The sequence below is a fragment of the Pseudomonas sp. YH-1 genome, from assembly GCF_051990045.1.
GTDB classification, from domain to species: domain Bacteria; phylum Pseudomonadota; class Gammaproteobacteria; order Pseudomonadales; family Pseudomonadaceae; genus Pseudomonas; species Pseudomonas nicosulfuronedens.
Genome location: NZ_CP178184.1, coordinates 3975838 through 4032054 on the forward strand (window position 1 = coordinate 3975838; position 56217 = coordinate 4032054).

General features: G+C 65.1%; 47 protein-coding genes and 3 pseudogenes (2 of these 50 cut by a window edge). 34 read left to right on the top strand and 16 right to left on the bottom strand.

The features are described from left to right. Positions 1–2262: the 3' portion of a TonB-dependent siderophore receptor gene (locus ACKI1H_RS18370; protein ID WP_440465863.1), read on the top strand. 171 nt of this gene lie to the left of the window's left edge; the window shows 2262 of its 2433 coding nt (coding positions 172–2433); its start codon lies off the left edge, out of view; it ends in the stop codon at positions 2260–2262. Positions 2263–2451: 189 nt separating this feature from the next. Here ACKI1H_RS18370 and ACKI1H_RS18375 read toward each other — a convergent pair whose 3' ends face one another. The 4 genes from ACKI1H_RS18375 to ACKI1H_RS18390 all read right to left on the bottom strand — a co-directional run bounded on the left by ACKI1H_RS18375 (position 2452) and on the right by ACKI1H_RS18390 (position 6394). Continuing rightward, complete coding sequence (locus ACKI1H_RS18375) at positions 2452–2907, bottom strand: group II truncated hemoglobin (RefSeq protein WP_440465864.1); 456 nt, start codon at positions 2905–2907, stop codon at positions 2452–2454. Positions 2908–3162: 255 nt separating this feature from the next. Further along, the gene (locus tag ACKI1H_RS18380) at positions 3163–3990 is read right to left on the bottom strand and encodes an SDR family NAD(P)-dependent oxidoreductase (protein ID WP_440465865.1); all 828 of its coding nucleotides are present in this window, start codon (positions 3988–3990) and stop codon (positions 3163–3165) included. Beyond that, on the bottom strand, positions 3987–4904 hold the full coding sequence (locus ACKI1H_RS18385) for an alpha/beta fold hydrolase (RefSeq protein WP_440465866.1): 918 nt from the start codon (positions 4902–4904) through the stop codon (positions 3987–3989). The genes ACKI1H_RS18380 and ACKI1H_RS18385 overlap by 4 nt, the downstream gene beginning before the upstream one ends. Then, positions 4901–6394, bottom strand: coding sequence for a flavin-containing monooxygenase (locus tag ACKI1H_RS18390; RefSeq protein ID WP_440465867.1), 1494 nt, complete (start codon positions 6392–6394; stop codon positions 4901–4903). The genes ACKI1H_RS18385 and ACKI1H_RS18390 overlap by 4 nt, the downstream gene beginning before the upstream one ends. Before the next feature lie 118 nt (positions 6395–6512). Between ACKI1H_RS18390 and ACKI1H_RS18395 the strand changes: the two genes are divergently transcribed. The 6 genes and pseudogenes from ACKI1H_RS18395 to ACKI1H_RS18420 form a co-directional block, all read left to right on the top strand. Then, entirely contained in the window at positions 6513–7175 is a 663-nt protein-coding gene (locus tag ACKI1H_RS18395; RefSeq protein ID WP_138525661.1) for a TetR/AcrR family transcriptional regulator, read from the top strand. A gap of 471 nt (positions 7176–7646) precedes the next feature. Then, a complete protein-coding gene (locus ACKI1H_RS18400) occupies positions 7647–8243 on the top strand; it encodes a paraquat-inducible protein A (protein ID WP_440465868.1) in 597 nt (198 codons plus the stop codon). Beyond that, the gene (locus ACKI1H_RS18405) at positions 8240–8869 is read left to right on the top strand and encodes a paraquat-inducible protein A (RefSeq protein ID WP_138525663.1); all 630 of its coding nucleotides are present in this window, start codon (positions 8240–8242) and stop codon (positions 8867–8869) included. Before ACKI1H_RS18400 ends, ACKI1H_RS18405 begins: the two co-directional genes overlap by 4 nt. Then, positions 8856–10490, top strand: coding sequence for a PqiB family protein (locus tag ACKI1H_RS18410; RefSeq protein ID WP_440465869.1), 1635 nt, complete (start codon positions 8856–8858; stop codon positions 10488–10490). Before ACKI1H_RS18405 ends, ACKI1H_RS18410 begins: the two co-directional genes overlap by 14 nt. A gap of 17 nt (positions 10491–10507) precedes the next feature. Continuing rightward, positions 10508–11041, top strand: a complete 534-nt coding sequence (locus tag ACKI1H_RS18415) for a PqiC family protein (RefSeq protein WP_138525665.1) — start codon at positions 10508–10510, stop codon at positions 11039–11041. 68 nt (positions 11042–11109) lie between these two features. Next, positions 11110–11217: pseudogene (locus ACKI1H_RS18420) on the top strand (hypothetical protein); the annotation flags it as partial. Between the two features lie 6 nt (positions 11218–11223). On the opposite strand, the gene ACKI1H_RS18425 reads toward ACKI1H_RS18420, so the two are convergent. Then, complete coding sequence (locus ACKI1H_RS18425; RefSeq protein WP_440465870.1) at positions 11224–11463, bottom strand: hypothetical protein; 240 nt, start codon at positions 11461–11463, stop codon at positions 11224–11226. 157 nt (positions 11464–11620) lie between these two features. On the opposite strand from ACKI1H_RS18425, the gene ACKI1H_RS18430 reads away from it, so the two are divergent. From ACKI1H_RS18430 to ACKI1H_RS18445, 4 genes and pseudogenes are all read left to right on the top strand, one after another. Beyond that, positions 11621–13453, top strand: a complete 1833-nt coding sequence (locus ACKI1H_RS18430) for a DUF1302 domain-containing protein (RefSeq protein ID WP_246084925.1) — start codon at positions 11621–11623, stop codon at positions 13451–13453. Between the two features lie 16 nt (positions 13454–13469). Then, positions 13470–14840 (top strand): DUF1329 domain-containing protein, encoded by a 1371-nt coding sequence (locus ACKI1H_RS18435; protein ID WP_138525667.1) that lies wholly within the window; start codon positions 13470–13472, stop codon positions 14838–14840. 1490 nt (positions 14841–16330) lie between these two features. Continuing rightward, positions 16331–17221, top strand: a pseudogene (locus ACKI1H_RS18440) (hypothetical protein); the annotation flags it as partial. A 111-nt stretch (positions 17222–17332) separates the two neighbouring features. After that, positions 17333–17521, top strand: a pseudogene (locus ACKI1H_RS18445) (response regulator transcription factor); the annotation flags it as partial. Between the two features lie 17 nt (positions 17522–17538). Here ACKI1H_RS18445 and ACKI1H_RS18450 read toward each other — a convergent pair. Beyond that, on the bottom strand, positions 17539–18534 hold the full coding sequence (locus ACKI1H_RS18450) for an AraC family transcriptional regulator (RefSeq protein ID WP_246084922.1): 996 nt from the start codon (positions 18532–18534) through the stop codon (positions 17539–17541). 172 nt (positions 18535–18706) lie between these two features. Between ACKI1H_RS18450 and ACKI1H_RS18455 the strand changes: the two genes are divergently transcribed. Continuing rightward, on the top strand, positions 18707–20293 hold the full coding sequence (locus ACKI1H_RS18455) for a GMC family oxidoreductase (RefSeq protein WP_440468887.1): 1587 nt from the start codon (positions 18707–18709) through the stop codon (positions 20291–20293). Positions 20294–20494: 201 nt separating this feature from the next. Here the strand turns inward: ACKI1H_RS18455 and ACKI1H_RS18460 are convergent, their stop codons facing one another. After that, positions 20495–21013, bottom strand: coding sequence for a ProQ/FinO family protein (locus ACKI1H_RS18460; RefSeq protein WP_440465871.1), 519 nt, complete (start codon positions 21011–21013; stop codon positions 20495–20497). Between the two features lie 278 nt (positions 21014–21291). On the opposite strand from ACKI1H_RS18460, the gene ACKI1H_RS18465 reads away from it, so the two are divergent. After that, the gene (locus tag ACKI1H_RS18465; protein ID WP_138525671.1) at positions 21292–21957 is read left to right on the top strand and encodes a TetR/AcrR family transcriptional regulator; all 666 of its coding nucleotides are present in this window, start codon (positions 21292–21294) and stop codon (positions 21955–21957) included. Positions 21958–22013: 56 nt separating this feature from the next. Beyond that, complete coding sequence (locus ACKI1H_RS18470; RefSeq protein ID WP_138525672.1) at positions 22014–23540, top strand: MDR family MFS transporter; 1527 nt, start codon at positions 22014–22016, stop codon at positions 23538–23540. Between the two features lie 23 nt (positions 23541–23563). On the opposite strand, the gene ACKI1H_RS18475 is transcribed toward ACKI1H_RS18470, so the two are convergent. Further along, positions 23564–23995, bottom strand: a complete 432-nt coding sequence (locus ACKI1H_RS18475) for a hypothetical protein (RefSeq protein ID WP_440465872.1) — start codon at positions 23993–23995, stop codon at positions 23564–23566. Between the two features lie 378 nt (positions 23996–24373). Here ACKI1H_RS18475 and ACKI1H_RS18480 point away from each other — a divergent pair, with 378 nt between their 5' ends. Then, a complete protein-coding gene (locus tag ACKI1H_RS18480) occupies positions 24374–25300 on the top strand; it encodes a cation diffusion facilitator family transporter (RefSeq protein ID WP_440465873.1) in 927 nt (308 codons plus the stop codon). A gap of 40 nt (positions 25301–25340) precedes the next feature. Here the strand turns inward: ACKI1H_RS18480 and ACKI1H_RS18485 are convergent, their stop codons facing one another. Both ACKI1H_RS18485 and ACKI1H_RS18490 read right to left on the bottom strand, forming a co-directional pair. Next, positions 25341–26381, bottom strand: a complete 1041-nt coding sequence (locus ACKI1H_RS18485; RefSeq protein ID WP_440465874.1) for an AraC family transcriptional regulator ligand-binding domain-containing protein — start codon at positions 26379–26381, stop codon at positions 25341–25343. A 36-nt stretch (positions 26382–26417) separates the two neighbouring features. Further along, positions 26418–27356: a LysR family transcriptional regulator gene (locus ACKI1H_RS18490; protein WP_440465875.1), complete on the bottom strand. Its 939-nt coding sequence runs from the start codon at positions 27354–27356 to the stop codon at positions 26418–26420. A 96-nt stretch (positions 27357–27452) separates the two neighbouring features. Between ACKI1H_RS18490 and ACKI1H_RS18495 the strand changes: the two genes are divergently transcribed. The 5 genes from ACKI1H_RS18495 to ACKI1H_RS18515 all read left to right on the top strand — a co-directional run bounded on the left by ACKI1H_RS18495 (position 27453) and on the right by ACKI1H_RS18515 (position 34516). Next, on the top strand, positions 27453–28298 hold the full coding sequence (locus ACKI1H_RS18495; RefSeq protein ID WP_440465876.1) for an AraC family transcriptional regulator ligand-binding domain-containing protein: 846 nt from the start codon (positions 27453–27455) through the stop codon (positions 28296–28298). 84 nt (positions 28299–28382) lie between these two features. Then, the gene (locus ACKI1H_RS18500; protein WP_440465877.1) at positions 28383–30212 is read left to right on the top strand and encodes a DUF1302 domain-containing protein; all 1830 of its coding nucleotides are present in this window, start codon (positions 28383–28385) and stop codon (positions 30210–30212) included. An 11-nt stretch (positions 30213–30223) separates the two neighbouring features. Continuing rightward, positions 30224–31573, top strand: a complete 1350-nt coding sequence (locus ACKI1H_RS18505; protein WP_138525678.1) for a DUF1329 domain-containing protein — start codon at positions 30224–30226, stop codon at positions 31571–31573. A gap of 189 nt (positions 31574–31762) precedes the next feature. Then, positions 31763–33106: a DUF1254 domain-containing protein gene (locus tag ACKI1H_RS18510; protein WP_440465878.1), complete on the top strand. Its 1344-nt coding sequence runs from the start codon at positions 31763–31765 to the stop codon at positions 33104–33106. 3 nt (positions 33107–33109) lie between these two features. After that, the gene (locus ACKI1H_RS18515) at positions 33110–34516 is read left to right on the top strand and encodes a DUF1254 domain-containing protein (protein ID WP_440465879.1); all 1407 of its coding nucleotides are present in this window, start codon (positions 33110–33112) and stop codon (positions 34514–34516) included. 36 nt (positions 34517–34552) lie between these two features. Here ACKI1H_RS18515 and ACKI1H_RS18520 read toward each other — a convergent pair whose 3' ends face one another. The 3 genes from ACKI1H_RS18520 to ACKI1H_RS18530 form a co-directional block, all read right to left on the bottom strand. Next, positions 34553–35095 carry a GNAT family N-acetyltransferase gene (locus ACKI1H_RS18520; RefSeq protein WP_440465880.1) on the bottom strand — a complete coding sequence of 181 codons (543 nt, stop codon included), beginning with the start codon at positions 35093–35095 and terminating at the stop codon, positions 34553–34555. Between the two features lie 93 nt (positions 35096–35188). Further along, positions 35189–36475, bottom strand: coding sequence for a glycosyltransferase (locus ACKI1H_RS18525; RefSeq protein WP_138525682.1), 1287 nt, complete (start codon positions 36473–36475; stop codon positions 35189–35191). 86 nt (positions 36476–36561) lie between these two features. Continuing rightward, entirely contained in the window at positions 36562–37494 is a 933-nt protein-coding gene (locus ACKI1H_RS18530) for a GntR family transcriptional regulator (protein ID WP_138525683.1), read from the bottom strand. Positions 37495–37684: 190 nt separating this feature from the next. Here ACKI1H_RS18530 and ACKI1H_RS18535 point away from each other — a divergent pair, with 190 nt between their 5' ends. The 9 genes from ACKI1H_RS18535 (at position 37685) to ACKI1H_RS18575 (ending at position 46308) form a co-directional block, all read left to right on the top strand. Further along, positions 37685–38734 carry a polyamine ABC transporter substrate-binding protein gene (locus tag ACKI1H_RS18535; RefSeq protein ID WP_017519222.1) on the top strand — a complete coding sequence of 350 codons (1050 nt, stop codon included), beginning with the start codon at positions 37685–37687 and terminating at the stop codon, positions 38732–38734. 91 nt (positions 38735–38825) lie between these two features. Next, the gene (locus tag ACKI1H_RS18540) at positions 38826–39698 is read left to right on the top strand and encodes an ABC transporter permease (protein ID WP_138525684.1); all 873 of its coding nucleotides are present in this window, start codon (positions 38826–38828) and stop codon (positions 39696–39698) included. Next, the gene (locus ACKI1H_RS18545) at positions 39691–40494 is read left to right on the top strand and encodes an ABC transporter permease (protein ID WP_440465881.1); all 804 of its coding nucleotides are present in this window, start codon (positions 39691–39693) and stop codon (positions 40492–40494) included. Before ACKI1H_RS18540 ends, ACKI1H_RS18545 begins: the two co-directional genes overlap by 8 nt. Continuing rightward, positions 40487–41566, top strand: coding sequence for an ABC transporter ATP-binding protein (locus tag ACKI1H_RS18550; protein WP_440465882.1), 1080 nt, complete (start codon positions 40487–40489; stop codon positions 41564–41566). The genes ACKI1H_RS18545 and ACKI1H_RS18550 overlap by 8 nt, the downstream gene beginning before the upstream one ends. Before the next feature lie 33 nt (positions 41567–41599). Continuing rightward, complete coding sequence (locus tag ACKI1H_RS18555; protein ID WP_440465883.1) at positions 41600–42904, top strand: nucleotide disphospho-sugar-binding domain-containing protein; 1305 nt, start codon at positions 41600–41602, stop codon at positions 42902–42904. Next, positions 42897–43262 carry a cupin domain-containing protein gene (locus tag ACKI1H_RS18560; RefSeq protein WP_440465884.1) on the top strand — a complete coding sequence of 122 codons (366 nt, stop codon included), beginning with the start codon at positions 42897–42899 and terminating at the stop codon, positions 43260–43262. Before ACKI1H_RS18555 ends, ACKI1H_RS18560 begins: the two co-directional genes overlap by 8 nt. Before the next feature lie 145 nt (positions 43263–43407). Further along, entirely contained in the window at positions 43408–43752 is a 345-nt protein-coding gene (locus ACKI1H_RS18565; protein ID WP_081518261.1) for a cupin domain-containing protein, read from the top strand. A 4-nt stretch (positions 43753–43756) separates the two neighbouring features. Further along, a complete protein-coding gene (locus tag ACKI1H_RS18570; protein ID WP_440465885.1) occupies positions 43757–44809 on the top strand; it encodes an aminoglycoside phosphotransferase family protein in 1053 nt (350 codons plus the stop codon). After that, a complete protein-coding gene (locus ACKI1H_RS18575; protein WP_440465886.1) occupies positions 44806–46308 on the top strand; it encodes an aldehyde dehydrogenase family protein in 1503 nt (500 codons plus the stop codon). The genes ACKI1H_RS18570 and ACKI1H_RS18575 overlap by 4 nt, the downstream gene beginning before the upstream one ends. A 17-nt stretch (positions 46309–46325) precedes the next feature. On the opposite strand, the gene ACKI1H_RS18580 is transcribed toward ACKI1H_RS18575, so the two are convergent. From ACKI1H_RS18580 to ACKI1H_RS18590, 3 genes are all read right to left on the bottom strand, one after another. Beyond that, positions 46326–46922, bottom strand: a complete 597-nt coding sequence (locus ACKI1H_RS18580; protein ID WP_440465887.1) for a GNAT family N-acetyltransferase — start codon at positions 46920–46922, stop codon at positions 46326–46328. 241 nt (positions 46923–47163) lie between these two features. Continuing rightward, positions 47164–47844, bottom strand: a complete 681-nt coding sequence (locus ACKI1H_RS18585) for a winged helix-turn-helix domain-containing protein (protein WP_440465888.1) — start codon at positions 47842–47844, stop codon at positions 47164–47166. Positions 47845–47903: 59 nt separating this feature from the next. Further along, positions 47904–49226 carry a CapA family protein gene (locus tag ACKI1H_RS18590; RefSeq protein WP_440465889.1) on the bottom strand — a complete coding sequence of 441 codons (1323 nt, stop codon included), beginning with the start codon at positions 49224–49226 and terminating at the stop codon, positions 47904–47906. Positions 49227–49499: 273 nt separating this feature from the next. Between ACKI1H_RS18590 and ACKI1H_RS18595 the strand changes: the two genes are divergently transcribed. From ACKI1H_RS18595 to ACKI1H_RS18615, 5 genes are all read left to right on the top strand, one after another. Continuing rightward, on the top strand, positions 49500–51353 hold the full coding sequence (locus ACKI1H_RS18595; RefSeq protein ID WP_440465890.1) for a DUF1302 domain-containing protein: 1854 nt from the start codon (positions 49500–49502) through the stop codon (positions 51351–51353). Between the two features lie 26 nt (positions 51354–51379). After that, complete coding sequence (locus tag ACKI1H_RS18600; protein ID WP_138525695.1) at positions 51380–52738, top strand: DUF1329 domain-containing protein; 1359 nt, start codon at positions 51380–51382, stop codon at positions 52736–52738. A gap of 293 nt (positions 52739–53031) precedes the next feature. Further along, positions 53032–53937, top strand: a complete 906-nt coding sequence (locus tag ACKI1H_RS18605) for a LysR family transcriptional regulator (RefSeq protein WP_138525696.1) — start codon at positions 53032–53034, stop codon at positions 53935–53937. Positions 53938–54043: 106 nt separating this feature from the next. Beyond that, on the top strand, positions 54044–55249 hold the full coding sequence (locus ACKI1H_RS18610) for a M20 aminoacylase family protein (RefSeq protein ID WP_440465891.1): 1206 nt from the start codon (positions 54044–54046) through the stop codon (positions 55247–55249). After that, positions 55246–56217, top strand: the 5' portion of a protein-coding gene (locus tag ACKI1H_RS18615; RefSeq protein ID WP_440465892.1) for an MFS transporter. It continues 303 nt past the right edge of the window; 972 of the gene's 1275 nt are visible here — the first part of the coding sequence; the start codon lies at positions 55246–55248; the stop codon falls past the right edge of the window. The genes ACKI1H_RS18610 and ACKI1H_RS18615 overlap by 4 nt, the downstream gene beginning before the upstream one ends.

Here is a 56217-nt window from a genome sequence, read left to right on the forward strand (position 1 = left end):
GAGTCGGGAATCGTGCTGTCGTTCGATTCGCGATTGACCCGCGGTCTGAACAGCACGGGTCTGGATGGCAGCTTCCCGGTAGAAGAGGGGCTGCGCACCTTGCTGAGCGGAACGGACATCCGCGCCGTGCGGGAAAGCGATGGTCGCTACACGCTGGTGGCTGCATCCACCGAAGGTGCGCTGGAAATGGACGCCACTTCGGTGATCGGCCAGGGGCTGGGGGAAACCACCGAAAACACCGGTTCCTACACCACGGGTAGCAACAGCACGGCCACCAAGCTGCCGCTGTCGCTGCGCGAGACGCCGCAGTCAGTCACGGTGATGACCCGACAACGCATCGACGACCAGGCTCTGGCCGACCTCAATGACGTTGTGCAGAACACCCCGGGCATGGTCATTCGGCGCACCGGACCGGAGCGCTCCACCTATTACGCCCGCGGCTTTGCGCTTGACAACATCATGTACGACGGCCTGCCCACCAGCCTCGACAGTTCCCAGTTGTCCCAGGACTTGCTTTCGGCAGACATGTCCATGTACGACCGTGTGGAGGTGGTGCGCGGTGCCACCGGCCTGATGCAAGGTGCCGGGAACCCCTCGGCGGCGATCAACCTGATTCGTAAGCGTCCGACGTCAACGTTCCAGGCCAGCATCCAGGGCAGCGCCGGTACCTGGGACCGCTATCGTACCGACCTCGACGTGTCCGGTCCGTTGACCGACAACGGAGCCGTGCGCGGTCGGCTTGTCACCGCTTACCAGACCCAGGGCAGCTTCCGCGATTCTCTGGATAACGAGCGCAACCTGTTCTACGGGATCGTGGAGGCCGACCTGAACGACAGTACGACCCTCACGGTCAGCGCTTCGCGCCAGCAGGACGACTACAACGGTAACGGCTGGACCGGCCTGCCCGTCGGCTTCGACGGCAGTGACCTGAAGCTGTCGCGCTCCACCTCCCTGAGCAATGACTGGGAGTATTGGAACAAGACCAGCACCTCCGCGTATGCCGCCATTGAACACGCCCTGGACAACGGTTGGAAACTCAACCTGTCGGCCACCAAGACCTGGGCCGACCTGGACATGCTGGGCACCTACATACTGGGGCGCACCGCCACCCAGACCTATGACCAGTACGTCGGCGCCGGCCATTACCGGGAAAGCCAGAACAGCTTCGATGCCTACGCCAGCGGCCCGTTCCGCCTGCTGGACCGCGACCACGAACTGGTGGTCGGTGCCAGCCATCGTCGCGTGGTGTTCAATGGCGACGTGCCGGTAAACGTGCTGCTGCACAGCAATATCGACATACACAACTGGAACGGCGACACGCCGAAAGTTGCCAGCCAGACCAAGTACGGTTGGCAGAACACCAACGCGAAGCTCAACAGCGCTTACGCGGCTACCCGCCTGAGCCTGGCCGACCCGCTGAAACTGATTCTGGGTAGCCGCCTGGACTGGTACGAAAACGATACCAGCGCCCCTTATAAGGGCACCGAGACTGAACTCAAGGTCAACCGCCACGTCACCAAGTACGCCGGCCTGGTCTATGACCTGGACGCGCATCACTCGGTGTACGTCAGCTACACCGACATCTTCAAGCCGCAGAGCTACTTCGATACCTCAGGCTCGGTCATCGAACCCATCACTGGCAAGAACTACGAACTGGGCATCAAGGGCGAGTATTTCGAGGGTGCCCTGAACGCCTCGGCCGCCATCTTCCAGCTGGACCAGGAGAACCGCGCCAAGGCCATCACCGACCAGAGCATTTGCCCCAGCTACCCCACAACCTCGTGCTACGAGGCGGCCGGCGAGGTGCGCAGCAAAGGTATCGAACTGGAACTGCAAGGACAGCTCACGCCCAACTGGCAACTGGGTGCCGGTTACACCTTCACCGAAGCCAAATATCGCAAGGATGCGAACAAGGCCAATGAAGGGCGGCTGTTCGATACCGACATACCGCGGCACCTGTTCAAGATGAGCACGACCTACACCTTGCCCGGCGAGCTCAACCAGTGGCGCATTGGCAGCTCCCTGTACCGGCAGAACCGCATCTACAACAAAGGCACCACCTACATGGTCGAGCAGGACGCCTTCACGCTCGTGGACTTCATGGTGGGGTTCAAGCCGACTGCCCATATTGATGCGCAGCTGAACCTGAACAATGCGTTTGACAAGAAGTACTACAACTCGCTGAGTTCCTCCGTCACGGTGCCAAGCAATGTGTATGGAGAGCCGAGGAACATGATGCTGTCGGTCAAGTACAGTTTCTGATGCAACTAGGCGTTCGGGCCTGACCGGGTGGAAAACAGGTCGGCCCTTGCGAGTCTGTCACGGTACTGGATCTCGAGTTGACCTCGGCATTGCGTGTCCGCTAGGACCCGGTCGTTGCCAATTGCAACCGGCAGACATCGGGCGAAGACATCTTGGCTGGGCAACGGTCCGGCAGGCGGTGCAGGTAGCTCAGCTGTGCCGCGCCTGGCTCGCCTGTACTACCCGCCGCGCTGGCACACGCAGCTGCGTCAGCAGGTAGTCGGCGAACTCCTGCGAGAAGGGCTGTAGGGCAATGGCGCGCTCCATGCAGCCCAGCCAGGCGGCACTGCGGGATTCATCGATCGGCCACTGGGCGTGGAAGGACGGGATGGAGATGGAGCCGTACTTTTCACTGAACAGTCTGGGGCCGCCCAGCCAGCCACTGAGGAAGCAAGCCAGTTTGTCGCGAGACTGTTCCAGGTTCTCCGGATGCATGCGGCGCAGCTCGGCCGCATCCGGAAGTTCATCCATCAACCGGTAGAAGTCATCGACCAGGCGGCGTAGGCCGTCGATGCCGCCAGCGGCCTGGTAGGAGGCATCGTCTGTGCCGAAGGGAAGAGGGCTGCTCACGGTCGGGGCTCGCTGAAGTTTGCGGAACCTGATCATACTCGGCGCGCCAGCGGATGGCCGCAGGCTCGTGCCGTCCCACTCGTCGCCACTTCAGGCTCGGTGCCCTTGCTGTTCGTATTCCAATCCTTTCCTGGCCGGCGCAGCGGACCTCGCACAGTCGAGGTCATGGGGGGCCAAAGATTACCCGATGCTCGCAGGAAGTCCGCCAGACCTGAGGTGAGCGCCGGCAGCGGTGCGGAGCAAAGAGGCCAGCAGGGCCGGCCTCGGAATTGCCCGGCGGGTGAGGGGCTTTTACCTTGCTCGACCGCGCTGATTCATCAGCCGCTCGACGATGCCCCAGTAGTTCACTGGCACCAGTCGCTCGATGATCGAGAGGATCAGCGCATCCATGCCGACGATGACCCGTGCGCGGTCTTTCTCGATGCCGTTGAGGATGATGCCTGCCGCCTTGGAGGGCGGCATGCGCAGCAGGCGGTTCATTTCCTTGCGCTGGCGTTCGACCTCGGCCGGGTCGATGTCCTTCGGGGCCTTGGCGTTGGTGGCGATGGAGGTGGCGATGCCGCCCGGATGGACGACCATCATGTCCACGCTGCTGCCTCGCAATTCATGGCGCAAGGAGTTGCTGAAGCCGCGCACGGCGAATTTGCTCGCGCTGTAGGCGGCCTGGCCGGGCGGGGAAACCAGGCCGTAGAGGCTGGACACGTTGACGAACTTGCCGCGGGCGCCGTTGCGCTGGAGCACCGGCAGGAAGCCGCGGGTGATGTCGACGACGGCCTGGAAGTTGATCGCCATGAGCCAGTCGAAGTCTTCCTCGCTCACCCGGTCGAAGCTGCCACCGACGGCAACGCCGGCATTGTTGATCACCAGGTGGACTGTCGGGTGCTCCTGCAGTACCTGTTCCGGGAGCGTGCGAACGGCATCCCGTTGCGCGAGGTCGAGCACATGCAGGCTGATGTGGCGGTCGGTGCGGGGGAGGCGGGCGAGGGTCTCGCGCAGGCCGGCCTCGTCGCGGTCGACCAGGGCCAGGTGGCAGCCTTTTCCCGCAAGCTGCTGCGCGAGGGCGCGGCCGATGCCGCTGGCTGCCCCGGTGAGCACGGCAACCTGATTATCGAGGTTCATGATTGTTGTCCTGAGTGACGCTGGATGTGGTCGGCAATCAAGCGGGAGAGCTGATGCGCCTGGTAGGAGTCGATCTGGTGGCGCATGCCACGGATCACCTGATGGGTCGCGCGGGGAATCGCCCTGGCGGTTGCTTCACCGCCGCTGGGGTGGACCATCCGGTCCCGGTCCCCGTGGAGCACCAGGCTGGGTGCGCTGATGGTTTGCAAGTGGGCCGTGCGGTCGCCGGAGCGGAGGATCGCGCCGATCTGCCGGAACAGCGCCCTCGCGTCGGCGCGCTCTCCGTTGCGCACCCAGGCCAGTGCGGAATAGTCCTGCCATTGGCTCAGCGCGTCCGGCGCGTTGGCGTCGCCGATGTGGCTCATCATCGCGCTGTAGCTGGCTATCGCTTCGTCCCGCGACGTTGGCGCCTTGGCCCGCGACAGGCGCCAGAGTGTCGAGTAGGCGGGCTGGCCGACGCGTCGGTTGCCCGTGGTCGAGAAGATCGACACCAGCGACTTCACCCGGCCCGGATGGCGGTAGGCGAGGGTCTGGGCAATCATCCCGCCCATGGACATGCCGACCAGATGGGCGGTGCCGATGCCCAGGTGTTCGAGCAACTGGGCGGTATCGTCGGCCATCTGCTCGAGGCCATAGCAGGCATCCGGGGCCTTGCCGCGTAACTGCTGGAACTGGCTTGGATGGGGCGTCGAGCTGCGCCCGGAGCGCCCGGCGTCGCGGTTGTCGAAGCAGATGACCCGCAGGCCGCTCTCCACCAGGCGGTCGATCAGTGCGGCAGGCCAATACACCATCTGCAGGCCGAGCCCTGCGATCAGCACCAGGGCCGGTGATGTCTCGCTACCGTGTTCCGAGTAACAGAGACGCAGGCCGCTGGGCAGTGTCGCGAAGCGTTCTTCGTGCAGGGCCAGGCTCATGCGTGCGCTCCTCCCACCTTGGCGGAGACGAACTCCAGGGCTGGGTCGTCGATACGCCCCTTGCGAAACACCTTCACGTCGGCAGCGTAGCTCCAGGACATGGACCAGGGATGCTTGGTGCCCTGCCGGGGCAGTTTGTCGAGGGAGCGCTGGACGTAGCCGGCACCGAAGTTCAGCAGCGGTTCGGTCTTCATCGACGGGTCGGCCCTGGGGGTGCAGACCTCATGGCCACGCTTCTCCATGTAGCCGAGCAGCCGCGTGAAGTGTTCGCACAGCAGGCCGATCTTCAGCGTCCAGGACGAGGAGGTGTAGCCGATGGCGATGGCGAAGTTGGGGATGCCGCTGAGCAGCATGCCCTTGTAGGTGACGCACTGCGCCAGGGGCACCACCTGGCCGTCGATCTTCGGCTGGATACCGCCCAGTGGCTGCAGGTTCAGGCCGGTGGCGGTGACGATCAGGTCGGCTTCGAGGTGTTCGCCCGAGCGAAGCTGGATGCCGGTCGGGGTGAAGCGCTCGATGTGGTCGGTGACGATCGACGCCTTGCCCGAGGAGATCACCTTGAACAGATCGCCGCCGGGCACTGCGCACATGCGCTGTTCCCAGGGGTTGTAGGGCGGGTTGAAGTGAACGTCCACCGGGTAGCCTTCCGGTAGCATCCGGCTGTTCAGCTTGCGGATGATCTCGCGGGCCTTGTTCGGGAAGCGCTGGCAGAAGGCGTAGACCCAGCGTTGTTTGGCGATGTTGAAGCGGCGCGTCAGGGCAAACGCCAGGTCGACGCCCAGCCACGGACGAAGCCGGCGCGCGATCGGGTCCTGCGCGGGCACCGGCAGCACATAGGTCGGCGTGCGTTGCAGCATGGTGATATGCGCGGCTTCCGCCGCCATCGATGGAATCAGGGTCACCGCCGTGGCGCCGCTGCCGATGACGACTACACGCTTGCCGCGGTAGTCGAGGTTCTCCGGCCAGTGCTGGGGGTGCACAATCGGTCCCTGGAACTGCTCCTGGTCCTGGAAGTCGGGAGCGAAGCCCTGGTCGTAGCGGTAGTAGCCGGCGGCGGTGAATATCCAGCGCGCCTCGATGACCTGCGTCTCGTGGCTGTCTTCACGGCGGACCGTGACCTGCCAGCGCTGCCGTTCGCTCGACCAGTCGGTGTCGATCACCCGATGCTGGAAGCGGATGTTCCGGTCAATGCCATTCTCGCGGGCGGTTTCGGCGATGTAGGCCTTGATCGAGGCACCATCGGCAATAGCCTTGTTCTCCTTCCACGGCTTGAAGCCGTAGCCGAAGGTGAAGAGGTCGGAGTCGGAGCGGATGCCTGGATAGCGGAACAGATCCCAGGTACCGCCCAGGTCGGCGCGCGCCTCGATGATGGTGTAGGAGAGGGTCGGGCAGTCCTTCTGCAGGTGGTAGGCGGCACCGATGCCGGAGATGCCGGCACCGATGATCAGGACGTCGACAGAAGCGGGGCCGTGGTTTTTTGTTTTAGTCATCGAGTTGCACCCTGGTTATGACAACGAGTGGTCATGACAACGAATGGTTGTGACAACAGTTGTTGTCAGTTAACTCTGGGGTGTGACAACGCTTGTTGTCAAGGAGTAAGATTTCGCCATGAGTGAATTACCTTCCCCCGCCGATGCGTCGGCGGAGCGCACCTATTCCGGTGTGGCAGTGGCCGAGCGTGCCGCCCAGCGGCGGCAGCGCTTCATCGAGGCCGGTATCGAGCTGTTCGGTACCGTGGGCTACCACGCCACCACCATGCGCACCCTCACGGCGGCGACGGGCCTGACCAACCGCTACTTCTACGAGTCCTTCACGACCATGGAGGACCTGCTGGTGGCCTGCTACGAGCAGCTCATGGCCGATTACCGCGAGCGCCTCAGCCAGGTGCTGGACGCGGCGGCGGGTGGCGTGGAGCTGCGCCTGCGTGCGGGGCTGACCTGTTTCTTCGAGGCCATGACCAATCCCCAGTTCGCCCAGGTGACCCACCGCGAAGTGCTGGGTGTCAGCCCGCGGGTCGACGAGCTCTACAGCCGGCACATGGGGGAGTTCGCCGAACTGATGATGGAGTACCTCGAGCGTGCGGGCGTGCCGATCGCTTCCCATGATCCGCGCGAGATGGCGCTGGTCGGTGCGGCGCTGGCCGGCTCGGCCATCCATGCCGCCGCGGCCTGGGTGCGCAGCCGTTACTCGGCGCCGATCGGTGTGGTGGTGGAGGCGACCCTGAAGATCTTCCTCGGCGCGGTAGGGCAGTTGCAGGCACCGAGGAGCTGAGGGTCGGCAGCGGGCGGCCCGCGCTGGGCCCAGGATGTTTTCACGGGGCCGCTCGAGCTCGCCGGAGCCTTCCGTGCCTTTCAACTGGGTCTGCTTGAGTGCCAGCTTGTTCGGGGTGTCGCGGATAAGGCTGCCGATTTGAATCCGGTCCGGCGGAACACCCTGGAGATATCGCAAGGAGCACGGTGATTTCAGGGGGGCGCAAGGCATGAAGGAATCGCGCCTCGACGCAGGTCCCTGCTGAAGTGGTACCCGCCCAGTATCGTCGGCGCATGCCGCGCTGCTGTTATGCAGTGGAGTGTGGGCTCAGCATTTCCTTAGCGAGATTTCGCCGCGTCGCCGCCCATATCGAAAATCCTCGACTAGTCTTCTGCTGACATCTTCCGGATCGCTCCAGAGCCCGCAACAAGGCTCTCGTCGTGGATAGCGATTTTCCTGGCCGGCAGTCGCCGGCTCGCTACGAGAGCGCCTATGGCAGCGGCCAGTGACCTGATCATTTGCGAGTACTGCGACGCGGTGTACGAACGCCAGCCGCTACAGCGTCACCAGCGTGCGGCGTGTGTGCGCTGCGGCGGGGTGCTGCAGCGGCACAATGCGTTGACGGTGCAGCAACGCTTGGCGCTGGCGCTGACCGGCGCCGTGCTGTTGGCTTTCGCCAATGCCTATCCCGTGATGACTATCAGCATGCAGGGCCTGAGCAACTCTGCGACGCTTTGGGATGCCGTGCTGATCCTCAGCAACGGTCCCATCACCTTCATTGCACTGATCACCGGCCTTGCGATCATCCTGGCGCCGGCCCTGCAGGTCTCGTTGCTCCTCTGGGTGCTGACCTTCGCCCTCGCTGGGCACCGTGCCCCGGCTTTCGCCTTCTGTATGCGCTGGCTGGAAGCGCTGCGGCCCTGGAGCATGCTGGAAGTCTGTTTGCTGGGCACGATGGTCGCGGTGATCAAGCTGGCTGGGTTGCTGGATGTGATCCCCGGTATCGGCCTGGTGGCCATGGCTGCGCTGAGCGTGTTGATCATCGCCATCGCCGGCAAGGACATCCGTGATCTGTGGGAGCGCGTATGAGCACGCCGCCGCTGGCCAGCGACCTGCACCTTTGCCTGTGCCACGGCTGCGGCGTGGCCTGCGATACCCGTCGCAATGCCCACCGTTGCGAGCGCTGCGGAGCACCGCTGCATAGCCGCAAGCACGACGCCATCGCCCGCGGCTGGGCGTATCTGGTGGCGGCGCTGATCTTCTACGTACCGGCCAACCTGTTGCCGGTCATGCATACCGAGATGCTCGGCCAGGGTATCGACAGCACCATCGGCGGCGGTGTGCTCGAGTTCTGGGAAAGCGGCGCGTGGGACATCGCCCTGATCATCTTCATCGCCAGCATCGGTGTGCCGGCGATCAAGTTCCTGTCCCTCGGGCTGCTGCTTTGGACCGCCCAGCATCGTAGCGCCTGGGCGCGCCGGCAACGCTCGCAGCTGTATCGCTTCGTCGAGCTGATCGGTTACTGGTCGATGCTCGACGTCATGGTCGTGGCGCTGGTGGCGGCCCTCGTGCAGATGCGCGAGCTGGGCACCATCGAGCCGCGCGCCGGCATTCTCTTCTTTGGAATGGTCGTGGTGTTCACCATGCTCGCGGCCATGAGTTTCGATCCACGGCATATCTGGGATGAGGGAGACCCTATCGATGGCGCACACTGAGCAGCACACCCCGGGGCAACCGCAGGTCCGCACCCGGCGCTGGAGCGTCTCGCTTGTCTGGATCGTGCCGATCGTGGCTCTGCTGATCGGTGCCTCGCTGATCGTGCGCAGCTGGTTGGAGCAGGGGCCGACCATCGAGATCTCCTTCAAGACCGGCGAGGGCCTGGTCGCCCACAAGACGCAGGTGAAGTACCGCAGCGTGGTGATCGGCGAAGTCGAGGGCGTCGAGCTGGCCAAGGACAAGAACAGTGTCACTGCCAGCGTCAAATTGAACAAGGAAGCCGAATCCTTCGCCACCGAAGGCGCGAAGTTCTGGGTCGTTCGCCCGCGCATTGGCGCCGGTGGCGTGACGGGCGTCGACACGCTGCTCTCGGGCAATTTCATCGGCGCCGACGCGGGCGAATCCAGCAAGCCGCAGAAGCGCTTCACCGGCCTGGAAGCGCCGCCGCCGATCACCTACGGCGAGAAGGGCAAGAGTTTCGTCCTGCGCGCCGACGACCTGGGCTCGCTGGATATTGGTTCACCCATCTATTACCGCAAGATTCCGGTGGGTCAGGTGACCTCCTACGGTTTGCGCAGCGACGGCAAGGGCGTGGATCTGGGTATCTTCATCAAGGCGCCCAATGACGCCTTCGTGACCCAGAACACGCGTTTCTGGAACGCCAGTGGCGTCGATGTCGACGTCAGCGCCAACGGCCTGAAGGTGAACACCGAATCGCTGTCGGCGCTGCTGGTCGGAGGGCTGGCCTTTGGCGCTCCCGAGGGCAGCGAGGAATCGGCCGCCGCCCAGGACAGCCAGGCCTTCGACCTCTACGCCGACCGTGACAATGCCCTGGCTCCGCCCACCGGCCTGCCGCAGTACCTGCGCCTGCGCTTCGACCAGTCCATGCGTGGCTTGAGCGTCGGCGCGCCGGTGGAGTTCATGGGCGTCGAGTTCGGCAAGGTCACCAATATCCAGTTGGACTACGACGAGAAACTGCAGATATTCCCGGTGGTGGTCGATGCGGTGATCTACCCGCAGCGCCTCGGACCTGTCCACCAGAAAATGCTCAAGGTGTTCGACAGCACCGTGGGGGACCAGAGCGGTGTCACCCGTGTGATCGGCAGCTTCGTCGAGCACGGCATGCGCGCTCAGGCTCGCAGTGGCAACCTGTTGACCGGGCAGCTGTACATCTCGCTGGACTTCTATCCCGATGCCAAACCCGTGGCCTTCGATGCCACTGCACGGCCGCTGCGTATCCCGACGGTGCCCAGCAGCCTGGCGAAGCTCCAGGAACAATTGCAGGCCGTGGTGGACCGCATCGGCAAGCTGCCGCTCGAACGCATCGCCAACAACCTGGACGGCAACCTGCGTGAGCTGCAGACCAGCCTCAAGCAGTTCAACACCCAGACGCTACCGGGGGTTACCAAGACCCTGGATGAGGTCCGTACGACGCTGGCCTCGGCCAATTCGGCGCTGGGCGAGAACTCGCCGCAGCGCGAAAAGCTCAGCGACACCCTGGATGAGTTGGACCGCATGTCGCGCTCCCTGCGCGACCTGTCGGACTACCTGGGGCGTCACCCGGAATCGCTGATCCGCGGGCGGCCGAAGAACGCCGACGCCGATAACCTTCAGCCCTGATCAAGGAGAGACTTCAGATGCCGAAGCTGCCCATGCTTCTCCTGGCCGGCCTGTTCCCCATGATGTGGGGCTGCAGTAGTGCGCCCATCCATTACCACACGCTCGTGCCCGCCCAGCCGGGCGGACCGGCCAGCGGCCAGGTGAAGGTGGAGCGGGTGTCCATGCCGCCGCAGGTCGATCGCTCGCAGCTCGTCATTCGCCAGGGTGGCAGCGGCTTGGCAATCCTGGAAACCGAGTGGTGGGGCGCCAACCTGGTGGATGAATTCCGCAACGCCCTTGAAGACCAGCTCGGAGCGCCGGGTTCGGGCGCCGCGTTGCTGCGCGTGGACGTGCAGCGCTTCGACTCGGTGCCGGGCCAGTACGCGTTGCTCGATGCGCGCTGGCGCTTGCAGCGTCGCGGTTCGGACAAACCTCTGGTCTGCCGCAGCAGCTTGCAGACACCGGCCGGTCCCAGCGTCGAGGCGCTGGTGGTTGCGCAGCAGACCAACCTGCGCAAGTTCGCCGAGCAGGTGGCGCAGGCCAACGCTGGCGGCGGCACGCGCTGTCCGTGATGGCCAGCGGGCGGTCGAGGCACCCTCAATAGATCGCCAGCGTCGGGGCTTGCGTTATCAGGCGCTGCCCCCGGCGCGCCCCTGTGTTTCGTTGCATTGCCGAGGTTGCGCGGCCAGCCTGCGAGGAAGTGGCGGCCCAGCTGCGCAAGCAAGGCCATGATGTGCAGGTGCCGGAGCGCGCTTCACTTGGCTGATTTCCAACTTTCGACATCCGCACTTGGAAAGATGGCCTGAGCGAGGATGCTCGCCTTGGCGGTCTTGTGGATGCCTGTCTGTACCGAGCTTGCATCAGACCAAGTAATGAACATTTCACGACAGGCCAATCGACGGTAGCGCACGTATCGGGAAGCTTGTTCGTTGGCTCCTCGCCAGAAGAGCGTCGTCCATCTGCCAGCTAACGCCAGCGACAGGGTCGCGCTCATACCTAAGTATGATTTTTTGAATCCCTACTTCGTCGCTTACGTGGAGCAGGCTTACTGATTAGTTTTCCCGGGCCAACACCAACCACGGGAAAGCCGCATGACAACAAAAACAGCGCGCGCCGGATTCGTCCCAAACGCACTTGCACTTGCCGTAGCAATGGGCTGTGCCGCACAGATCCAAGCCGCGACATTCACTATCGGTGAGATCGAGGGGACTTTCGATTCCTCTCTGTCCGTGGGGGCCAGTTGGGCGCTTCGCGGTGGCGATCCGGACCTGATTGGCGTCAACAATGGTGGCAAGGGTCTGTCGCAGACCTCCGACGACGGTCACCTGAACTTCAAGAAGGGCAAGACCTTCTCGAAGATCTTCAAGGGTATCCACGACCTCGAGCTCAAGTACGAAGACACCGGCGTGTTCCTGCGCGGTAAGTACTGGTACGACTTCGAGCTCAAGGATGAAAGCCGCCCGTTCAAGGACATCAGCGACAGCGGCCGCAAGGAAGGCGCCAAGTCCTCCGGCGCGCAGATGCTCGATGCCTTCGTCTACCACAACTACACCATCGCCGATCAGCCGGGCTCGGTCCGCCTGGGCAAGCAGGTGGTGAGCTGGGGCGAGAGCACCTTCATCCTCAACAGCATCAACTCGATCAACCCGATCGACGTGGCCGCCTTTCGCCGCCCCGGCGCCGAGATCAAGGAAGGCCTGATCCCGGTCAACATGTTCTATGTGTCCCAGAGCCTGACCGACAGCCTCTCCGCCGAAGCCTTCTACCAGCTGGAGTGGGACCAGACCGTCGTCGACAACTGCGGCACCTTCTTCTCCCAGGCCGACGTGGTGGCCGATGGCTGCTCGAACAACCTGCGCCTGCTGACCAACAACCTGGCCGCGGGCCGCGCGATCAATGCCGCGCTGCCGGGCACCTCGATGGACATCGACCAGAACGGCGAGGGCACCCTGGTACGCCGTGCCGGCGACCGCGATGCCCGTGACAGCGGTCAGTGGGGCCTGGCGCTGCGCTATCTGTTCGACCCGCTGAACACCGAGTTCGGCGCCTATTTCATGAACTACCACAGCCGCGCACCGTTCCTGAGCGTGACCTCGCCGTCGCAGGGGCTCTACAACGTTGCTGCCCGGGCCGGTGCCGGTGCACCGCTGGTGGTGGCGGGCAACTCCAGCTACTTCATGGAGTACCCCGAGGATATTCACCTGTACGGCCTGAGCTTCTCCACCACCTTGCCCACCGGTACGGCCTGGAGCGGCGAGGTGAGTTATCGACCCAACGCGCCGGTGCAGCTCAATACCACCGACCTGTTGTTCGCCGGCGTCGGGCCACTGGCGGCGATCAACCCGGCCTTCGCCGCCTACGGCAACGCGTCGGTGCTCGACGCCACGCCGGGGCAGGACCTGCACGGCTATCGCCGCAAGGAAATCACCCAGTTCCAGACCACCCTGACGCACTTCTTCGACCAGGTGATGGGCGCCGAACGCCTGACCCTCGTCGGCGAGCTGGGCGTGGTGCATGTAGGCGGCCTGGATTCGCGGCAGGACGCGCGCTATGGCCGCGACCCCGTCTACGGTCCGGGAGAGCTACCCGCCACCGGCACGGTCAATACCTGCCGTGCGCTGAACCAGACCACCATTGCCGGCGCGGTGGGCAACAACGATTACACCAACCTGACCACCAACTGCGATAACGACGGCTACGTGACTTCCACGTCCTGGGGTTATCGCGCCCGGGCGATCTGGGACTACAACAGCGTGTTTGCCGGGGTGAACCTGCGCCCGAACATCAGCTGGTCCCACGACGTCCACGGCTACGGCCCCAACGGCCTGTTCAACGAGGGCAACAAGGCCATCAGCTTTGGCGTTGATGCGGACTACGCCAACACCTACACCACCAGCCTTTCCTACACCGACTTCTTCGGCGGCGACTTCAACACCTCGGTCGACCGCGACTTCGTCGCACTCAGTTTCGGCGTGAACTTCTAACGCAGAGGACCAAGCAATGCTCAATCAACGATTCCTGATGCAGTCCGGCGTGCTGGCCCTGTCCTTGCTGGCCAGCAGCGTAATGGCAGCGGCTCCTGCGGCCGAAGTGGCCCAACTGGGCGCCAGCCTGACGCCCATGGGCGCGGAAAAGGCCGGTAATGCCGATGGCAGTATCCCGGCCTGGACCGGCGGCTTGCCAGTCAACGCCGGCGCGGTCGACGCCAAGGGCTTCCTGGCGGACCCCTTCGCCAATGAAAAACCGCTGTTCGTGATCACCGCCGCCAACGCCGAGCAGTACAAGGCCAAGCTCACCGACGGCCAGATGGCGATGTTCAAGCGCTATCCGGACACCTACAAGATCCCGGTCTATCCGACCCATCGCACCGCCGCGCTGCCGGACGAAATCTATGCCGCCGCCAAGACCAGCGCCCAGCGCACCGAATTGCTAGCCGGCGGCAATGGCCTGCAGAACTTCGACAGCCGCTACTACGCCTTCCCGATTCCCAAGACCGGCGTGGAACTGGTGTGGAACCACGAGACGCGTTACCGCGGCGGTAACATCCACCGTTACATCACCCGCGTGCAGCCGCAGGTAGACGGTACCTTTTCGATGGTGCATTTCGAGGACGAGGTGTCGTACCCGGCCAACCTGGCGGACTTCGACAAGGAGAAGGGCGGCAACATCCTCTTCTACTTCATCCAGCGCGTGACCGCGCCAGCGCGCCTGGCGGGCAACGTCCTGCTGGTGCACGAGACCATCGACCAGGTGACGGAGCCACGTCAGGCCTGGGTCTATAACGCCGGCCAGCGCCGCGTGCGCCGGGCTCCGCAGGTGGCCTACGACGGCCCGGCAACGGCCGCCGACGGTCTGGCCACCTCCGACAACTACGACATGTACAACGGCTCGCCGGATCGCTATGACTGGAAACTCGTCGGCAAGAAGGAGCTGTACATCCCTTACAACAGCTACAAGCTGGATTCGCCATCGCTCAAGTACGACGACATCATCAAGGCCGGCCACATCAACCAGGACCTGACCCGCTATGAGCTGCACCGCGTGTGGGAAGTCGTCGGCACCCTGAAGAGCGGCGAGCGGCATATCTACGCCAAGCGCCACATGTTCTTCGACGAGGACACCTGGCAACTGGCGGAGGTCGACCACTACGATGGTCGCGGCCAGCTCTGGCGCGTCGGCGAAGGCCACGCCCAGCAGTACTACAACCAGAAGGTGCCGGGTTATACCGCCGAAGCCCTCTACGACGTCATCTCCGGGCGCTACTCGGTCATGGGCCTGAAGAACGAAGAGCGGCAGAGCATCGTGTTCGGTGCCAAGGCCCTTGCCGCGGACTACACCCCGGCGGCGCTGCGCCAGACTGGCGTGCGCTGAGGCTGCAGGGTTTCACAGAGCAACTCCGTGTTGGGCGGCCCATGGGCCGCCCTTTTTTGTGCCAGATCGTCGGCAAGTCCAATACAGCCGGCGCTTCAATCCGTACGATGCCTCCTTTGTCTCACTGCAAACCAACGAGTAACGCCATGCCCACGGCGACTATCTACACGGACCCGTGCCGCGCTCCCGCCTTGCCCACCGGCTTCCTGCCACGCCCACGCCTGAGCCAGGCGCTTCTTCACTCTTCGTGCCGCTTGCGGCTGATCTGCGCCCCGGCCGGTAGTGGCAAGAGCGTGCTGCTGCGCGAGTGCGCCCAGGCTCGACCGGAAGGCACGCGCCTGCACTGGCTGGATCTGAAGGGGCTGCGCCTGGATGAAGACTCACTGCTGAGTCTCCTGGCCAAGGCGCTCGGCCTGGTTGGCAATGACGTGGGCAGCGTGCTTGCCTGCCTGGCGCAACAGGATGGCCCTCTCTGGATCATGCTCGATGACCTGCCGCAGCTGGGTGATGAGCGTCTTGACCGGCTCCTCGACCTGCTGCTTCACGCCTCGTCGGCAAATGTGCGTTGGTGGCTCGCGAGCCGACGTCGGCCTGCCTGCAAGCTGGAGCGATTGCTGCTGGAAGGGGAGTTGTTCGAGCTCGGGGCTGACGATCTGGCCATGACCGCTGCCGAGTTGCGCGATCTGCTGGGTAGTCTTTATGGCGAAGCTCCGCCTGCAACGGTGCAGGCGCTGATGGCTCAGACGGATGGGTGGTTCGCTGGCATCCGCTTGCGCCTGCATGGCCGCGATCCTGGTCAGCCACCAGAGGCCGCTCAGGGCAATGCACTGGTTCGCCGGTATCTGGAGCAGGAGGTGCTCGCCGAGCTGTCGGACGACTTGCGACAGGCGCTTTGCAAGCTTTCCTGCCTGCAGGATTTCGATGCCTCTCTCTGCGAGCATGTGCTCGGTGTTGGCGAAGGTCAGCTGTTGCTTCAGCAATTGCTGGAGGCGGGCGTATTCATCGAAACGCTGGACAGCGATCAAGGGCTGCATCGCGTGAGGCCAGCGGTGGGAAGCATCCTCGCAGCGGAGGTGGCGCAGAATCTCAAGCGCGCTCTGTTCCGCCATGCATGCCAATGGGCGGCGGGGCGCGAGCAGATTCGCCAAGCCATCGACTATGCATTGCTGGCTGACCAGGCTGAGATCGCCGCCAGTCTCTTGCAGCACTTCAACCGCGACAGGTTGCTGCACGGTAGCCAGATGGCGCGCGTGCTTCGCTGGCGCAACCTTTTACCCGTGGAACTCATTTCCAGTACCCCTCGGCTGCTGATCCTCAACTCCTGGGCGCTGCTCATCAGCGGTCGGCTGGATGAAGCCGAGATCTGCGCCGCGCAACTGCAACGGTTTCTGCCGCAGCCGACGGCGCAGCGCCAGCGTGAACTGCTCGCACAGTGCCAGGCACTCAGCGGCAAGCTCGAGTACCACCGCGGCAGGGTCGATACCCCGCATATGCGCGAGGCGCTGGAGAACCTGCCGGAGTCCGCCTGGGCACAACACGTGATAGTGCTGACAGCGCTCATCGAAGTGGAAATAGTCGACGGGCGCCTCGAGACGGCCCAGCAGTTCCACCGCGACGCCATCAGAGTGGCTCGCCGCCACGGCAGCCGGGTGCTCGAGGCCTTGCTGCTGCTGCAGCAGGTACAGCTCCTGGAGATGCGCGGCGAGCTCAAGGCCGCACTGCGCCTGGCGGAACAGCTCCACCACGAGCTGAATGCTTCGGGGAGGGGCGAAGCCAATCCGCTGAGTGGTCGAACAAGATTGCGCCTGGGAGCGTTGCTGACTCGCTTGGGCCAATACGCCGCGGCCCGTGGACACTTCGAGGCTGGATTGCAGGAGTGCCTGGACTGCGAAGATCCAGCCGCCTCCTGGGGATACATAGGGCTGGCCGAGCTGGATGCGATGCAACAGTCCCTTTCGCAAGCCCATCTCCGTCTCGCCGATGCCGAGCGGTTGCTGCAGTTCCGCAACATCACCGAGCCGCTGTACCAGAATCTGCTGCTGCTGGGTTACGCCCGGCTCTGGATCCAGGAGGGGCACGCCAGCCGTGCCCGCGCTGCGCTGGAAGCGTGTCTGCTGCAGTACAGCGGCCCCGCCCGCAAGAGGCCACCCTATGGCAACCCCGAGTTGGTGCAACACCTCCAGCTGGCGCTTGCCCATGCACGCCTGGCGTCGGGGGAGGATGTCTCGGCAATCTTCGAAGGGATGCTCAAGGCTGCCCTTCAGCAGGAGCGGCGCGCTCTGGCGGTGGAACTGTGGTTCGGCCTGGCCGAGGCACACTATGCCAAGGGCCAGCAGCTCTCCGCGCGGCGGGCGTTGCTGGATGCGATGTCGCTGTCCCGGCAGATCGGCATGGTCAGTGCGGAGTACGCTTGCAGCCTGCGCAATCCGGGCCTGGTTCGCTGGGGGAAGGAATCCCTCCGAGCCGACGACCAGCAGCCCGCCGCGGTGCTGCTCAGCCCGCGTGAGCTGTCGGTGCTGAAGATGATCGCCCAGGGGTTGTCCAACCAGGACATTGCCGAGCAGCTCTTCATTTCCCTGCACACGGTCAAGAGCCATGCGCAGAAGATCAATGTGAAGCTTGGAGTGGCGCGCCGCACCCAGGCCATCGTCCGCGCCAAGGAGCTGGGGCTGGTGAGATAGCGCCGCGATGCTCCGTCCTAGTCAGGCAGATCGGCCGATAGCGAGGCGTCTGCGGCATCGAGCAACTGTCGGCGCATTCCGCGCGGCGTGTCATCGAACCAGCGGCGGCAGGCACGGTTGAAGACGCTTTGTTCGCTGTAGCCCAGCAGGCCAGCCACCTGGGACAGTGGCATATGGCGCTCGGCCAGATAGCGCTGCGCACAGGAGCGCCGAGCCTGTTCCAGCAACGCCTCGAAGCCCGTTCCCTCGTCGGCAAGGCGCCGTTGCAGCACCCGTTCATGCAACCCCAGCTGCTCGGCGATCAGGCTGATGCGGCAGCGCTGAGTCGGCAACGTCCGCAGGATCAGCGTTTCCACTTGCCGCACCAGGCCAGCGGAGCCCTGTGCATCGAAGGGGCTGAGGTAGTCCAGCAATACCCGGTGTAACTGGGCGTCCTGACGCTCGATTCGCTGGCCGAGCTGGTCCGGGCTCAGGATCAGGGCATTGCAGTCCTGGCCGAAATAGATGGTCGTCCTGAAGTAGCGCCGGTACCGGGCGGAGGGCAGTGAGCCGGCCCCGGCGAGCAGAAGGGCCTGGGCGCTGAACTGGCTGCCGCAGAGCAATTTCATCGTGTTGTATCCCACGCCCAGCGCGAGGTCCTGCATCTGTCGCCGCCTCGTTGGGCCGGGCAGGCGGATCTCGATCACCAGCCGGGGCGCCTCAGGCTCCGAGCGGTCGAGTTGCACGTCGATGCCGGGGCTGTGGTAGCCGATGAAGCGCGATATCTCCTCCAGTGCCTGGCCGACGGTTGCCGAGTTTCGCGCAATCAGTGCGACGGGCCCCAGGACATGCAGGTCCTGATACTCCGCCATGCGCAGACCCAGGTCGGGGCAGTCCAGCTCATTGGCAGCACATTCGAGCACCGCCACCAGCGATCTCAGCGGGACCCGCGCGTCGTCATCTTCGAGTGCGCGTGGGTCGATCTGGAAGCGACGCAGGAACTGGGCAGGATCGCCGCCCAGCTGCGCGACCAACTGCGGAAATCCAATGAACGAGGTGGTGCGGATGAGTGCTGTCACAGTCGTCAAAAATCAAATGCTAGTCGTCAAGGATCAATTAATTTGCTCCTCATCGACGAAGAATTCCAGACCCCGGCACCCCGTGATCTGCCGGGTGCCCATCATCCGCGAACCGAGAAGAACAAGTATGGAATTCGATTACGTCATCGTTGGTGCCGGCTCGGCTGGCTGCGTACTCGCTAATCGCCTCAGTGCCGATCCGTCAGTGCGGGTGTGCCTGCTGGAGGCCGGTTCCGAAGACACCTCCCCGTTGATCCATGCTCCGATCGGCGTGGCGGCGATCCTCCCGACGCGCCATGTGAACTGGGCATTGCAGACGGTGCCACAGCCAGGCCTGATGGGGCGCCATGGGTACCAGCCACGGGGGAAAACCCTGGGGGGCAGCAGTTCGATCAACGGTATGATCTACATCCGTGGTCACCGCAGCGACTACGACGACTGGCAAGCCCTCGGTAACCCCGGCTGGTCCTATGATGACGTCCTGCCGTACTTCCGGAAAAGTGAAGGCCACCATCTGGGTGGCAGCCCTTTCCATGGCGGCGAGGGCGAGTTGCATGTGGGGCGGGTGCAGCCGCACGCGGTCACCAATGCGTTCCTTGACGCGGCCGGCCAGGCGGGCCATCAACGCAACGCCGACTTCAATGGCGCCGAGCAGGAGGGCGTGGGGCACTACGACGTGACCATTCACGATGGGCGCCGCTGGAGCGCCGCCGCCGCCTTCCTCAAGCCCATCCGCGAGCTGCGCGGCAACCTGACCGTCATTACCGGTGCGCATGCTCAGCGTATCCTGCTGCAAGGCAAGCGTGCGGTGGGTATGCAGGTATCGCTGAAAGGCGAGCGCCTGGAGATCCGGGCGCGCCGTGAGGTCCTGCTCAGTGCAGGGGCGTTTGCCAGCCCGCAGCTACTGATGCTTTCGGGAATCGGCGCGCAGAGCGAACTCAAGCCCCAGGGCATTGCCTTGCACCATGAACTGCCCGGGGTCGGGCAGAACCTTCAGGATCATCCCGATATCGTGGCCTGCTACAAAAGCCACGACACCTCGCTGCTGGGAATCTCCGCCAGCGGTACGGTAAAGATGGGAAAGGCCTTCGTCGAATATGCGCGCCACAAGACCGGTCCTTTCGCCAGCAACTGCGCGGAGAGTGGGGGGTTCCTCAAGACCTCGCAGGAGCTGCCACGCCCGGACATCCAGCTGCACGCGGTCATCGGACCGATCGACGACCATGGCAGAAAGCTGCATTGGGGGCACGGCTTCAGCTGTCACGTTTGCGTGCTGCGTCCCAAGAGCGTCGGCAGCGTCGGATTGCACTCGGCCGATCCTTTCGCGCCGCCGCGCATCGACCCGAATTTCCTCGGCCACGACGACGATGTCGGCACGCTGCTCAAGGGCTATCGCATGGTGCGGGAAATCGTGGGGCAGTCGCCGCTGGCGCGCTATGGCCTGAAGGACCTGTACGGCAGCGACCTGGCCAGCGATGAGCAATTGATCGAGCTGTTGCGCAGGCGCACCGACACCGTCTATCACCCTGTCGGTACCTGCAAGATGGGGAGCGACGAGATGGCCGTGGTGGACAACCAGCTCCGCGTGCATGGCATCGAAGGGCTCAGGGTTGTCGATGCCTCGATCATGCCGACCCTGATCGGGGGCAACACCAACGCACCGACCATCATGATTGCTGAGAGAGCCGCTGAGTGGATCAGGGCGGCGCAATGACCCGATCGGCAGGCAGCTATCGCATGTGCCTTTGAACCGGATTCGCCCGGGCTCTGTTGCGGAGCTCGCTCGCACGCCAGGCGGGTAGGGCGCTAGCGGTTCAGCGCATCGGCAGTCACCGGCAGCTTCTGACCCGAAGCTGCCGTGTTGGCCAGTCACTCGCCGGAGGGATTGCCGAGACGATGAAAGCCGCGACCGGGCTCAGTCCGAAGACTGAGCCGTGGTGGTATCGGAAGTGGTTTCGGCGGTGGCGGGAGTACGATTTTTCAACTTCTCCCGATTCCGACGCTCCTGGCTGCGTTGCCGCGAAGCCTGCTGCTTCGCGTGCAGCGCCTGGGCGGCGGTCACGCTGCCGACTGCCTGGCCGTTCAAGTCCAGGCGCGGTGCGTTCTCCACCATGCTGGCCCAGTATCGAGCTCCCCGGCACCACGCCGCGACACCCAGTTTGAGCTGCTCGCTGGTTATCCCGAGTTGCGCCAGGTGTTGCTCGGCATCCTTGAGAATCCCTTCCTTGAGCGGAACCTTGGGCGCCGGATTCACGGGGAAGGCCAATGGAAAATGCCGCTGCAATCGCCAGATCGCTTCCAGCGCAGGATCCTGCTCACGAGGTTTCTCCTGCGGTGGGGCCTTCGGCTTGCGGCGCTTCTCGCCAGCGGCCTTGGCCTGCTCTTTTTCTGCCCGCAGGCGGTCACGTAGCCCAGCTAGTTGTTCAAAACCCATTGTTCAATTCACAGCTTCGAGGTTGATTGCGTGGTGCAAGGTTATTCCATACAGCCCTTGGGATCACCTGAATCAGCACAAATCGTCTCTGTTTTCGTCGGCAAATGATGAATCCACCGCCGACAAAGGCTCCTGGTAGTAGCGTCCCCGGTGGTCGAGGTCGCTCATTCTGAAGCCGTCGCTGGGGGCGCAGTTCGTCGTTAAATCTAAATTTAAATTGAATTTAGAGTTTGCCTGCGTCAGTCTGGTCGACATCGTTCCTGCGCCAAGGAAAACCCATGGCCTCCCGCGAATCCCGTAAAGATGGTGAAGCGACCCGAATCCGCATCCTCGAAGCCGCCGGCGAACTGCTCGCGACCCTCGGTTTCGCCGAAACCAGCAACAAGGCGGTGGCCGCCAAGGCGGAGGTGGACCTGGCCTCGATCAACTACCACTTCGGCAGCCGCAGCGGTCTTTACCAAGCGGTGCTTGGGGAGGCCCGGCGGCGCTTTCTCGATATTGCCGATCTGCAGCGGATCATCCAGGCCGAGCAACCCGCGCCGGACAAGCTGCTTGCACTGACCGAACTGGTGGTGCGCAAGGCGTCGCGTGGACGAGAGAGCTGGCATTTGCGAGTGCTCGCCGCCGAAGCCCTGGCGCCCAGCAGCCACGGTCAGGAGGTGCTGCATCCGCAGAAGGCGCTGAAGCTGACGTTGCTCAAGCAGCTGTTCAGCGAGATCACCGGGATCCCGGCAGACGACCCCACGCTGGTCCCCTGCATCCTCAGCGTGACCGCGCCCTGGGCAATGCTGCTGATCGGCCCCCGCGGCGGGCACGGTGCCCTGCGCGACATCCTCGACATGCCCGGTGAAGTGGTCACCGCGCAGCTGTACAGCTTCACCCTGGCGGGCCTGCGGGAGGTAGGTCGTCAGTACCAACTGCGGGCTACCGCGGCGGACTGCTGAGTCCGCACACGGCTGCATTCCCGCGCAACGATGTCCCCTCTCTTCAGGTCAGCCCCATGCAACCGGCTTCCGATCAAACCCTGGCCAGCCATGCGAGTCCCGCAGCCGACGCCGGGGAGGCACAACCCTCCATTCCCCTGTTGCTGGCGGCTTTGCTGCTGGTGATGTTCCTCGCGGCGCTGGACCAGACCATCGTGTCCACTGCCTTGCCTACCATCGTCGGCGAACTGGGCAGCCTGCATCTGCTGTCCTGGGTGGTGACCGCCTACCTGCTGGCCTCCACCGTCGTGGTGCCGCTGTACGGCAAGTTCGGCGACCTGTATGGCCGCAAGCTGGTGCTGCAGACCGCCATCGTGCTGTTCCTGGTGGGTTCGGCACTCTGCGGGCTGGCGCAGAACATGACTGAGCTGATTCTCCTGCGCGCGCTTCAGGGACTGGGCGGGGGAGGACTGATGGTGGTGGCGATGGCGGCGATTGGCGATGTCATTCCGCCGGCCGAGCGTGGCCGCTACCAGGGGCTGTTCGGTGGTGTGTTCGGCCTTGCCACCGTGGTCGGCCCGCTGGTGGGCGGCTTCCTGGTCGAGCAGCTGTCCTGGCGCTGGATCTTCTACATCAACCTGCCACTGGGGCTGCTCGCCCTGCTGGTGATCGGTAGTGCATTCAAGCCCCACGTCGCGCGGGTGAAGCACGTCATCGACTACTTCGGCGCGTTTTTCCTGACCCTGGCGCTGGCCTCGCTGGTGCTGATCACCAGCCTGGGCGGCAGCACCCTGAAATGGGCCTCGATCGACATCATGGTCCTGGCGCTCTTCGCTGTCGTCGGGCTGATCGGCTTCGTCCACGAACAGCGCATCGCCGCCGAACCGATCATGCCGCTGCACCTGTTCCGCCATCGAACCTTCGTCCTCGCCGGGCTGATCGGCTTCACCGTCGGTGTTTCGCTGTTCGGCTCGGTGACCTTCCTGCCGCTCTACATGCAGGTGGTCAAGGATGCCACGCCGACCAGTGCGGGCTTGCAGATGCTGCCGCTGATGGGGGCGATGCTGATCGTCTCGGCAGTCACCGGCAGGCTGATCAGCCGCTGGGGACGTTACCGGGTATTCCCCATTCTCGGCACGTTGCTGCAGGCCATCGCCCTGGCGCTGCTGAGCCGCCTCGACCTGCAGTCGTCGATGGTCCAGATGAATCTCTACATGGCCTTGCTGGGCGCGGGGTTGGGCATGGTGATGCAGGTGCTGATCCTGGCGGTGCAGAACAGCGTCGAGTTCCGCCACATGGGCGTGGCCACTTCCGGCGCGACATTGTTCCGCTCCATTGGCGGTTCCATTGGCGTCTCGGTGTTCGGCGCGCTGTTCTCCCACGAGCTGATGAGCCGGCTCGCCGGCAGCTTCCCGGCCAGCGCCGGCTCCCCGGCCAACCTGTCGCCGGCCGCCGTGCATGCCTTGCCGGTGGCGCTGCAGCAGACCTACCTGCAGGCCTTTTCCGGGGCGATGCATTGGGTGTTCCTGGTGGCATGCCTGGTCAGCGCCGTGGCTTTCGCACTGTCGTGGCTGTTGCAGGAAGTGCCGCTGCGCACGGCCTGACTCGCCCACAAGGGGCGGCGCTGCTACTGGCCTGGAGTCAGGCGAAGGGCGGCGCGTTGTCGCCGCAGGTAGACGACGGCCAGGGCGTAGGGGGCCACTGCAGGAAGTGCGCAGACCAGGAACGGAAGCCTGAGGGAGTTCAGCGTCGGGACGAGACTCAAAGCCATGCTTTGCATGATGAAGGGGAGCGTACCGAGGATGCCGCAGGCGACGGTCCCGGAGACGGCGCTGATGGCATAACACAGGAGAATCAGCCATTGCCCGGTGTCGCTCTTGTCGGCGGGCTTCAACAACAGCAGTGCGTAGGCGAACGAAATCAGCGAAAGGCCCACGAGTAACACCGTCAAGGGCAGGCTGTTGGGGTAATGCTTGACCCCGTTCAGCAGATTGAACGCACCGGACAGTGCGCTGATGACGGACACCGCAAACATGATCAGGAGATTGACGCTACGCATGACGCTTCCTTGTGTTTGGCGATAAGCGTGGGCAACGAACGGGCTGTGCCGGGGGGGCGGGCAGGGTATTGCTTCAGTTCCTTGAGCAACCCTTTCCAGCGCGGGCCTGTTGACCATCCAGGGGTTCGGCTGGGTTGTGCGAAGCTTACGATGTCAGTGGGCAGCATTGCCATGGGGTGGCCAACGCGGGGCCGCTGCGTACAAGGGGTTGTTCCTGGCCGTCCGCCACCTTGCGAAAGTGCATAGCGACATTGCCCGGGCGCCAATAGCCTTGGTGCCGGCGCTGACATATAGTCGCGCCCCCCAGCGAAGCCGCCAGTGCCCTTCGGGCCTGTTTCCGGCGACGCGACCACTCAAGGCGCGAGGAGCACGCCAGCCATGAAAACAGAACAGGGCATCCTGCGGCTTTCCATCATCGTGACCGTGCTGTTGGCCGGTTTCGGGATTATCGTCGGCCTGCTTTCGGGATCCTTCTCCATCGTCTTCGACGGCGTCTATTCCCTGGCCGATGCCAGCATGAGCGGCCTGGCGCTGATGGTGGCCACCCTGATCCGCCGCCATACCACCGAGGGCGACGCCAGCCGGCGTCTGGCCGAGCGCTTCAACATGGGCTTCTGGCACCTGGAGCCCATGGTGCTGGCACTCAACGGCACGCTGCTCTCGGGCGTTACGCTGTATGCACTGATCAACGCCATCGGCCGGCTGCTCACCGGCGGCCATGCGCTGGAGTTCGGCTTCGCCATTCTCTATGCGGCGGTCGCCACGCTGGTCTGTTTCGCCCTGGCGGCGGTGCAGTTCCGCGCCAACAAGCGCATCGGTTCGGACTTCGTCGCCCTCGATGCGAAATCCTGGGTGATGTCCGGCAGCATTTCCCTGGCCTTGCTGATCGCCTTTCTGGTGGGTGACGTGGCTACCGTGAGTGGCTACGCGCATATCGGCCCTTATGTCGACCCGGCGGTGCTGGCGCTGATCTGCCTGGTGATCCTGCCGATTCCCTTCCTGACCATTCGCCAGGCGTTCAAGGACATCCTCCTGGTCACGCCGCCCGAGTTGAAGGAGCACGTCGACGAAGTCGCCGCAGCCGCCGTGGCTCAGCACGGGTTCCTGGCCTACCAGGCCTACGTCGCCAAGGTCGGGCGGGCGCAGCAGATCGAGCTGTACTTCATCGTTCCGTCGAACTGGCCGGCGCAGACGCTGGCCGAGTGGGACAGGCTGCGCGACGAGATCGGCGAGGCCATCGGCGGCGAAGGCCCCAACCGCTGGTTGACCATCGCTTTCACCACCGATCCGCTCTGGACCCGCTGAGTCGCTCACGCCCTGTCGAGCAGGGCAGGGCGGGTCCCGCTCATCCTCTGCGCCTTTGCGCTTCGCGCCAGGCGCCCGGGCTGCTGTCGTACCAGCGACCGAAGGCCCGGGAGAAACTCTGCAGATCCCCATAGCCGAGCCGGTCGGTGATCTGCGCGAGCGACAGTACCGGGTCGTCCAGCAGGTCGAGCGCCTTGTAGCGACGCTGCTCGTCGAGCAGCTCGCTGTAGCGCCAGCCGTGGCTGAGCAGCCGCCGTGCGGCGGTGCGCTCGGTCAGATGACGGGTCTTGCAGAAGGACTGGAAGCTCGCGCCCTCCGCCAGGGTGCCAGCGATATGGTCGGCGGCTTCGTCCAGCAGGGTTCGCTGGGTCTGCCCGCGCGCCTGCTCGACGATGCCGACCAGGGTCGCCTCCAGCTCGGGATTGGCTGGAGACAGCGGCTGGAGGAACAGCGCCGGTTGCAGCTGCAGCACCATCTCGGACACATCGCTGCACCAGTGCAGAGGCGCGCGCAGGGTTTGCTCATAGAGTTCGGCGTTCGCTGGAGCGTGACCGGGCAACTGGATGCCGAGCAGCGGGTCCTGGGCAATGCCGCTGGCCAGCAGCTTGCGGCGCAGCAGACTGCAGATGCCGACCAGGGTGTACTCGCGGCTCTGCCGGCCGGACAGCAGCGCGCCGCATTCGGAGAGAACCAGGGCGACGCTGTCGTCCTCGATGCGCAGTTCGATGTACAGCGAGCCGTTGAAGTAGGGGAAGTACCGGGCGAAGTAGGTGCAGGCCGCTTCCAGGGTCGGCGCCACATCGAACAGGTAGGTCAGGCCGTTGGTCAGGGTCGACACGAAGCGCTTGCCTGCCAGCAGGCCGATGGCGGCTTCGCCGCTGGCCCGCTCGGCGAGGTCCCAGAAGCGCCGGGAGAGAAACAGCGGCACGCGCACCAGCGGCGTGCGCAGCTCCAGCAGCGTCCGGCGCATGCAGGCCTCCAGCTCCGTGGCGGCAATCCCGCGGGCGAGCAGCTCTTCCATGGCTGGCAGTAGCGTCGGCGCGTAGAAGGCGTTGGACGGATGGGCGGAAGCTGGGCTCATTGCGTGAGAGGGCTCGGTGGGGCGGGCGGGACGACCTTACGCATTGCGCCTGGCACCGACAAGCCCGCGCGGCAGGCGCTCGTCGGCGGCGAAGATTGCCTCGATCATCGCTTGTGCTGCCGGCGACAGGCCGAAGCCGGCGCGGCTGACGATGCCGTAGTGCAGGCGCAGTTCGGGGCGATCCTGGGGGATGTCGGTGATCTGCAGCAGGGCCACTTCGCCATGCTGCACTGGGTCGTGCAGCGCCTCCACGGCGGCCAGGCCGACCGCATCGGAGCGTGCGACGATGTGCAGGATCGCGGCGAACTGCGCACATTCGATGTTCATGTGGAAGTCGCGTTCGCCGATCACCTCGGCCAGCACCTTGCGCAGCGGCGGCGGAATGCGGGTGCCGACGCGCGGGTAGTCGAGCAGGTCGGCCAGCTTCAGGTGCTCCGCGCCGGCCAGCGGATGGCCTGCACGGCAGAAGAAGCGGCCGGGGCGGAACTCCATCCAGCGCACCTGGTAATCGGGATCGTCGGCGAATTCACGGGCGTCGCCGACGAAGAATTCCACCTGTTCTTCCCTGAGCAGCTGCGCCATCTGTTCCCAGTCGCCCATCAGGAAGCCGACATCGATCGCCGGGTGAGCGCGGATGAAATCGGCCATGGCCTCGGGCACCAGCAGTTGCGCGGGATAAGGGCCGCAGCCGAAGCGCAGCTCGCCGGCATCGAGGCCGTTGTACTGCTGCAGTTCGTTGCGTAGCGAACGGGTACCGGCCAGCAGGCGCCGCGCGTGCTGCAGCACCAGCTCGCCCTGGCCGGTCAGGCGGAAGTCGCGGCTCTGGCGGTCCACCAGCAGGCAGTCGAGGTCGCGCTCCAGGGACTGGATGCTGCGGCTCAGTGCCGACTGGCTTAGGCCAATGGCGTCGGCAGCGCGCTGGTAGTTCTGGAAGTCGGCGAGGGCGGCCAGGTGGCGGAGCTGTCTGAGTTCCATCATGCGTCCTGCGCATAAAAGAGTTGAGTCGAATGAATTTGATGGATAGCAGAGTCAGCTGGTCTAGTAAACCGCCTGCCGAACCGGACCTATCCCATGTCGCCCTTGCTGTTCGCCTCCAGCGCCTTCGCCAGCACCATCCTCCTGCATGCCGCCCGCCTGGGGTTGTGCGCGGCGGAATTGCGCCTGCGCGCAGGGATTGCCGAGGCACAGCTGGCGGATCATCGCGCGCACATCCCGGCAGACCAGGTGGAGTGCCTGTGGAGCGAGTGCGAGCGCGCCAGCGGCAATCCGCAGTTCGGTTGCGAGCTGCTCAACAGCATGGCCACCCATTGCCTGCAGGGCCTGAACATCCTGCTGGATTCCGCCCCGGACCTGGGCACCAGCCTTGCCGCCTTCTGCCAGTACCTGCCCACGGTGACCAACTGCGTGCAATCGCGCCTGGAAGAAGAGGGCGAAGTCACCCGCCTGACCCTTGAACTGGTGCGTGACGACCTGCACCACTTCGGCCTGGATGCCGCGGTGCTGACCCTGATCCGCAACATTGCCCGGCGTGTCGGGCTGCCGGCGGCGCAGGTGTGCCGGGAGGCCGGCGTCGCTGCGCAACAGCGCTGCACGTCGACGCTCGTCGAGTGGGGCGTGCCCTGGCGGGTGGCGCCTTCGCCGTTCCTGCTGCTGCCCACGGCGCTGCTGGCCACGCCGCTGGTGGGCGCCAATGAGTTCCTCTACCAGAGCCTGCGGCGCCAATGGGGTGATACACGCAAGGACGGGGAGAGCGACGGCCTGAGTCTGGCGCGCATCTGGTTGCGTTCTTCCGACCAGCCCATCGAGCGTATCGCCGAGCGCATCGGCTACCGGCAGAGCGGCAACTTCATCCGCGCCTTTCGCAAGCGCTTCGGTGTTACGCCCAAGCAGTTCCGCCTCGGCCAATACCCGGCATGATCGAATTTTGTCGGTCCCGGCTTGTGGCTGCCGCGTCCGCTCCCTTCATGGTGGGCCGGCGGTACCCATCCTCCGGAGCCCATAATGACAAGAATCCATCCGGCCCCTGTCCCCCTCGCTTTCGTGGGGCAGCGCCAGCACTGCATCTGCCGACCTCTTCTGCTGGCCCTCGCCGTCAGTAGCGCCTCTGGTGCGCAGGCCACAACCTTCGAACTGAACGACGACTGGAGCCTGTCCACCAAGACCACCCTCAGTCTTGGAGCCAGTTGGTCGGCGCAGGACCCCGATCGGCACCTGATGACCCACGCCAACGCGGTGCAGGCGCAGCACATCGACAATGCCGACGGCACCAGTGTGAGCGCCGACGACAATCGCCTGAACTTCAAGAAGGGCGACCCCATCTCGCAGATGTTCAAGGGCCTCACGGACTTCAGCCTGGAGGGCGACGGGCAGGGCGCCTTCATCCGCTTCAAGTACTGGTACGACCATGCCTACGAGACCGGCGACGGCCGCTTCAAGGACTTCGACGACAGCGGCTGGCCGACCCTGGCGCGTTTTCATGGCTTCGACACCCTCGACGCCTACGTATGGAAGGACTTCGACGTCGCCGAACATCCGCTGAACCTCAAGCTCGGCAAGCAGGTGCTGTCCTGGGGTGAGGCTGTGCTGATCCAGAACGGTATCAATGTGATCAACCCGCTGGACTACAGCGCCTTCAACAAGCCGGGCGTGGACATCAAGGAAGGCCAGCTGCCGGTGGAGATGCTCTCGTTCAACCTCGGGCTGAGCGACAAGGTGAACCTGGAAGGCTTCTACCAGTACAACTGGCGGCCCAGCGTGCTGGACGGTTGCGGCACCTTCTTCGCCACCAGCGACGCCATCCAGCCCGGTTGTGGTCCGCTCTACCTGAGCCAGGTGCAGACTGACGCGCAGATGCAGGCAGGCGGCCTGTACGCCGCCCACGGCGATGACCAGGACCCGTCCGACCAGGGCCAGTGGGGCGTCGCCCTGCGCACCCTGATCAGCTCGCTGAACGATGCCGAGGCGGCGTTCTACTACGTGAATTACCACGCGCGACTGCCTTACCTGCAGCTCACCGCGCGCGACAACAGCAAGCCCGGGAACTTCCCCATCGGACGCGTACAGGGCCCCGTGTATGCCGCCGCGTTCCCGGAGAACATTCACCTCTACGGCCTGAGCATCAACGGCGCTCTGCCCGGCTGGGGCACCTCGCTGGCGGCGGAGCTGAGTTACCGGCCGAACATGCCGGTGGCGCTCAACGGCCCGGACATGAACGTGGCGATGATCACCGGCCCCGGCGGCAGTTCGTCGATCACCGACGTGTCGGCCAACGCCTCCACCACCGGCCAGACGCTGGACGGCTGGGAGCGCAAGCCGGTGTGGCAGATGACTGCCTCGGCCACCCAGATCATCGACAACGTGCTCGGCGCCACCCGCCTGACCCTGCTCGGCGAAGCCGGCGTGGTGCACGTGGGCGATGTCGGCGACGAGCGCCTGGGGCGCAACTCCGCCTTCGGCCGCAGCGCGCCGCTCAATGGCACGAAGTGCAACACCGTGGCCAGTGGCGTGACCAACCGCTACTGCACCGACGACGGCTTCACCACGCCCTGGTCCTGGGGCTACCGCCTGCGCGCCGGCCTGGAATACAGCGACGTGCTGCCGGGGGTGAACATGCTGCCCAGCCTGAACTTCCGTCACGACGTGGAGGGTTACTCCTACGATCCGGGCGGCCCGTTCCAGGAAGAGCAGATGGCCGCCGGCCTGTCACTGGCCTTCAACTACCTGAACGATTACAGCCTGGAGTTCGGCTACAACAGCTTCTTCGGCAACAACAAGTACAGCACGCTCGACGACCGCGACTTCTACAGCGTCAGCGCCAAGGTCGACTTCTGAGGAACCGCCCCATGCACCTTTCGAACATTACCGCCCTGGCGCTGGCCATGGGCCTGGCGTTCTGCGCCCATGCCCATGCCTCCGCCAATACTCCAGCCGATCTCGGCAGCAGCCTGACACCGGTCGGCGCCGAGAAGGCCGGCAACGCCGACGGCAGCATTCCCGCCTGGGACGGCGGCCTGAAACCCGACGCGGGGCAGGTCGACGCGAAGGGCGGCTACGCCGATCCCTACGCCGCCGAGAAGCCGCTGTTCAGCATCACCCCGGCCAACGCCGGGCAATACAGCCAGTGGCTCAGCCCGGGCGAGCAGGCGATGCTCAAGCGCTATCCGAACACCTACCGGATCAACGTCTACCCCAGCCACCGCAGCGCGCGGCTGCCCGACGAGATCAACGCGGCGACCCGCGACAACGCCAGCAAGGCCAAGCTTGCCGACGGTGGCAACGGCGTCCTCAACTACCAGCGCGGCGTGCCTTTCCCGCTGCCCAGCGAAGGCGTCGAAGCGATCTGGAATCACATCACCCGCTACCGTGGCGGCAGCATCGAGCGCACCTTCAGCTCGGCCAACGTGAAGGAGAACGGCGTCTACAGCCTGGTTCGCTCGCAGACCGACATGAACTACGCCGAGACCGTTGACGACCTGCCGCAGGACGCCAACCTGCTGTACCTGTTCAAGACCCGTGTGCTGGAGCCGGCACGGTTGTCCGGCGAGGCGGTACTGACCCACGAGCCGATGGACCAGGTCGCCGAACCGCGCGCCGCCTGGCAGTACATTCCCGGCCAGCGCCGGGTGCGCCGTGCCCCGCTGATCGCCTACGACAACAGCGCGCGCTACAGCGACGGCATGGTCACTGCCGACAGTCTCGATGGCTTCAACGGCGCGCCGGACCGCTACGACTGGAAGCTGGTGGGCAAGCAGGAACTGTTCGTGCCCTACAACAGCTTCCGCCTGTACGACCGCACGGTGAAGTACGCCGACATTCTCAAGACGGGCCATCTGAACCCCGACCTGGCGCGCTTCGAGAAGCACCGCGTGTGGGTCGTCGAAGCGACTCTCAAGCCGGGTGCCCGCCACGTCTACAGCAAGCGCCGCTACTACCTCGACGAGGACAGCTGGAACATCCTCCTCGGCGAGCTCTACGACAGCCGTGGCGAGTTGTGGCGCAATTACCAGTCCCACGCCATGCCGTACTACGACAAGCAGTTCACCTACGAGGCGCTGGCAGCGGCCTATGACCTGATCAGTGGGCGTTACTTCGTCAACGGCCTGATGAACGAAGAGAGCAGCGGCCTGAAGACCGGCCAACACGCGAAGATGAGCGACTACACTCCGTCCGACCTGCGTCGCTGGGCGAAGTAGCGTCGTGCCCCTTGCCCCGGCCGGACATGGCCGGGGCTCTTGCGCCGTCCTGGCAACCAGCGGCCCGCCATGATCGCTTTTTGTCCGCTGGGGCTGACCGCCGCCCACGCGGGATGCCGCACTCTGCTCCGACATCCGCCGTGGCGCCGCATGGCCGGGCGGTCCAACAAGAAGAACGAGGAAAACTCCATGCGCCATTGGCTGCCCGCACTCGCCATCCTGCCCCTGTTCGCCGGCCACACCTGGGCCGCCGCGCCCACTGCGCAGCAGGCCCGCGACCTGGCCGAAGCGGCCTATCTGTTCGCCTTCGCCACTGCCGAACACGGCAAGACGCTGCAGGCCATCGCCGCCAAGCTGCCGGTCAACTACCTGTACAACAAGACCACGCTGCTCGGCCCGGAAGACCGCACCGTGGTCTCGCCGAACAACGACACGTTGTACTCCTATGCGCTGCTCGACCTGCGCGAACACCCGGTACTCCTCGACGTGCCGGCGGTGCCGCAGCGCTACTACAGCTTTCAGCTGATCGACATGCGCACCAACAACCTCGACTACATCGGCACACGCGCTACCGGCCGGGCGGCCGGCAGCTTCCTGATCGCCGGCCCCGACTGGGACGGCCGACAGCCCGAAGGCTTCAGCGGCAAGGTGATCCGTTCGCCCAGCCGCATCGTCTTCCTGCTCGGCCGCACCGCCGTGGATGGCGAGGCCGATCTCGACGCGGCCAAGGCCGTGATGGATGGCTACAAGTTGCGCAGCACCCAGCCGACGCTGCTGCCGCACAAGATGGATGTGCCCGAGTACCTGCCGACCAAGGAAGGCCCGGCGGAAAACGCCTTCGTCGACTTCAACGGGCTGTCCGCCTGGCATGCCTGGAGCGCCGACGAGCAACAGCGCCTGGCGCAGTTCGCGCAGATCGGCGTGGGCACAGGCAAGCCATTCGACGCGAAGCAACTGCCGGCAGATATCGCCCAGGCCGTGCAGCAGGGTGCCGAGGCCGGGCGTGAAAGGATTCGCACCGCGAGCGAGCGCTTCGCCGCGCCGGTCAATGGCTGGCAGAGCTCTCCCGCCAACATCGGGCACTACGGCAATGACGACCTGACGCGGGCGGCGGTCGCCTGGAAATACATCTACGCCAACGACCCGGCGGAGGCGATGTACCCGCTCACCCGTGTCGACGCTGCCGGCCAGGCACTCGACGGCAGTCGTGCCTACACCCTGCATTTCGCTCCCGGGCAGTTGCCGCCGGTCGATGCGTTCTGGTCCATCACGCTTTACGACGGCAAGACCCAGATGCTCTCGGCCAACGCACTCAACCGCTACGCCATCAACAGTGCCAGCAACCTGAAACGGGATGCCGACGGTGGCCTGACCCTGAACATCCAGCATGCCCAGCCGGCCAGCAGCGACAACTGGCTGCCGGCGCCGCAGGGACCGTTCAACCTGATCCTGCGCATGTACCTGCCGCAGGAAAAAGCGCTCAAGGGCGATTACCAGCCGCCGGCCGTGCAGCCCGTCAACAGCCAGGAGTAAGCCATGCCACCGATTCTGACCCGCCGCCGTTTCCTCGGCGCCAGCGGCGCGCTCGGCTTTGGCCTGGGCTGCGTACCGAGCTGGCTGCTGGCCGCACCCGACGCGCTGGAAAGCGACCCGGCCGTGTACCAGGACATCGTCCGTCAGGCGTGGATCTACGCCTACCCGATGCTGATGCACTACCAGACGATGCACAAACAGGCACTGGATGCCGCTTCGCCCGAGTACGTCGGCGGTTTCGGTGTGTTCCGCCATTACAGCGAACTCTTCACCCCGAAGAATCGCGACGTGGTAACCCCCAACAACGACACGCCGTACTCCTGGGCCTGGCTCGACCTGCGCGCCGAACCCTGGGTGCTCAGCGTCCCGGCGGTGGCGGACGACCGTTACTACGTGCACCAGCTGGTGGACCAGTACACCTTCAACTTCGGCTATGTCGGCGTGCTCAGCACCGGCCGCGAAGCGGGCGACTACCTGATCGCCGGGCCGAACTGGAAAGGCCAGACGCCCGCCGGCATACGCCAGGTGCTGCGCAGCGAGACGCAGATCGCCATGGTCCTGGGGCGCACCGGCCTGCGCAGTGCCGACGACCTGCCGGCGGTGCGCGAACTCCAGCAGCAGTACCGTCTGCGGCCGCTGCACGACTTTGCCGGTAGCTCGGCGCCTGCTGCCGCGCCGGCGGTGCAATGGCTGCCGTGGGAACTGCCGCGCGATCTCGGCGCGGGATTCATTGCGCACCTGAACCAGATTCTCGCCTTCTGCCCGGTGGACCCGAGCGAGGTGGAGTTGCGCCAGCGTTTCGCTCGCGCCGGCATCGGAGCGGGGCTGCCGTTCAACCCGGCCACACTGAGCCCGGCCCAGCGCCAGGCATTGGCTGCCGGCATCCAGCAGGGCATGGAGGAGCTGAAGGCCAAGGGCGCCACACTGCGTTCCTCCGCCGGGCTGTTCGGCACCCGCGCGGCGATGCACAACGACTACCTGAGCCGTGCCGCGGCGGCGGCCAGTGGTATCTACGGCAACAGCGTGGAGGAGGCGATCTACCTTGGCAGCCGCCAGGACAGCACGCAGCAGCCGCTACAAGGCGGACAGCGTTATCGCCTGCGCTTCGCACCGGGGCAGTTGCCGCCGGCCAGGGAGTTCTGGTCGCTGACGCTCTACGATCTGCCCGACCGGCAGTTGGTCGATAACTCCATCCAGCGTTACTGCCTGAGTAGCCGCGATCCCCTGGTGCACGATGCCGATGGTGGGGTGACGCTCTATATCCAGGCCGACTCGCCCAGCCAGGAGCACGAGGCAAACTGGCTGCCGTCGACCCGCCAGGGGCCGTTCAACCTGATCCTGCGGATCTACGGGCCGGAGCAGCCGGTGGTGGCCGGGCAGTGGACCCTGCCGGGCATCGAACGGGTCTGACTCCGGCCAGCAGCCGAGCCCGTTCCTCGGGCTCGTCTAGCGGCCCACGACGCTTGCCCAGCGTTCACGCGGCAGCTCGTAGCAAAGCCAGGCAGCGGGCGTGCCGGAGAGGTCCAGTTGCGCCTCGTACGCCAGCCTCGCGCCGAGCTTTGTGGTTCCTTTCTGCGAGCGGATGTTGCTCGGCGCGATGTGGAACCACACGCGCTCAAAACGCTGGAAGGCATGACCGAGCATCAGCGACTTCAGCTCGCGGTTGGTCGCGCCGCCCCAGTAGCGGTGATTGATGAAGGTGAAGCCGATGCCGATGTCGTCCGGCTGGTCCGGCACCGGGTAGTAGCGCGAGCAGCCGATGGCTTCTCCGCTCTGCCGGTCGAGGATCAGCAGGCAGCCCCCGGCCTGTACCAGGAACTGGAAGTAGGGCTCGAATACCTCGTGGCGATAGCGCTCGGTGGCCGGGTGACCGGCCCAGGTTTCCGGCGAGTTGGCGGCGGCGAACAGCGCCTGGAAATCATCGGCGCGTAGCGGACGTAATTGCAGGGTGTCGCCGAGCAGGGTCGGCTGGTCATCGAAGGCGGTCATGCCGGGCTCCAGGGTGGCTGGAGCCCAGCTTACGGGCGGAAGGGTCCATAGCAGAGTGCCAATCGCGGGCACTTCGACAGTGCCAATCAGTGCTCAGTCAGCGCAGATGCCGAGGATCGCCCGCGCCGCGGCTTCGGTGCCTCGCGAGGCCTGCATCTGCTCGCGAACGGTGCCGAGGCGTTGCTCCATGGCCTTGTCGGCGAGCAGTTCGGCCAGTGCGCCGGGCAGCGCCGCCAGCGGGTTCTCGAAGCGCGGCAGGTAGCGCGCCACGCCGACTTCCTCGGCGCGCCGGGCGTTGTCGTGGCCGTCCCAGCAGTAGGGGATGATCACCGACGGCAGGCCGAAGTACAGCGCCTCGCAGAAGCTGTTGTTGCCGCCGTGGTGGATGAACAACTGGCACTCGCGCAGCACCGCTGGCTGCGGGTACCAGCTGTCGAGGTAGACGTTGTCCGGCACCGTGTCGTAGTGCTCGCGGTAGGCGCCGACGTTGATCAGGAAGCGGTAGGGCAGTTGGGCCACGGCGTCGATCAGCCGGCGCATCATTGCCACGTCGGCGGCGCCCAGGCTGCCGAAGCTCACATAGATCAGCGGCGCCTCGTCGTGTCGGGGGAACTGCGGTGGGATGTACGGTGCCTCGCTGCGCACGCAGCCGTCTAGGTACAGGTAGCGTTCCGCCGGCAGCGGTTTCTCGCGTTCGTAGCGCACCGGCGTCGGCGACAGCAGCAGGTTGAGCCAGGGCGAGTCTTCGAGGAACTGGCCGGCGGGCAGGGCGGGGTGGCCGCAGTCGGCAAGGAAACGGGCGAAGCGCTCGTGCGCCGGCTTTGTCGCTTGCAGGTAGTGTTCGCGATAGGTCTCACAGGCCTGCGCATCACTGCTGCTGGCACCGGACAGGTACGGTGGCACGGCGGTATCGGGCAACTCGGTTTCCGCACAGGAGACCATGCGTACCCAGGGGCAGCCCGCGGCGGCGATGGCCGGGAAGCTGACCACGTTGTCCAGCACGATGGCATCGGGCTTGAGTCGGGCGAGCAACTGCTGCAGCGGTTTTTCCGACTCGATGGCGGTGTCGATGATGGCTTCCCAGGCCGGCGCCACGTAGCTGTCGATCTGCGCCAGGGGCGGTTGGTCGAAGTACGGCACGTTGCGCTCGATGAAGCGCTCCCAGTAGTGCTGGTGGTCGGCGGCGGACAGCGGCGAGTCCAGCTGCAGCGGGTACTCGGCGAAACCGTACTCGGCGAATATCCCCTGGAAATGCGCATGGCAGATGAACACCGGGCGCGCGCCGAGTTCGCGCAGGGCCTGGGCGATGCCGATGCAGTTCAGCGCGGCGCCGAAACTGGCCTCGGGGAAGAAGGCGACGGTTCTTGTTCTTTGCGTCATGGGCACATCCGGGCGTTGCTCACGGGCACTGCGTGAAACTGATACTGCATTTTTTCGTTAAAAAAAACACCGTGAATGAAAAATACTTAGCGGCGCGCCCCGGCGAATGACTGCGGAATCCCGCGGTTGGCGGTCTGCGGACGTTGAGCGAAGGACAGTCGCAGGTGCAGGCGCATCAGGTCGGCGGCGATTTCCAGCTGTCCACGCTCGATCTGCTCGATGATCTTCAGGTGCTCGCGCAGGGCTTCCTGCAGACGGTGCACGCTGACCATCGGCAGCAGGTTGGGCAGGCGGCGCAGGCGCTGGTGCTGCAGCAGCGAGTCGCCAACGAAACGGTTGCCGCAGCCCTGGGCGATCAGTTCATGGAAACCGATGTCCAGTTCACGGAACTGTGCCACGTCGAAGCGCTCAATGGGCGCGCCGAGCAGTTCTTCCATGGCGCCGCGCAGCAGGGCGAGGCGTGCGAGATCGGGGTCGAAACCGGGGGCGAGCAGGGCTTCGGGCTCCAGGATCAGGCGGTAGCGCAGGCTGTCTTCCAGCGCCGCGAGGTTGTTCAGCAAGGGGCGGAACGACCAGCTCTGTCCGGCGCCGCGCTCCAGTACCTGGTCTTCGCTGAGCTGCGCCAGCACCTTCTGCGCGGCGGCGCGGCCGATGTCGTAGCGGCGCATCAGCTCGCTGGCGCTGAGGCTGTTGCCCAACCGCCCGGCCATGCGGTCGCGCAGTACCGAGGCGGCCAGCGCTTCCTCCTCGGCCTGGGGCAGGGCGGGGCCGAGCACCTGGGCGGAAGGGTCGGCGGCGAGGCGATAGCCCTTGCCCGGTTCGTGGGCCACCAGTTGCTGTTCCAGCAGCAGATCCAATCCTGCGCGGATCAGCGTGCGCGACACGCCAAAAGTGCGCGCCAGCTGTTGTTCCGAGAGCGCGTCGCCTTCGCCCAGTCCGCTGTCCTGGGCGTGCTCGATGACGCGCCGGGCGAGTTCCAGGTGATTGGTGCGCGGTTTTTTCTCAGTGACGTTGCTCAAGCCGATGCTCTCCAGCGGGCCCGTGGCAGAGGGCGAGCCCCTTATGCCACAGCGGGGGTGGTGCAACAAGAATGCAAGAAAGTATTGACTTCGCCAGTGGTTCGGTTTTTATTTTGAAAAAAAGACATGTAGTACGCTTTTCGTTCCGCTGCCGTCGACACACAAAAACAACCATCGTCAGGTGCGCAAGATGAAGCTGAAGACCATGCTCTACGCAGGGGCAACCCTCGCGCTCACGCTGTCCGCCACCACGGCCAGCGCCAAGGATCTGGTGATCTCCATCTGGGACGGCTACATGGCCCCGGACAATCTGGAGAAGTTCCAGAAGGCCACCGGCCTTGAAGCCGACAAATCCCTCCACGCCACCAACGAAGAGATCATGGGCAAGCTCATGGCCTCCGGCGGCGAAGGCTATGACGTGGTGTTCGTTTCCTCGCCCTTCGCCGAGATCCTGCACAAGCAGGGCTTGCTCGCCGAGATCGATCCGGCCAAGGTGCCGAACCTGAAGAATCTCTACCCCGAAGCGCAGAAGCTCGAGTACGACGTCGGCAACCATTTCTCCGTGCCTTACACCTGGGGCACTACCGGTATCTGCTACCGCTCGGACAAGGTCAGCCCGGCGCCGTCGAGCTGGAGCGACCTGCTCAAGCCCTCCGATGCCCTCAAGGGCAAGACCACCATGCTGGCCACCGACCGCTGGCTGCTCGGTGCCGGCTTCCTGGCCAACGGCTGGTCGGTGAACGACGGCAACCCGGATCAGATCAACGCGGTACGCGACCAGCTGATCGCCACCAAGAAGCGTCTGCTGTCCTTCGACGACACCACCTTCTACTCCAAGCTGGCTTCGGGCGAGGCGCTGATGGCCCACGCCTGGGATGGCTGGTGCAACTACGGCACCCAGGCCAACGAGTCGATCAAGTTCGTCGTGCCCAAAGAGGGCTCCGACCTCTGGGTGGACACCATGGTCGTGCTGAAAAGCTCGAAGAACCCCGACGCCGCCTACCGCTTCATCAACTACATGCTGGAGCCGGCGAACCACGCCTGGGTCGCGGAGAACATCCTCTACAAGGTGCCCAACCAGGCGGCGATGGCGACCCTGAAGCCGGACCTGCTGGCCAAGTACCCCAACCTCACCACCACGCCGGCCGAGCTGGTCAAGCAGCAGCAGCTGCGTGACGTCGGTGGTTCCACGCAGAAGGCCTACACCCGCGCCGTGACCGAGATCATGGCGGCCCAGTAAGGCTGCGGAGGGGCGTCGCGCCGGCGCCCCGCAACGCTCTCCGGAATAACCCTGAAGCACCCCGCCTGGCGTGGGGTTGGGGGAACTACGCATGACCGCTTTATCCGCCGACCGCAAATTGTCGGCCTGGCTGCTCGCGCCCGGTCTGGGCTGGCTGGCCCTGTTCCTGCTGCTGCCGTGCCTGCTGGTGCTGGTCTACAGCTTCCTCGAGCGCGGTGCCTATGGCGGCATCGACTACGTGTTCACCTGGGAAAACTACCGCCGCGCGGTGGACCCGCTGTACCTCGATATCCTCCTGCGCTCGGCGAAGATCGCTGGCCTCGCCACGCTGTTCGCGGTGCTCATCGGTTACCCGGCAGCCTACGCCATCACCCGGACCACGCCGCGTCGGCAGGCCGTGTACCTGTTCCTGGTGATGCTGCCGTTCTGGAGCAACTACCTGATCCGCACCTACGCCTGGATCGTGCTGCTCAACCGCGAGGGCCTGCTCAACCGCCTGTTCAGCCTGCTGGGTTACGGCGGCGAGCCGATCAACATGCTCTACACCGACGCCACCGTGGTGCTGGGACTGGTCTACAACTACATCCCCTTCGTCATTCTCGCCATCTACAGCTCGCTGTCGCGCATCGACAACGAACTCTGGGAAGCCTCACGGGACCTCGGCGCCTCCGGCTGGACCACCTTCCGCCGGGTGATCCTGCCGCTCTCGGTTCCGGGCGTGGCCGCTGGCGCGGTGTTCGTCTTCGTGCTCTCCATCGGCAACTTCATCACCGCCGACCTGTTGGGCGGCAAGCAGGTGCAGATGGTTGGCAACCTGATCTATGCGCAGTTTCTCACTGCGCGGGACTGGCCGTTCGGCGCGGCGCTGAGCTTCTTCCTGATCGGCATCATGCTGCTGTTGCTGTTCATCCAGGCCATGGTCTCGCGCCGGGCCCAGGGCGCGGAGGGCGAACGCCATGCGTAACTCTTCGGGCATCGCCCTCGGCGCACACCTGTGGCTGGTGTATGCCTTCCTCTATGTGCCGATCCTGGTGCTGATCCTCCTGTCGTTCAACGCGAGCGGCCTGCCCACCGCGTGGGGCGGTGCGTCGCTGAAGTGGTACGGCAAACTGTTGGCCAACGCCTCGATCCAGCACGCGGCGCTGAACACCCTGATCGTCGCGCTGACTTCCACCTTCATCGCTTGCGTGCTCGGCACGCTGCTCGCCCTCGGTGTGGAGATGCGCGCACGCAACAGCGGCAAGAAAGGCAGCAACATTGCCGACACCCTGCTGATGGCGCCGATGATCATTCCCGACATCGTCCTGGCCATCGCGCTGCTGAGCTTCTTCAACCTGCTGAAGATGAGCCTGGGGCTGCACTCCATCATCCTCAGCCACGTGGTGTTCAACATCGCCTTCGTCTGCGCGGTGGTGCGCACCCGCCTCAAGCACTTCGACTACTCGATCCTCGAAGCTTCCATCGACCTGGGTGCCGGCTGGTTCACCACCGCGCGCCGCGTGCTGTTGCCGGCGATCTTCCCCGGCGTGCTGGCCGGCGGGCTGCTGGCGTTCACCCTGTCGGTGGACGAATTCATCATCGCCTTCTTCAACTCCGGCTCCGGCAGCGCCTCCACCACCTTGCCGATGCAGATCTACTCGATGATCCGCTTCGGCGTGACCCCGGAAATCAACGCCCTCGCGACCCTGGTGATGCTGGTCAGCTTCACCGCGCTGTTCGCCTCCCAACGTCTGAACAAGGTGCCCAAAGCCCATGACTAAGTCATCCGACCTGCTGGTGCTGGACCAGGTCAGCAAATCCTACGGTGAGGGCCTGACGGCGGTGGACCAGGTGTCCCTGGCGATCCGCGAGAACGAGTTCTTCGCGCTGCTCGGCCCCTCCGGCTGCGGCAAGACCACGCTGATGCGGATGATCGCCGGCTTCGAGACGCCCAGTTCCGGAGCGATCTATCTGGGTGGCCAGGACATCTCGCCGCTGCCGCCGAACAAGCGCCCGCTGAACCTGATGTTCCAGTCCTACGCGCTGTTCCCCAACATGACCGTGCGCGGCAACATCGCCTACGGCCTGGAGATGGAGAAGCTGCCGGCCGGTGAGATTCGCCAGCGCGTCGACGCGGTGCTGGAAACCGCGCAGCTCGGCCCGCTCGCCAATCGCCGGCCGGACCAGCTCTCCGGTGGCCAGCGCCAGCGCGTCGCCCTGGCCCGCGCACTGGTCAAACGCCCGCGCGTGCTGCTGCTGGACGAACCCCTCGGCGCGCTGGACAAGAAGCTGCGCGAGAAGATGCAGCTGGAGCTCAAGCGCCTGCAGCACGAGAGCGGCATCACTTTCATCATGGTCACCCACGACCAGGAAGAAGCCCTGGTCATGTCCGACCGCATGGTCGTGCTGCGTGACGGCAAGGTCTGCCAGTGCGGCAGCCCCAGCGAACTCTACGAGAACCCGGGCAGCCGCTTCGTCGCCGATTTCATCGGCGTCAGCAACCTGATCGAGGGCCGTCGCGTGGGCACCAACCGCCTGCAGGCCGGCGACCAGGTGCTGAACATCGAGACCACCGCCGAGGCGAGCCCCGAGAGCGTGACCCTGGCGCTGCGCCCGGAGCGCCTGCGCGTGCTCACCGACTCGACGCCGGCCACCGACAACCAGATCCAGGGCGAGGTGGCGGAAGTCGCCTACCACGGCCTGGACACCAACCTGCACGTGAACACGGCGCTGTCCAGCAAGCCGCTGATCGTCCGCGTGCCGTCCTCGGACTACGACTTCTTGCGCCTGGCCGCCGGCATGCCGGTGCGCCTGGGCTGGGATGCGCGGCACGGCCGCGTGCTGACTCACTGATTGCTTCAAGAACAAGACTTACAGGAGAGCACCATGAGTAGTGAACGCAAGGTCATCGCCTTCTTCCCCGAGGCCGCCTACGGCCCGGCCCTCAACTCCGTCGGCATCGCCCAGGCCTGCGAGGCGCTGGGGCACAAGGCGGTGTTTCTCACCGATCCGGGCATGACCGGGGTGTACTCGGCCTACGGCTTCGAGGAGCATTACGTGAACATGTCCGAGCCGATGCCGGCCGAGGAGATGGCGCGCTACTGGACCGACTTCATCAACGGCCACATTCCCAACTTCCGCAAGGCGCCGATCGATCAGCTCGACAACTACGTGAAGGAGTGCTGGAAGGCCATCGTCTCCACCTCCAAGTGGGCGCAGAAGGAGCTGCCGGCGATCCTCGACAAGATCAAGCCGGACCTGATCTGCGTGGACAACGTGATCCTCTTCCCGGCCATCAAGCACTACGGCAAGCCCTGGGTGCGGATCATCTCCTGCTCGGAGAACGAGGTGCACGACCCGGACATTCCGCCTTACCTGTCGGGCATGAGCGCGGACGATAAAGAGGGCCACGCGCGCTTCCAGAAGCGTTTCGAGGAAGTGATCGCGCCGATCCATGCCGACTTCAACGACTTCCTTGCCGAGTGTGGTGAGCGGCCGTATCCGCTGGGCACCTTCTTCGAAGAGTCGCCCTACATGAACCTGTTGCTGTACCCGGACCCGGTGAAGTTCCAGCGCCGCCACCCGCTGCCGGCGCGGCAATTCCACTACCTGCAGGGTTGCGTGCGCAGCGACAAGCCCTACGAGATTCCGCCGTTCAAGGCGCACAACGACAAGCCGCTGCTCTATGTCAGTTTCGGCAGCCTGGGCTCGGGCGACGTCGAGCTGCTCAAGCGCCTGGTCACCACCATCGGCAAGCTGCCGTACCGCGCGCTGTTCAATGTCGGCGAGCACGTGGAGAAGTACGACGACCTGCCGGACAACGTGATCGTCTCCAACTGGTACCCGCAGCCCTCGGTGATCGCCCAGGTCGACGGAGTGATCCACCACGGCGGCAACAACAGCTTCACCGAGTGCCTGTTCTTCGGTAAGCCGGCGATCGTCATGCCCTACGTCTGGGACGGCCACGACAACGCCATGCGTGCCCAGGAAAGCGGCCACGGCCTGCGCATGGACCGCTACGACTGGAGCGAAGAAGACCTGGCGCGCAACATCGCCCAGTTGCTGGGCGACCAGTTGATGCAGGAGCGCCTGGCGCGTACCAGCGACTACATGCGTTCGCGCAAGGGCCCGGAAGACGCCGCGCGCATCCTCGACCAACTGATGGGCGGCAAGGCGGTGAACCATGGCTGAATTCAAGGCCGACAGTAGCGCGCCGCACATCCGTGGCGCCCGCGACTACGACGACCTGGTGGACTGGGGCGTGCAGTCCGATGCGCTGGAGGGTGTGTCGCACTCCAGTGGACGCCTGCTGTTCAAGGGGCCGAACAACAGCCCCGAGACCGGCCTGTGGGTCTGTACCCCCGGCCGCTGGCGGCTGTCGATTCCGCGCGATGAGCTGTGCCACTTCGTTGCCGGGCGTGCCACCTATCGCTCCGACGAGGGCGAGGTGATCGAGGTCGAGCCCGACACCCTGGTGCTGTTCCCGGCCGGCTGGACCGGCGAGTGCACCGTGCACGCGACCCTGCGCAACCTCTACATGCTGGCCTGACCGGGAGGGCTCGTAGGGCGCATAACGCCTCAAGCGTTATCCGCCATCGACCTTGCGCCGGACCCATCGGCGGATAACCGCAAGCGGTTGTTCGCCCTACGCCTTATCCGGCCGCCCAAGCGGGTGGCCATTGCTGGAGAAATTCATGAAGACCCCCGTTATCTACCGCCCGCTGCAAGTCACCGAACTCAAGGACTGGGGCGTGATCCCGACCATGCTCGAGGGCGAGTCCCATGTCAGCGGCGTGGTCCTGCACAAGGGGCCCGAAGGCCAGTCCGAATGCGGCATCTGGCATTGCACGCCGGGCAAGTGGTTCTGCCACGTGACCAGCGACGAGTTCTGCCACTTCCTCGAAGGCCGCTGCACCTACGTGCACGAGTCCGGCGAGGTGATCGAGATCGAGCCGGACACCGCGGCCTTCTTCCCCAAGGACTGGAAGGGTGTGTGCACCGTGCACGAGACCATCAAGAAGGTCTACATGATCCGGTGATGCCATGAACCTGTCCTGCGAAACCACCCGTGCCGCGGCCCGCGAGACCTTTCTCGCCGGCAGTGGCCTGGCCGAAGCAGCGCTCGTCGCGCTGCCGGCCGATGCCTCGGCGCGCCGCTACTTCCGCCTGGACGGTAAAGCGCTGCTGCTGATGGACTCGCCACCCGGTGCCGAGCCGTTGGCGCCGTACCTGCGGGTGGCGCAATTGCTGCGCGATTGCGGGCTGTCGGCCCCCGGCGTGCTGGCTGCCGATCGCGAGCTGGGCCTGGCGCTGATCGAGGACTTCGGCGACGCCACCTACACCCGGTTGCTCGCCGCCGGCCACAGCGAGACGGAGCTATACCGCCTCGCCGTGGACGCCCTGGTACGCCTGCACCGTGCCGGCCCGCAAGCCGCCGAAGGCGTGCCAGCCTACGATGGGCAGAAGCTGGCGGACGAGGCGGCGTTGTTCATCGACTGGTACGCGCCGTTGCTGGTGGGCGACAAGGCCGCCGCGCAGATTCGCGAGCGCTACCTGGCGGAGTTCGCGGCGCTCTGGCGCGACGTCTCTATGCGCCGTGAAGTGCTGGTGCTGCGCGACTACCACGTCGACAACCTGATGCTGCTGGAGGGCAGGGCGGGGGTGGCGGCGTGCGGCCTGCTGGACTTCCAGGACGCACTGTTCGGCGCGCCGGCCTATGACCTCATGTCCCTGCTGGAAGACGCGCGCCGCGACATTCCCGAAACCTTGCGCGTGACGCTGCTCACCCATTACCTCAGCCAGCGCCCGGAAGTGGACGGCCGGCGTTTCATGGCCGATTTCCAGGTGCTCGCCGCGCAGCGTCACGCCAAGGTGCTGGGCATCTTTGTGCGCCTGGCCAGGCGCGACGGCAAGCACGGTTACCTCAAACACCTGCCGCGCGTGCTGCGGCTGTTCCAGCGTGCGCTCGACAACGAACACCTGCGTCCGCTGGCGGCGCTGCTCGACGCTCATCTACCGAACTGGCGCCAACCGCTGGAGAGCGATGTGATCGCCCAGCGCCTGGCTTCTTCCGAATCCCTGCGGAGCCTTCCATGACCGACTTTCACAGCGACGTGCCCCTGCGCTTCATCGGCCCCCACTATCAGGGCGCAGCGACGCAGCGCCTGCGCGACATCATCAACCCCGCCGATCTCACCCAGGTGGGTCGTATCGCCCTGTGTGACGCCGAGGACGTGGACGCCGCCATCGACGCGGCCAACGCGGCCCAGCGCGAGTGGAAACGTGTGGACGCGAAGTCCCGCGCCGCGATCCTGCACCAACTGGCCAATGCCATCGAAACCGACCAGGCCACCCAGCGCGAAGTGGCGCGGCTGATGACCCTGGAGATGGGCAAGCCGTTCCCCGAATCCATGGGCGAGCTGGCCAACTGCGCGCCGATCTTCCGTTACTACGCCGAGATGGCTCGCGACGAGGCCGGCAAGGTGGCCGGCACCACGCAGCTCGGCTCGTTCCAGCACGTACGCTACGAGCCCTATGGCGTCAGCGTGCACATCATGCCGTTCAACTTCCCCATCCTGCTGATGTGCTGGACCCTGGCTGCTTCGCTGGCCGCGGGCAACGCCTGTATCGTCAAGCCGGCGGAGAGCACGACGCTGTGCACGCTGAAATTCATGGAGCACTTCAAGGTGCTGCCGGCGGGGATGGTCAGCTGTGTGTCGGGCGATGCCAGCACCGCGCAGCGCCTGGTGCAGTCCGAGCGCACCCATGCCGTGGCCTTCACCGGTAGCGTCGCCGCCGGCAAGGCGGTGGCGGTGGCGTGCGCCGAGCGGATGAAGCCGGCGGTGATCGAGGCCGGCGGCAGCGACCCGATGATCATCTCCCGTCATGCGCCGCTGGAAGTCGCGGCGGCTGGCGCGGTGACCGCAGCCTTCCACCTGAGTGGGCAGATCTGCACCTCGGCCGAGCGTTTCTATGTGGTCGATGATGTGCACGACGAGTTCGTCGCGCGTTTCGCCGAGCGGACCCGCGCGCTGCGCATCGGCCACGGGCTGGAGCGTTCCGAGATCGGTCCGATGGTCAGCGAGGCCGCGCGCGCCAAGGTTATCCGTCTGGTGGACGACGCCATCGCCAAGGGCGCCACGCTGGTCTGCGGCGGGCGCATCCCGGAACAGTTCCCGGTGGGCTGGTACTACGAGCCGACCATCCTCACCGACGTCACCCCGGCCATGGCGATCTTCCACGAGGAGTGCTTCGGCCCGGTGGCGGCGATCTGCAAGGTGAAGGACTTCGACGAGGCCGTGCGCCTGGCCAACGACTCGCCCTTCGGTCTCGGCGCCTCGCTGTTCTCCACCGATCTTGCCGAAGCCATGGAAGCGGCGGACCGCCTGGAGGCGGGGATGGTCTGGGTGAACAACCCGCTGATCGACAACGATGCGCTGCCGTTTGGCGGCTGGAAAATGTCCGGCATGGGCCGCGAACTGGGCCGCCAGGGCCTGGATGCGTTCCGCCGCTCGAAGATGGTGATCATCGACCACCAGCCGCAGATCCACTCCTGGTGGTACCCGTACAGCGACGAGGTGTTCTACCAGGGCTGAGCTGATCCTCAGTGAGATCAGGCCGGGGCGCGGCCGAGCCTTTCCAGCAGCCGCGCCTTCACCTCAGGCCACTCGCTGTCGATGATGCTGAAGCGCACCGAGTTGCGCTTGCGCCCGTCGGGCATGATCCGTTCATGGCGGACGATGCCTTCCTGCACTGCACCCAGACGCAGGATGGCGGCGCGGGATTTCTCGTTCAGCTCGTCGGTGGTGAACTGCACGCGCACGCAGTCCATTTCCTCGAAGGCGTAGCTGAGCAGGAGGAACTTCGCCTCGGTGTTGATCGGTGTGCGCTGCGCCGACAGGGCGAGCCAGGTGTGGCCGATCTCCAGCTTGCGGTTGACGCGGTCGACCTTCCAGAAGCGGGTGCTGCCGACAATCCTGTCGGTGCGCCGGTCGAGGATGGCGAAGGGCAGGACGCTGCCTTCTTCCAGGCCCTTTGCAGCCTTGGCGAGGTAGGCCGCGACCGTGTCCGGGCCGGGTACCACGGTGACTTTCAGATTCCACAGTTCGCCATCGGCAGCGGCTTCGAGCAGGGCGTCGGCGTGCTCGGCACGCAGAGGGATGAGTTCGACGTGGTCGCCGATCAGGTGAGGGCAGGTGAGGGATAGCATGGCGCTGGGCTCTGGATAAGGCGAGCCACCAGCCTACCGGATGCGCTTCGTTTTTCGTAGGAGCGAGCTTGCTCGCGAACCTCCAGGACAGGGCGTCGGATCATTCGCGAGCAAGCTCGCTCCTACAGGTTTGGGGTACCCATAAACCGATAGCCTTGTAGGGCGGATAACCTGGAACGGGTTATCCGCCGGCGCTCGGCGGCGGATAACGCTGACGCGTTACACGCCTTACGAGAGCGTTTCAACCAACGAACCGATAACCCTTGCCGCGCACCGTCAGGATCAGCGGATGTGAGGGCGTTTCTCCCAGCTTGGCGCGCAGATGGGCGATGCGCACGTCCACCGAGCGGTCCAGCCCGTCGTAGGGAATGCCACGCAGGGCAAGGAGCAGCTCGTCGCGGCTCAACGTCTGGCCGGCGCGGCTTGCGAGGTGCCAGAGCAGGTCGAACTCGGCACCGGTGAGGTCGATGCGTTGGCCATCGCGGTGGACTTCGCGCTGCCGTGAGTCGAGCCGCAGCCCGGCGATCTGAAGGCACTCGGGCGCGATTTCCTGTGCTTCGCGGCGGCGCAATAACGTGCGCACGCGGGCTAACAGCAGGCTGGGGCGAACCGGCTTGCAGACGTAATCGTCCGCGCCGTTTTCCAGGCCGTCGATCTGTTCGGTGTCTTCGGAGCGGGCGCTGAGCATCAGGATGGCTCCGGCGTAGCCTGGGCGGATGCGCCGGCAGATGGACAGGCCGTCTTCGCCGGGCAGCATGCGGTCGAGGATCACCAGGTCCGGACGTTCATCCATTACCCGAGCGGCCGCACGTGCGCCGTCGGCTTCCACGCTGGCAGTGAGACCGTGGTGTTCGAGAAACTCGCGGGTGAGTGCGGCGAGGCGCAGGTCGTCCTCGACGATAAGGATGCGGGCGGCTGTCATGGTTACAGGAAGTGGAGGGCGCGAGGCGGCTTGTGACTGCCCCGCGCCAAGGCGCCTTATCAAAGGCAGACGCGCGCAATCGAACCGTCAATCGACAGTCGAGTACCGTAGGGTTCCGACAGCGCGGCGAAGCGCTGCAGGATCGCTTGTGCGTGGTCGCCTTCGGCCAGGCGCGGGCGGCCACGGCGGTGCACCGCCTCGCCCAGACCCAGGCTTACCGGGTGCAGTTCGATACCGGTGAGTCGGCGGCCGTCGAACTGGCACACCGGCACCAGGCTTTCCCAGAAGCGCGAGTCGGAGGGGAAGCTGCGGGTGTCGTTCTGCGTGCGTTGCAGGAATACCTTCGACGGCGTCTGGTTGCGGTCCACGCGGAACTGCTCGTAGCTGTCCGCCGGCAGGCGCTCCACCAGTTCGTTCTGGCCGATGAAGTTGCCCAGGCTGTAGAAGATCGGCTTGCCGTTGTAGATTTCCATGCCGCGCAGCAGGTGCGGGCCGTGGCCGACCACGATGTCGACGCCGGCGTCGATCATGCGCCGCGCCACCGGCTGGATGAACTCGGCGGCCGCTTCCAGGTTCCAGTCGCCGGTGGCGTCATGGCCCAGTTCGTGGGCGTGGATGCTCAGCACGACGATATCCGACATCGTCCGTGCCTCCTCGACCCAGCGCAGGATCTCGTCCATGTCCTTCTTGCGCGGCAGGGTGCGCAGGCGGGCGCTCTCGCCCTGGCGGAACAGCAGCGGGGTAAAGGGACCGAACACCGCCAGCGACGGGTCGGGGATCGGATGGGCGAAGCCCAGGTCCACTGCGCCCTGGTAGAGGCGGTCCAGGCCGAGGCTGGCGATGATGCCGCGCATGGCCTCCATCTGTGCGCCGTCAAGCTGGTGCACGGTGTCGTAGCGCAGCGGGTTCAGGCCGGGGCGGCCAGGCATGTCGCGGGTCTGCTCGCTGGCTTCCTGACCCTTGCCGAAAGTGGAGGTGCAGGCCAGCAGCGAGACGGTGCCGCCGGGCTTGGTGCAGTACACCGGGCGACGGGCTTCTTCCAGGTTGCGGCCGGTGCCGGCGAACAGCAGCTCGCGCTTTTCCAGCTGAGCGTGGGCGGCGTGCAGGCCGGCAATGCCGTAGTCCAGGCTGTGGTTGTTGGCCGTGGAGAACAGGTCGAAGCCGCCGTCCACCAGCTCATCGAGAATCCAGGATGGCGCGCCGAAGTGCGAGCCGCCGCTTTCCAGCACGGCGTCGCCCTGGAAATCGTTGGGCAGCACTTCCAGGTTGGTGAAGCTGACGTCGGCGCCGCGCAGCAGGTCGAACAGCGGGCGCAGGGTTTCGTCGTCGCGGCTGTTCAGGCGGCGTTGCAGGATGCTGTCGCCGGTCAACGCAATCTTCATGGTCCACCTCATCGTTGGGGAGTCGCTGATGGCGGCGGACTTTAGGGCAATGTGCGGCGGCGGTCGGCTGAATCCTGGGTATCGCAATAGCCGTCGGTTATCGCCCACGGGGAGTAACCCGGCGGCGCTTCCATTCTGGCTATGGGCATCACTTTTTTTCAGAAGTCAGCGTTGTGACAGCGCTCTTACCATGCGACCGCCTCCCGGCCCAAGAGCCGCGGAGCAGGGGTGGCACGGCTTGCCGTGACCAGCACGATCCAGGCGGAGAGCAGCATGAAAAGAACAATAACCGGCGCCGCAGGCTTCAAGCCGCACGCGCTGGCGCTGGCGACCAGCATGGCCCTTGGCGGGGCATCTTCGGCTCAGGCAGTGAGCTTCAACGTGGGGGAAATCGAGGGGCGCTTCGACTCGACGCTGTCCATCGGCGCGAGCTGGGCGATGGACAGTCCGGACAAGAAGTTTATCGGCTCCCGTAACGGCGGCACAGCTTCGAGCCAGACTTCCGATGACGGTCGCCTGAACTTCAAGAAGGGCGAGACCTTCTCCAAGATCTTCAAAGGTCTGCACGATCTGGAATTGAAGTACGGCGACAGCGGCCTGTTCCTGCGTGGCAAGTACTGGTACGACTTCGAACTGAAGGACGAGCACCGCCCGCTCTACGACATCGATGACAGCGGCCGCGATACCGCCGCCCAGTCCTCCGGCGCCGAGCTGCTCGACGCCTTCCTCTACCACAACTACAACATCCACGACCTGCCGGGCACCGTGCGCCTGGGTCGCCAGGTGGTGAGCTGGGGCGAGAGCACGTTCATCCAGAACGGTATCAACTCGATCAACCCGGCAGACGTTGCCGCGCTGCGCCGTCCCGGTTCCGAGGTGAAGGAAGCGCTGATCCCGGTGAGCATGCTGTATTTCAACCAGGGGCTCACCGACACCCTGTCCATGGAGGCCTTCTACCAGCTGGAGTGGGAGAAGACCGTGCCGGACAACTGCGGCACCTTCTTCGGCAGCGACGTGGCGGCCAAGGGCTGCGACATCAACATGGCGGTGAACGGCAGCGACTTCGATCGCGATATCGACGGCACTGGCATCAAGGGTGGCTACGGCTACGTGCCGCGCACCAAGGACCACGACGCCCGTGACGGCGGCCAGTTCGGCGTGGCGCTGCGCTGGATGGTCAACGACACCGAGTTCTCTGCTTACGCGATGAACTACCACAGCCGCACCCCCACCAGTAACTGGGTGGTGGGCAAGGGCGCGCTGGCCGACCCGGTGGGTGGCCTGATCGGGCAGGGCGGGCGCAGCACCGCCAGCTGGTATCTGGACTACCCCGAGGACATCCGCCTCTACGGCCTGGGCTTCAACACCACCTGGGGCAGCACGGCGGTGCAGGGCGAGATCAGCTACCGCCCGAACATGCCGCTGGGCATCAACTCCAGCGACGTTTCCGGCGCCGCCACCCTCGGTTCGGCCTCCACCAATGCCCTGGTCAATGCCGGCCTTCCGATCTTCGCCAGCGGCTGGGCGGATTCGAGCTACGGCTCGCTGATCCAGGGCTACAAGCGCATGCCCTATACCCAGGCGCAGATGACCTTCACCAACACCTTCGACCAGATTCCGGTGATCGCTGCCGAACGCCTGACCCTGGTCGGCGAGATCGGCTTCGGTCATATCGGCGACCTGGGCTCCACCGATGGTTCGGACCTGCGCTTCGGCCGCAGCAGCGTGTACGGCAACGGCGAACTGGCCAGCGCCGGTTCCTCGTCCCTGCTGGGCCTGTCGGGCAACGCGCTGTGCGAGAAGGTGGTCAACACCGCCAACCCCGGCCAGTGCAACGACAAGGGCTTCTACACCCAGAACTCCTGGGGTTACCGCCTGCGCGCCGGCCTTGAATACAACGACCTGATCGGCGGCATCTCGCTGCGTCCGAACCTGGCGTTCTCCCATGACGTGGAAGGCTACGGCCCGACCTTCAACGAAGGCGACAAGTCGGTGAGCGTCGGCGTCGATGCCGAGTACCTGAGCCGCTACACCGCCAGTATCAGTTACACCGACTACTTCGGCGGCGATTACAACGTCAACACCGACCGCGACTTCCTCGCCGTCAGCCTGGGCGTCAGCTTCTGATGCCTATCCGTCCCAGAGGTACAAGCATGAACAACAAGCAATGGTTGCAGGCGGGCTGCCTGACGCTGAGCCTGCTCGCCGGGCAGGTCATGGCTGCGGTCGGAGCCGACCAGGCCGCGCGCCTGGGCAATGAACTCACCCCGATTGGCGCTGAGAAGGCAGGCAACGCCGACGGCAGTATCCCGGCCTGGACCGGTGGCCTGGCGCCCAACGCCGGCAAGGTCGATGCCGGTGGTTTCCTCGCCGATCCGTATGCGGCCGACAAACCGCTGTTCACCATCACCGCGCAGAACGCCAGCCAGTACCAGGACAAGCTCACGCCGGGCCAGCTGGCAATGTTCCAGCGTTTCCCCGACAGCTACCGCATCCCGGTCTACCCGAGCCACCGCAGCGCCAGCTACCCGCAGACGGTGATCGACGCGGCGAAGAAGAACGCTACCGCCACCTCGCTGGCCGAGGGTGGCAATGGGCTGAACAACTTCACCATGACCGTGCCGTTCCCGATTCCGCAGAGCGGCCTGGAAGTCATCTGGAACCACGTCACCCGCTACCGTAGCAACGCCATGCTGCGCACCACGGCGCAGATGAACCCGCAGACCAACGGCGCCTACACCATCAGCTACATGAAGGAGCAGTTCGCCTTCCCGTTCGGGCTCAAGGACTACGACCCGGCGAAGATGAACAACATCCTCTACTACTTCCGCCAGGAGATTCTTTCGCCGCCGCGCCGCGCGGGCAGCGTGATGCTGGTGCTGGAGACCATCGACCAGGTCAAGGAACCGCGCATGGCGTGGATGTACAACGCCGGCCAGCGCCGCGTGCGCCGCGCCCCGCAAGTGGGCTACGACAGCCCCGGTGCGGAAGGCATGCGCACCTACGACGACTTCGACATGTTCAACGGCGCGCCGGATCGCTACGACTGGAAACTGGTGGGGAAGAAGGAGCTGTACATCCCCTACAACAGCTTCGCGCTCGACTCGCCGACGCTGAAGTACGACGACATCGTCAAGCCCGGTCACCTGAATCCGGACCACACCCGCTACGAACTGCACCGCGTTTGGCATGTGGTGGCGACCCTGAAGCCGGGCCAGCGCCACATCTACAGCAAGCGTGATCTGTACATCGACGAGGACAGCTGGCAGATCGCCGAGGCCGACGCCTACGATGGCCGTGGCAGCCTCTGGCGCGTGTCGGAGGGCCATGCGCGGCCGTTCTACGACCAGCAGTTCACCTGGCTGACGGCGGAAACCCACTACGACGTGCTGTCCGGCCGCTACACGGTGTCCGGCCTGCGCAACGAGGAGAAGAGCAGTTACGACTTCGCCGTGCAGTCGAGCAGCAACGACTTCACCCCCAACGCCTTGCGCGCCACGGGCATCCGCTGACGGCGGGCTTTACTGGCGCTCACCGGCGCTCCTTGTGTTCATTCAGCGGCCTTCGGGCCGCTTTTTTTCATTCGATCCTGAATGGCGGATAACGCTGGCGCGTTATGCGCCCTACGAACTGCCAGGAAACCTCGACTGTAGGATGGGTGGAGCGCAGCGATACCCACGCCATCCTACGAAAGGCCCGCTGCGCGACTCGCCGGTCTGCGCCCGTTTACCAACCGTTACTCACGCCGGCCTCGTTTTTGCTTTATGTTCGGACCTGTTACCGATCCCGAGCCGTCGTCCAAACCATGAAGTTGCATCAACTCCGCGCCATCGTCGCCATCTGCGAGAGCGGCAGCATCCAGGAAGCTTCGCGCCTGCTGCACATCTCCCAGCCCGCCTTGTCCAAGAGCATCAAGGAGCTGGAGGCCGAGCTGGGCGTGCCGCTGCTGGTGCGATCCAACCGTGGCATCACCGCCACCGAATACGGTGAGCGCCTGGTACGCCGCGCGCGGCTGGTGGTGGAAGAAGTGCGCCGTGCGCGGGATGAGATCGAAACGCTCAAGGGCGCCATGGACGGTCGGGTAGCCATCGGCGTATCACCGGTGACGCCCAGCCAGCAGTTCGCCAGCTGCCTGCTGCGTTACCGCAAGCGCTACCCCAAGGTGCAACTGCAGATCAGCGAACTGCGCCCCGCCAAGCTGCTCGAAGGCCTGCGCGAAGGCCAGCTGGACCTGGTGCTGACCTCGCAACCGTCTTCGCGCAACGTCGACGGTTTCCATTGGCAGGAACTGTATGCCCAACCCACCACGCTGGCGGTGCGCAAGGGTCATCCGCTGCGCAATGCGCGTTCGTTGCACGAGCTGCTCGACGAAGAATGGCTGGTGCCCGACTCGCTCGACGTCTCCCTCGCCGGGCAGATGTTCGAGCAGTACCAGGTTCGTCATCCCGAGCGCGTCATCGAGTGTGCCTCGGTGGTGCTTTACGCGGAATTGGCGGCCAATACCGATGCGGTGAGCTTCTGGTCGCGGCGGGTGTTCGACCTGCCCATCGTCTCGGGCACCCTCGATGCGCTGGATATCGCCGAGACGGTACCCGGCACCGATATCTCCCTGGTCTGCCGCCCGCCGGAGTTGATGACCCGCGAGGCGCAGACCCTGGTGGACGAGCTGGTCTACGCCTTCAAGGGCCCGCACCTGCGCAAGACAGAATGAGCGGCGTCGATAACCACCTTTGATAAGCATGCGCGAAGGTCATTATTCAGTGCTTCGCGCGTGGGGCATCCTGCCGGCCACATCAGAACAATGAGCAGGATGCGGCATGAGTCAGCACCCCACCCTAGAAAGGTTACTGGCTTCCCAGGAAGCCTTCGCCCGGATTCGCCGGGACCTTCACCAGCATCCCGAACTGGGCTTCGAAGAGGCGCGCACCAGCTCCATCGTCGCCGGCTACCTGCGCGAATGGGGCTATGAAGTCCATGAGGGCGTCGGTGGCACTGGCGTGGTCGGCGTGCTGCGACAGGGCAACAGCGCCCGCAGCATCGGCATCCGCGCCGACATGGATGCGCTGCCCATCGAGGAAGCCAGCGGCGTTCCCTATGCCAGCCAGCACGCGGGTCGCATGCATGCCTGCGGGCACGACGGCCACACGGCCATCCTGCTCTGCGCCGCCCTTGACCTGGCCGAACAGCGCCAGTTCGACGGCACCCTCAACCTGATCTTCCAGCCTGCCGAGGAAACCCTGGGCGGCGCCGTGGCGATGATGGACGATGGCCTGTTCGAGCGCTTCCCGTGCGATGCGGTTTACGCGCTGCACAACGCGCCGGGTCTGCCCGTGGGCTGCTTCCTGACTCGCGAAGGCGCGCTGACGGCGTCTTCCGACCGCGTGTCTATCCGCCTGACCGGTGTCGGCGGCCATGGCGCCATGCCATACCTGGCCCGTGACCCGATAGTTGCTGCCGCCGAACTGGTGCTGGCGCTGCAAAGCATCGTCGCGCGCAACGTGCCGTCTACCGAAGTGGGGGTGGTGACCGTGGGCATGCTCAAGGCGGGGGAGGCGGCCAACGTCATTCCTGACCACGCCGACCTGCGTCTGAGCGTGCGTGCTACCAAGCCTGAGGTGCGCGAGCTGCTCAAGCGGCGCATCGGCGAAATCACCCGTGGCGTCGCCGCCGTGCACGGCATGGAGCTGCAGTACGAATACGAGGAACTGGTGCCGGTGCTGGTCAACACGCCGGAAGAAACCCGGCTCGCACGCCAGGTGCTGACCGAGCTGGTCGGCCCGCAGCGCCTGCTGTCCGAGATCCCTTCGGGATTCCTCGGCAGCGAGGATTTCGCCTGGATGCTGGAGCGCCGCCCCGGCTGCTACATCGCCCTCGGTAACGGCAACAGCGGCCCCAGCGGCTGCATGGTCCACAATCCCGGCTACGACTTCAACGACGGCGCCATTCCCTTCGGCGCGGCCCTCTGGGTGAGGCTGGTGGAAACTTCTCTGAGTACTACTCCCGGTAACGGAGCCCTGGCATGAATCGTCGCAATGCAGTTCTCCTGCTCCTGATGCTGGTGATGATCATCAGCGTGCTGGACAAGACCATCTTCGCCTTCGCTGGCGCGCAGATCATCGACGAGTTGAAGCTCTCGCCGACGGAGTTCGGCTTTATCGGCAGCGCGTTCTTCTTTCTCTATTCGATCTCGGGTGTGCTGGTGGGCTTCCTCGCCAACCGCTTCCCGACACGCTGGATTCTCGCCGGCATGTCAGTGGTATGGATGGCCTCGCAACTGCTGGTAGCGCTGTCCAGCGGCTTCGCCGCACTGGTCGCCGGGCGCCTGTTGCTGGGAGCCGGCACCGGACCGGGCACGGCGGTGACCCAGCATGCCTGCTTCAAGTGGTTCGGTCCGAAGGAGCGGGTGCTGCCCTCGGCGCTGATCCAGGTATCGATCATGCTGGGTGCCGTGCTCGGCGCGCTGAGCCTGCCGCTGGCGATCCAGCACTTCGGCTGGCGCACCGCGTACTTCCTGCTGGCGCTGCTCGGGCTGCTCTGGCTGGTCGTCTGGCTCATCTTCGGCCGTGAAGGACAGCAAACCGAGGAGGAGGGGCCAGGCTCGTCGCTGCGCCTGCCGTACAGCCGCCTGCTGCTCAACCGCAGCTTCATCTGGATCACCCTGATGGGCTTCCTCAGCTACCTGCCCACCGCGCTGGTGTACAGCTGGGTGCCGGTCTACCTGCAGAAGGGCCAGGACATGACGCCCATGCAGTCGGGCTACACCGTGATGGTGGTGACGGTCGGGGTAATCCTCGCCAACCTGCTGCTCTCGACCTTGTCGCAACGGGCGATGAAGCGCGGTGCCTCGGTGCAGCGCGCCATGGTGCTGCCGCCGATGCTCTTCGCGGCGGTCGCTGGCGTTGCCTTCTGCGCGCTGACGCTGCTGCACGGCGATCGTCTGGCGATCCTGGTGCTTTATGCCCTGGGTGCGATCCTGGTGAACGTCCTGCCA

What these genes read in the sequence shown, in the direction of transcription:
- ACKI1H_RS18555 (WP_440465883.1), top strand. Translation starts at nt 41,600, where the DNA reads ATGAGTAGTGAACGCAAGGTCATCGCCTTCTTCCCCGAGGCCGCCTAC.
- ACKI1H_RS18425 (WP_440465870.1), bottom strand. Translation starts at nt 11,463, where the DNA reads ATGAGCGCGACCCTGTCGCTGGCGTTAGCTGGCAGATGGACGACGCTC.
- ACKI1H_RS18475 (WP_440465872.1), bottom strand. Translation starts at nt 23,995, where the DNA reads ATGCGTAGCGTCAATCTCCTGATCATGTTTGCGGTGTCCGTCATCAGC.
- ACKI1H_RS18535 (WP_017519222.1), top strand. Translation starts at nt 37,685, where the DNA reads ATGAAGCTGAAGACCATGCTCTACGCAGGGGCAACCCTCGCGCTCACG.
- ACKI1H_RS18495 (WP_440465876.1), top strand. Translation starts at nt 27,453, where the DNA reads ATGTCGCCCTTGCTGTTCGCCTCCAGCGCCTTCGCCAGCACCATCCTC.
- ACKI1H_RS18540 (WP_138525684.1), top strand. Translation starts at nt 38,826, where the DNA reads ATGACCGCTTTATCCGCCGACCGCAAATTGTCGGCCTGGCTGCTCGCG.
- ACKI1H_RS18595 (WP_440465890.1), top strand. Translation starts at nt 49,500, where the DNA reads ATGAAAAGAACAATAACCGGCGCCGCAGGCTTCAAGCCGCACGCGCTG.
- ACKI1H_RS18515 (WP_440465879.1), top strand. Translation starts at nt 33,110, where the DNA reads ATGCCACCGATTCTGACCCGCCGCCGTTTCCTCGGCGCCAGCGGCGCG.
- ACKI1H_RS18505 (WP_138525678.1), top strand. Translation starts at nt 30,224, where the DNA reads ATGCACCTTTCGAACATTACCGCCCTGGCGCTGGCCATGGGCCTGGCG.
- ACKI1H_RS18590 (WP_440465889.1), bottom strand. Translation starts at nt 49,226, where the DNA reads ATGAAGATTGCGTTGACCGGCGACAGCATCCTGCAACGCCGCCTGAAC.
- ACKI1H_RS18580 (WP_440465887.1), bottom strand. Translation starts at nt 46,922, where the DNA reads ATGCTATCCCTCACCTGCCCTCACCTGATCGGCGACCACGTCGAACTC.
- ACKI1H_RS18600 (WP_138525695.1), top strand. Translation starts at nt 51,380, where the DNA reads ATGAACAACAAGCAATGGTTGCAGGCGGGCTGCCTGACGCTGAGCCTG.
- ACKI1H_RS18565 (WP_081518261.1), top strand. Translation starts at nt 43,408, where the DNA reads ATGAAGACCCCCGTTATCTACCGCCCGCTGCAAGTCACCGAACTCAAG.
- ACKI1H_RS18525 (WP_138525682.1), bottom strand. Translation starts at nt 36,475, where the DNA reads ATGACGCAAAGAACAAGAACCGTCGCCTTCTTCCCCGAGGCCAGTTTC.
- ACKI1H_RS18455 (WP_440468887.1), top strand. Translation starts at nt 18,707, where the DNA reads ATGGAATTCGATTACGTCATCGTTGGTGCCGGCTCGGCTGGCTGCGTA.
- ACKI1H_RS18430 (WP_246084925.1), top strand. Translation starts at nt 11,621, where the DNA reads ATGGGCTGTGCCGCACAGATCCAAGCCGCGACATTCACTATCGGTGAG.
- ACKI1H_RS18545 (WP_440465881.1), top strand. Translation starts at nt 39,691, where the DNA reads ATGCGTAACTCTTCGGGCATCGCCCTCGGCGCACACCTGTGGCTGGTG.
- ACKI1H_RS18610 (WP_440465891.1), top strand. Translation starts at nt 54,044, where the DNA reads ATGAGTCAGCACCCCACCCTAGAAAGGTTACTGGCTTCCCAGGAAGCC.
- ACKI1H_RS18510 (WP_440465878.1), top strand. Translation starts at nt 31,763, where the DNA reads ATGCGCCATTGGCTGCCCGCACTCGCCATCCTGCCCCTGTTCGCCGGC.
- ACKI1H_RS18385 (WP_440465866.1), bottom strand. Translation starts at nt 4,904, where the DNA reads ATGAGCCTGGCCCTGCACGAAGAACGCTTCGCGACACTGCCCAGCGGC.
- ACKI1H_RS18465 (WP_138525671.1), top strand. Translation starts at nt 21,292, where the DNA reads ATGGCCTCCCGCGAATCCCGTAAAGATGGTGAAGCGACCCGAATCCGC.
- ACKI1H_RS18480 (WP_440465873.1), top strand. Translation starts at nt 24,374, where the DNA reads ATGAAAACAGAACAGGGCATCCTGCGGCTTTCCATCATCGTGACCGTG.
- ACKI1H_RS18390 (WP_440465867.1), bottom strand. Translation starts at nt 6,394, where the DNA reads ATGACTAAAACAAAAAACCACGGCCCCGCTTCTGTCGACGTCCTGATC.
- ACKI1H_RS18400 (WP_440465868.1), top strand. Translation starts at nt 7,647, where the DNA reads ATGGCAGCGGCCAGTGACCTGATCATTTGCGAGTACTGCGACGCGGTG.
- ACKI1H_RS18410 (WP_440465869.1), top strand. Translation starts at nt 8,856, where the DNA reads ATGGCGCACACTGAGCAGCACACCCCGGGGCAACCGCAGGTCCGCACC.
- ACKI1H_RS18490 (WP_440465875.1), bottom strand. Translation starts at nt 27,356, where the DNA reads ATGGAACTCAGACAGCTCCGCCACCTGGCCGCCCTCGCCGACTTCCAG.
- ACKI1H_RS18500 (WP_440465877.1), top strand. Translation starts at nt 28,383, where the DNA reads ATGACAAGAATCCATCCGGCCCCTGTCCCCCTCGCTTTCGTGGGGCAG.
- ACKI1H_RS18570 (WP_440465885.1), top strand. Translation starts at nt 43,757, where the DNA reads ATGAACCTGTCCTGCGAAACCACCCGTGCCGCGGCCCGCGAGACCTTT.
- ACKI1H_RS18405 (WP_138525663.1), top strand. Translation starts at nt 8,240, where the DNA reads ATGAGCACGCCGCCGCTGGCCAGCGACCTGCACCTTTGCCTGTGCCAC.
- ACKI1H_RS18470 (WP_138525672.1), top strand. Translation starts at nt 22,014, where the DNA reads ATGCAACCGGCTTCCGATCAAACCCTGGCCAGCCATGCGAGTCCCGCA.
- ACKI1H_RS18550 (WP_440465882.1), top strand. Translation starts at nt 40,487, where the DNA reads ATGACTAAGTCATCCGACCTGCTGGTGCTGGACCAGGTCAGCAAATCC.
- ACKI1H_RS18575 (WP_440465886.1), top strand. Translation starts at nt 44,806, where the DNA reads ATGACCGACTTTCACAGCGACGTGCCCCTGCGCTTCATCGGCCCCCAC.
- ACKI1H_RS18435 (WP_138525667.1), top strand. Translation starts at nt 13,470, where the DNA reads ATGCTCAATCAACGATTCCTGATGCAGTCCGGCGTGCTGGCCCTGTCC.
- ACKI1H_RS18415 (WP_138525665.1), top strand. Translation starts at nt 10,508, where the DNA reads ATGCCGAAGCTGCCCATGCTTCTCCTGGCCGGCCTGTTCCCCATGATG.
- ACKI1H_RS18585 (WP_440465888.1), bottom strand. Translation starts at nt 47,844, where the DNA reads ATGACAGCCGCCCGCATCCTTATCGTCGAGGACGACCTGCGCCTCGCC.
- ACKI1H_RS18560 (WP_440465884.1), top strand. Translation starts at nt 42,897, where the DNA reads ATGGCTGAATTCAAGGCCGACAGTAGCGCGCCGCACATCCGTGGCGCC.
- ACKI1H_RS18485 (WP_440465874.1), bottom strand. Translation starts at nt 26,381, where the DNA reads ATGAGCCCAGCTTCCGCCCATCCGTCCAACGCCTTCTACGCGCCGACG.
- ACKI1H_RS18375 (WP_440465864.1), bottom strand. Translation starts at nt 2,907, where the DNA reads ATGATCAGGTTCCGCAAACTTCAGCGAGCCCCGACCGTGAGCAGCCCT.
- ACKI1H_RS18520 (WP_440465880.1), bottom strand. Translation starts at nt 35,095, where the DNA reads ATGACCGCCTTCGATGACCAGCCGACCCTGCTCGGCGACACCCTGCAA.
- ACKI1H_RS18605 (WP_138525696.1), top strand. Translation starts at nt 53,032, where the DNA reads ATGAAGTTGCATCAACTCCGCGCCATCGTCGCCATCTGCGAGAGCGGC.
- ACKI1H_RS18395 (WP_138525661.1), top strand. Translation starts at nt 6,513, where the DNA reads ATGAGTGAATTACCTTCCCCCGCCGATGCGTCGGCGGAGCGCACCTAT.
- ACKI1H_RS18460 (WP_440465871.1), bottom strand. Translation starts at nt 21,013, where the DNA reads ATGGGTTTTGAACAACTAGCTGGGCTACGTGACCGCCTGCGGGCAGAA.
- ACKI1H_RS18380 (WP_440465865.1), bottom strand. Translation starts at nt 3,990, where the DNA reads ATGAACCTCGATAATCAGGTTGCCGTGCTCACCGGGGCAGCCAGCGGC.